36 protein-coding genes are annotated in these 46588 nt (G+C 38.3%); 26 read left to right on the top strand and 10 right to left on the bottom strand.

Annotated features, from left to right (window positions below; genetic code table 11):
• Positions 1-141 precede the first annotated feature (141 nt).
• The 7 genes from GQR56_RS17600 to GQR56_RS17570 all read right to left on the bottom strand — a co-directional run bounded on the left by GQR56_RS17600 (position 142) and on the right by GQR56_RS17570 (position 11139).
• Positions 142-1524 (bottom strand): Na+/H+ antiporter NhaC family protein, encoded by a 1383-nt coding sequence (locus GQR56_RS17600; protein WP_166113908.1) that lies wholly within the window; start codon positions 1522-1524, stop codon positions 142-144.
• A gap of 535 nt (positions 1525-2059) precedes the next feature.
• Positions 2060-4555 (bottom strand): di-heme oxidoredictase family protein, encoded by a 2496-nt coding sequence (locus GQR56_RS17595; RefSeq protein WP_166113905.1) that lies wholly within the window; start codon positions 4553-4555, stop codon positions 2060-2062.
• Positions 4556-5384: 829 nt separating this feature from the next.
• Entirely contained in the window at positions 5385-6371 is a 987-nt protein-coding gene (locus GQR56_RS17590; RefSeq protein ID WP_029880441.1) for a hypothetical protein, read from the bottom strand.
• A gap of 179 nt (positions 6372-6550) precedes the next feature.
• Complete coding sequence (locus tag GQR56_RS17585) at positions 6551-7159, bottom strand: PqiC family protein (protein WP_024611136.1); 609 nt, start codon at positions 7157-7159, stop codon at positions 6551-6553.
• On the bottom strand, positions 7159-8814 hold the full coding sequence (gene pqiB / locus GQR56_RS17580) for an intermembrane transport protein PqiB (RefSeq protein ID WP_166113902.1): 1656 nt from the start codon (positions 8812-8814) through the stop codon (positions 7159-7161). Before pqiB ends, GQR56_RS17585 begins: the two co-directional genes overlap by 1 nt.
• Complete coding sequence (locus tag GQR56_RS17575) at positions 8811-9977, bottom strand: PqiA/YebS family transporter subunit (RefSeq protein WP_024610938.1); 1167 nt, start codon at positions 9975-9977, stop codon at positions 8811-8813. The genes pqiB and GQR56_RS17575 overlap by 4 nt, the downstream gene beginning before the upstream one ends.
• Before the next feature lie 346 nt (positions 9978-10323).
• Positions 10324-11139 carry a thioesterase family protein gene (locus GQR56_RS17570; RefSeq protein ID WP_024610937.1) on the bottom strand — a complete coding sequence of 272 codons (816 nt, stop codon included), beginning with the start codon at positions 11137-11139 and terminating at the stop codon, positions 10324-10326.
• Between the two features lie 241 nt (positions 11140-11380).
• Here GQR56_RS17570 and dnaK point away from each other — a divergent pair, with 241 nt between their 5' ends.
• The 12 genes from dnaK to GQR56_RS17510 all read left to right on the top strand — a co-directional run bounded on the left by dnaK (position 11381) and on the right by GQR56_RS17510 (position 24816).
• Positions 11381-13297, top strand: a complete 1917-nt coding sequence (dnaK, locus tag GQR56_RS17565) for a molecular chaperone DnaK (protein ID WP_166113899.1) — start codon at positions 11381-11383, stop codon at positions 13295-13297.
• 202 nt (positions 13298-13499) lie between these two features.
• A complete protein-coding gene (dnaJ, locus tag GQR56_RS17560; RefSeq protein WP_024610935.1) occupies positions 13500-14639 on the top strand; it encodes a molecular chaperone DnaJ in 1140 nt (379 codons plus the stop codon).
• A 99-nt stretch (positions 14640-14738) separates the two neighbouring features.
• Positions 14739-15200: a Cys-tRNA(Pro) deacylase gene (gene ybaK / locus GQR56_RS17555; protein WP_166113896.1), complete on the top strand. Its 462-nt coding sequence runs from the start codon at positions 14739-14741 to the stop codon at positions 15198-15200.
• Positions 15201-15317: 117 nt separating this feature from the next.
• Positions 15318-15722 (top strand): DUF1761 domain-containing protein, encoded by a 405-nt coding sequence (locus GQR56_RS17550; RefSeq protein ID WP_166113893.1) that lies wholly within the window; start codon positions 15318-15320, stop codon positions 15720-15722.
• Positions 15723-15846: 124 nt separating this feature from the next.
• Positions 15847-16224 carry a response regulator gene (locus tag GQR56_RS17545; protein WP_024610933.1) on the top strand — a complete coding sequence of 126 codons (378 nt, stop codon included), beginning with the start codon at positions 15847-15849 and terminating at the stop codon, positions 16222-16224.
• Positions 16225-16256: 32 nt separating this feature from the next.
• On the top strand, positions 16257-16508 hold the full coding sequence (locus GQR56_RS17540) for a hypothetical protein (protein ID WP_024610932.1): 252 nt from the start codon (positions 16257-16259) through the stop codon (positions 16506-16508).
• 453 nt (positions 16509-16961) lie between these two features.
• Positions 16962-17225: a hypothetical protein gene (locus GQR56_RS17535; RefSeq protein ID WP_024610931.1), complete on the top strand. Its 264-nt coding sequence runs from the start codon at positions 16962-16964 to the stop codon at positions 17223-17225.
• Between the two features lie 171 nt (positions 17226-17396).
• The gene (locus GQR56_RS17530) at positions 17397-19166 is read left to right on the top strand and encodes a cache domain-containing protein (RefSeq protein WP_166113890.1); all 1770 of its coding nucleotides are present in this window, start codon (positions 17397-17399) and stop codon (positions 19164-19166) included.
• On the top strand, positions 19159-20523 hold the full coding sequence (locus GQR56_RS17525; RefSeq protein ID WP_024610929.1) for a sigma-54 dependent transcriptional regulator: 1365 nt from the start codon (positions 19159-19161) through the stop codon (positions 20521-20523). The genes GQR56_RS17530 and GQR56_RS17525 overlap by 8 nt, the downstream gene beginning before the upstream one ends.
• 176 nt (positions 20524-20699) lie before the next feature.
• Positions 20700-21656: a porin gene (locus GQR56_RS17520; protein ID WP_197112238.1), complete on the top strand. Its 957-nt coding sequence runs from the start codon at positions 20700-20702 to the stop codon at positions 21654-21656.
• 9 nt (positions 21657-21665) lie between these two features.
• A complete protein-coding gene (locus tag GQR56_RS17515) occupies positions 21666-23141 on the top strand; it encodes a DASS family sodium-coupled anion symporter (RefSeq protein WP_166113887.1) in 1476 nt (491 codons plus the stop codon).
• Between the two features lie 256 nt (positions 23142-23397).
• Positions 23398-24816 (top strand): coniferyl aldehyde dehydrogenase, encoded by a 1419-nt coding sequence (locus GQR56_RS17510; RefSeq protein ID WP_024610926.1) that lies wholly within the window; start codon positions 23398-23400, stop codon positions 24814-24816.
• A gap of 96 nt (positions 24817-24912) precedes the next feature.
• On the opposite strand, the gene GQR56_RS17505 is transcribed toward GQR56_RS17510, so the two are convergent.
• Positions 24913-25638 carry a tetratricopeptide repeat protein gene (locus tag GQR56_RS17505; RefSeq protein WP_024610925.1) on the bottom strand — a complete coding sequence of 242 codons (726 nt, stop codon included), beginning with the start codon at positions 25636-25638 and terminating at the stop codon, positions 24913-24915.
• Between the two features lie 797 nt (positions 25639-26435).
• Between GQR56_RS17505 and GQR56_RS17500 the strand changes: the two genes are divergently transcribed.
• From GQR56_RS17500 to GQR56_RS17470, 7 genes are all read left to right on the top strand, one after another.
• Complete coding sequence (locus tag GQR56_RS17500) at positions 26436-27299, top strand: DUF6279 family lipoprotein (protein WP_166113884.1); 864 nt, start codon at positions 26436-26438, stop codon at positions 27297-27299.
• A gap of 160 nt (positions 27300-27459) precedes the next feature.
• Positions 27460-28488 (top strand): XdhC/CoxI family protein, encoded by a 1029-nt coding sequence (locus GQR56_RS17495; protein WP_166113881.1) that lies wholly within the window; start codon positions 27460-27462, stop codon positions 28486-28488.
• Entirely contained in the window at positions 28482-29075 is a 594-nt protein-coding gene (locus GQR56_RS17490; protein WP_166113878.1) for a nucleotidyltransferase family protein, read from the top strand. Before GQR56_RS17495 ends, GQR56_RS17490 begins: the two co-directional genes overlap by 7 nt.
• 126 nt (positions 29076-29201) lie before the next feature.
• Positions 29202-29690 (top strand): (2Fe-2S)-binding protein, encoded by a 489-nt coding sequence (locus GQR56_RS17485; protein WP_166113875.1) that lies wholly within the window; start codon positions 29202-29204, stop codon positions 29688-29690.
• Between the two features lie 12 nt (positions 29691-29702).
• The gene (locus GQR56_RS17480; RefSeq protein ID WP_166113871.1) at positions 29703-31994 is read left to right on the top strand and encodes a molybdopterin cofactor-binding domain-containing protein; all 2292 of its coding nucleotides are present in this window, start codon (positions 29703-29705) and stop codon (positions 31992-31994) included.
• Between the two features lie 103 nt (positions 31995-32097).
• On the top strand, positions 32098-33069 hold the full coding sequence (gene moaA / locus GQR56_RS17475) for a GTP 3',8-cyclase MoaA (protein ID WP_166113868.1): 972 nt from the start codon (positions 32098-32100) through the stop codon (positions 33067-33069).
• A gap of 157 nt (positions 33070-33226) precedes the next feature.
• The gene (locus GQR56_RS17470) at positions 33227-34264 is read left to right on the top strand and encodes a GGDEF domain-containing protein (protein WP_166113865.1); all 1038 of its coding nucleotides are present in this window, start codon (positions 33227-33229) and stop codon (positions 34262-34264) included.
• 63 nt (positions 34265-34327) lie between these two features.
• Here GQR56_RS17470 and GQR56_RS17465 read toward each other — a convergent pair whose 3' ends face one another.
• On the bottom strand, positions 34328-35266 hold the full coding sequence (locus GQR56_RS17465; RefSeq protein WP_024610917.1) for a LysR family transcriptional regulator: 939 nt from the start codon (positions 35264-35266) through the stop codon (positions 34328-34330).
• A 119-nt stretch (positions 35267-35385) separates the two neighbouring features.
• Here GQR56_RS17465 and GQR56_RS17460 point away from each other — a divergent pair, with 119 nt between their 5' ends.
• The 7 genes from GQR56_RS17460 (at position 35386) to GQR56_RS17430 (ending at position 46310) form a co-directional block, all read left to right on the top strand.
• On the top strand, positions 35386-36555 hold the full coding sequence (locus GQR56_RS17460; RefSeq protein WP_166113862.1) for an efflux RND transporter periplasmic adaptor subunit: 1170 nt from the start codon (positions 35386-35388) through the stop codon (positions 36553-36555).
• 9 nt (positions 36556-36564) lie between these two features.
• Positions 36565-39717 (top strand): multidrug efflux RND transporter permease subunit, encoded by a 3153-nt coding sequence (locus GQR56_RS17455; protein WP_024610915.1) that lies wholly within the window; start codon positions 36565-36567, stop codon positions 39715-39717.
• Positions 39710-41122, top strand: a complete 1413-nt coding sequence (locus GQR56_RS17450; protein WP_166113859.1) for a TolC family protein — start codon at positions 39710-39712, stop codon at positions 41120-41122. The genes GQR56_RS17455 and GQR56_RS17450 overlap by 8 nt, the downstream gene beginning before the upstream one ends.
• Before the next feature lie 10 nt (positions 41123-41132).
• Positions 41133-42161, top strand: coding sequence for a zinc-binding dehydrogenase (locus GQR56_RS17445; protein ID WP_166113856.1), 1029 nt, complete (start codon positions 41133-41135; stop codon positions 42159-42161).
• A gap of 291 nt (positions 42162-42452) precedes the next feature.
• Positions 42453-44708 (top strand): acyl-CoA dehydrogenase, encoded by a 2256-nt coding sequence (locus GQR56_RS17440; RefSeq protein ID WP_166113854.1) that lies wholly within the window; start codon positions 42453-42455, stop codon positions 44706-44708.
• A gap of 319 nt (positions 44709-45027) precedes the next feature.
• Positions 45028-45576, top strand: a complete 549-nt coding sequence (locus GQR56_RS17435) for a hypothetical protein (protein ID WP_166113852.1) — start codon at positions 45028-45030, stop codon at positions 45574-45576.
• A 434-nt stretch (positions 45577-46010) separates the two neighbouring features.
• Complete coding sequence (locus GQR56_RS17430) at positions 46011-46310, top strand: hypothetical protein (RefSeq protein WP_166113849.1); 300 nt, start codon at positions 46011-46013, stop codon at positions 46308-46310.
• Between the two features lie 32 nt (positions 46311-46342).
• On the opposite strand, the gene GQR56_RS17425 is transcribed toward GQR56_RS17430, so the two are convergent.
• The coding region (locus tag GQR56_RS17425; protein ID WP_166110990.1) for a transposase at positions 46343-46588 on the bottom strand (246 nt) is incomplete at its 5' end.

The raw sequence follows: 46588 nt of genomic DNA, 5'->3' as shown, positions 1-46588 counted from the left end.
AAATAGCTGAATATCAAGCATGAGAATGCTCCTTGTAAAAAGGAGTATAAGATCATACTTTGAAGTCAAGGTAAAGTTCGTGATCTTGCCCTGAAAATAAACCCCAATGTATTGCTACATTGGGGTTTTTATTTAAGCTAATTAAGCCATTACTAAAAAGCCTATAACAGCTAATGCCGCAGCAATTAGCGTGTAAGGCAATTGTGTAACGGCATGGCTCATTAAATTACAACCAGAGCCTTGCGCTGCGAGCACCGTTGAATCTGAGTAAAAACACGCTTGGCTACCAAAAGAAGAAGCCGATAATAGCGCCCCAATGACCAGTGGTATGTTTGCATCAACCGCATTTGCCAGCGGCATAACAATCGGAATTGATACAGCAAAAATACCCCAGCTAGACCCTGTTGCAAACGCTAAAATAGCCATCGAAATAAATACCACGGCTGGTAAATATGCAGCGGTCATATAAGGGCTTAAACTGCCAATAACAAACTGAGGTAAACCAATTAAGTCGCATACATCTTTAAATATAAACGCGGCTATAACAGTACCAATAGCGGGGATCATACTTTTAAATCCATCAAGCATGCGCTCAATCATTTCACTTACGCTCATTAATTTTTGTAGCGCATAAAACGGGAGAGTGACCGCCATTGTTGCTAGTAAGCCTTTGTATACGTCTATTTCAAAGTAAACCGTAAACGCGACCAATAAAATAATAGGCACTAAAAAGTTACGTAATTTACCTTTAGGGTCGGCATCTTCAAAGTTTTCTTCAGCTGCTTTTACTGCGTATTCATCTGCTGTTTGAACGTCACTGTATTGAGCAGGGTCGACTTGAGCTTGCTCAATTTTCGCCATTTGTTCTGCTTTTTTCATCGGACCAATTGCAGGAATAACACCTAGTACAACAAGTAAAACAACAAGCACGGCAAACCACGCGTAAAACATGTACGGAATAGCTTGAATATAAACAGCAATACCTTTGCCTTCTTCAGCAATACCGTTATCTACCAATAAGCCACCAAAGAATACCGCCCAAGTAGATAAAGGGACAAGTACACAGATTGGTGCGGCAGTAGAGTCAACAACATAGGCAAGCATTTCACGGCTAACTTTAAATTTATCGGTAATGCGTTTCATGGTCTCACCCACGGTAAGCGCATTTAAGTAGTCATCAATAAAAATAACCACACCTAAGCAAAAGGTCATAAACAAAGATGAGCGTTTACCTTTGGTGTATTTAAGAGCTAGCTTGCCAAAAGCCGATGCGCCACCTGTACGTACTAATAGCGCGATGAGTGCACCAAAGCCACCACATACAAGTATTAGCCAGCCGATAGTTTCGTCTGTCATCACTTTTAGCGATGTACTCGCAAAGTTAGTAAGTACCTGTGCAGGGTCGGCTATAACTAAACCAACTAAAGCACCAATAAGTAAAGATAAAATAGGGCGGCGTAATACAACAGCCAATATAACCACCACTAACGGTGGTAGTAAACTCAACGCAGAAGGTTCAAGCATTTAAGTATTCACAAAATTAAAAGCATGCATAAAAATTAAAAGTATAATTTTTAAACTGCTTATACAAAAACAAAGAAGATGATAAGTTTGTTGTTAAATCATATTCCAAGTCACTGCTTTTGTACGCGCGGGAGGGTCACTAAATGGTTATGTTAAATAGCCGTTTTAATGAGACGCGTTGGCTTTGGCGCCAGACGGTGCAAGGAGTGCAAACCGCTATTGTTGTGCCTGTAAAAACATCAGCGCAAAAATAATCTGCTTTTTAATTTCAGTCAATAAATAAATGCATTAAATAACATTTATTTTAATGCTGTGATTAAAAGCTATTTAGTACTGAACTTTCACTCAGTTAAAAAACGAATCATGATGCTTAAAATAAAAAGCCTATGCTGTAAGGGTAAATAGCATAGGCTTTAATTATTAACTTAAACTGTAAGTAATAAACCTAGATGTCATTATGATTTAATGGACTCGTAAATCCTCTTTATCAGATATAAGGTCAGTCAAAGTTAATAGCGATAGTTAATAACTCATTTTAAAGTGAGTTTAAAAATGTTAACAATGCTGATTGTTCTGATGAAGTGATGCTTTCATAGGCAATACGGGCGTTTTCAGCTTCGCCGCCATGCCACATAATTGCTTCATTTATAGAACGCGCTCGTCCATCATGTAAATAGTTAGCGTCAGGTTTACACACATCATCACCCTGATAACCGGTAGGGTTAGTAACACCACCGGTTACGCAGGCTGATAAGCCAAGACCCCAAAGAGGTGCTGTTCGCCATTCTGCGCCTGTTGCATTACCAGCGCCTAAGTTATCAGCTAAACCTTCGCCCATATCATGCAATAATAAATCACTAAACGGGCGAATAGTTTGGTTTCGTAATTCGGCTAATGGTGCAAACTCACTGGTTTTCATTGTGCTGCGATGACAACTTTCACACCCAATCTCATTAAATATGGTTTCACCTAGAATAACATTATCGTTATCAAGGTCGCGTTGTGCACGAACACCTAACAAAGAAATATATTTAACTAAATTATTTAAATTTTCATCGGACAGCTCACTACCCAATTCATTTCCACAGGTTGTTTGATTAGGGCCACAATCAGGTGTTGGCTTTACCGATGTCATTACTCCCATGTCAGTATTTAATGCACCAGCAACTTGATGTTTAATAGACGTTGCATTGCCCTTGTAGCCAAAACGACCTAAACGCGTTTCACCAGTAAGTGGGTCTATTGATAATCGCGCTTTACCCGAAATACCATCTCCATCAAGGTCATCTTGATCTTCTCGTTCTAATATAGTTGCTTCGCTGACAGCCTCAAGCAAACCTAAACCGACTAACTGAGGTGCTAATCGAGCAGAAAAAAGTGCGGGTCTACCACTAGAAAATTCATAATTAGGAGAGCGCAAACCATTATTTTCAGTCCATGAGGCAATTGTTACCGTACCTTCACCTAATGCAGAGTTAATACCAATATTACTAGGCTGTAATACACTCCCTCTCAAAAGGTCTGGCTGAGAGTCAGCATCAGCGATTGCAAATACCCACTTATCTAAAGGAACACCGGTATTAGCCACTGAAGCTCGGCCATTGCGTTCATGGCAACCAGAACAAGATGTATTAACATAATGCATACCAGCTTTGCCTACAAGCTCAGTGAAAATGCCATTTTCAACACTTTCGTCGTGTCCACCCGTGGTAAAGTTAGTGTGGTGAATTCGTCGACCTTGTACAAATGCTTGACCGTTTACGTTTGATAAATTGGTAGCCATTTGCATAAAGTGGTTATCAGGTTCGTTAGTGTAGTTATAAGGCAAAGTGGTACCGCCACCTAGGCGACCATTTTGGGCAATTGGGTATGAATCTTCACGTTCAGAACTCTCGTCATCAAAGTTACCAACGGTTTTCCAAGGGGCTAAACCTTCACCAACAATATATAAATAAGTTGTACCGTAGTAATTCGTACGACCTTCAGGGACTGATATATCTAAAAACTGGCTCACTTCAAACTCCATACGTTGGCCAACTTCTAGAGGCATAACATTAGACGGGGACCAATTTAATGGACGATAATCATTAATAACTAATTTATATCGATATTGATTACCTGTATCGCTTATTTTATTAAAATCATGGTCATAACTACCATTATCTAATTCAATCACTCCACCGCCAAGGTTACCATGGTATTCTGCAACGGTATTTAAACCTCGATACCAAGCTCTAAATTCTTTGGCGTCTAATTTCCACTCTGTGATAAAAGTGATTTCAATTGAATCGCCGCCTTTAGCAACATAATCAACAAATTCGAATTGTGCGGTACGGTGTGTCCAATAATGCGATAAATAGTGATCGTAAGCTTGAAATTGATCCTCTTTTGCATGGCGATCCCGTCCTCTGTCTGCAAAGCGAGTAACGAGTGCATCACCACGATCAAAAGAAATAGCATGCTCAAGTACTGTTGAATTGTTATATAACGGGACGATACTACCTAAGTCAGTTTCTTCTTCATTATCATTAGGCTCAATTATACAACCGACTGCATCAACAACTACGTTAGTTGCTGTGTTAGGGCATAGATCTTCGGTGTCATTAACACCATCATTATCTGAATCTGTGCTATCAACAACAGCATTAAAAATATAGGTACTCCAAGGTGAGTCTTTTGCTGCTCCACTCTCATCTAAATAAGTATATGAGTACTTAATAATGTCGCCATTGCTCAAGCCCGTTAGAGTTCTTGTATTACGTGAGCCATTTATAATCATGCGAGCATTATGTTGATTATCGCTGTTTAAAATATAATGTACATCAGCCCAGTCAGATGTATTTACAAAAAATGTTATACTCGTTTGTGAGCTTATTTCAATACCAAACTGTTCATTAGCAACAACATTAGTATTTGCACTTAAGGTATTAAAAAGACCTTTATTTAATTGATTATTAACCGTTGCATGTACTTGTGTGATTGAACACAAAGTAATACTAATGGCACAGCCAAGCAGTGCGCTTTTTTTCATATTATTTTCCTTAAAAAATATCCAATTACTAAGGGATTAACCTCAATTTTTACTACATCTACCGCTTTTATCTTTTATAAACAGATAATTAAACGTGATATATAAATGATTTAAAGCTGTTAAATGGTAAGTAGAGTTGCGCAGGTTTTATGATGTTGATTTTTTTACTCGTTAAAACAAAGTAAGAATTTAAAAATCATTTCCAACTGCCCAATACCTTTACTCCTTACTATTAATCTCCTTGCTTTTCGATAATTTATGCCTCGTTACCGACACCGTTTTATTACCTCAAAATAGACCTCTAAATTAAGCGAATTGGTATTAAACGAGGATGTATTAATTACACTCGTGTGTATAAATACACAACTCAAAACAATGAATGCAAAACGCATTGTACCTAAAACGGGGTTTGCAAGGTATCGGTAAATAGTGTGGGGAATGTGTCAGGATTAGGTTTGTGTTTAAATTTAGAGGAGGTATGTTTTTAATTAAAAATACTTTGATATTTGAATTCAAAAAAATGATATTAAGTTTAAAGTTGGTTGCACAATTACGAATGGGGTTTTAGTGAGGTTTTAAGGTATGTTGGAAATGATATTTGAATCTATAAAACGCTAGTCAGGGTTAGCAAATATTAGCGAATGTTATGAAATTTTATCGATGTAATATATTTGGAATATACAGCAAATTATGAAAGCGCTCTAACATCTTACGCGCTCGTTTTTTGCTCAGTATAGAGGACCTTCGATCTTTTTATGAGACATTATGCCTTCACATTTATAACTACAGTTACAACGGGTAAAACTATAACTGTAGTTAGTGCTTTTATTTAATCACTTTGTTCTTGTACTTTTTTGTCTTTTAACGAATAAAGAAAAAATGGCACTAAAATGATTGGCAAAAAAAACAAAATAGAGAATATGCTACCCGATAATATTCCTTGTATTTTTACCATTAAGCTACCACTCAAATATAATGATAAAGGAAAAATGACCAATCCAAATACGATGTAATAACGCGTAAGCATTGTGCCTATTTTGTCTTTAGTTTTTCTTTTGGAATTTGTTAAGGCTAATCGAATACCTAAAAATGGGTAAAACATTACATTCCAAGCAATAAATATACCTAAGCCGAAAGGAAGATCCTTTGTAAGTATAAGCAGATGAGCAAGGATGAAGTAGGTTGCAAATACAATGAACAAACCACCTAAGTACTGAAAAAAACCATTAACTTCAAGCGTTGGTTTGTTTTTGCTAAAACCTAATATTACGTCGTAACAAATACGATAAAACATAGAAAAGCAGATAACCAACACGAGTGAGTTAATAAGCATAATACCGCTCATAAATATTTTATGTTGTTCAAGAGAAAGTGCTCTAGATATAGTTAAATGTTGTAATTTTGAACCTATATCTCCATAGGCAAGTTCGTAAAATTGACTCAAATTACTAAAGAGATAATCGAAATTAATGCTCGTTCCGAAGTAAAAATCTTGAATTGTAAACGTAAAAGTAAAAAGGAAAGGAAGGGAGACTGTAACCCAAATAGCTAAGAGTGTTCTAAAAAAAACAGACCTTGTTAAAAATAGTAACGGTATGCACCAGAAAGGGCTAGTAATAAAATATAAAGGTTCTATTAAAGGAACATCAAGAAAGAAAAACTTTGCAGCAATAAAAAAGCTATATGCAGCGGCCAATAAAACAAGCCCGCCAACACCAGCACCAATCATCTTCCTTTGACTTACAACATGAGCTCGTTCATCATTTCCCATTTGCATTAATTCTAAGTCGGTATAAGCGACCTCAACTTCTTTCATTTATAATTCCGTTTTAAGTTATTGAAAATAGGTAATTTACATGCTGGTTGTTACATACTTTTAAAATAATAATATATTATGAAGGGGTTCATTTTTATTAATTTTAATGACCCCTCATTCTTCTTTTTTAGCTAACTAACAAGTGCTTCTTTAGTGGAAAGCAATGAATAAGATCAAAACTACAGTCTTGCTTGTTCTATTTCTTTAGCGACATTTAGGTTGATGTTTAGCCATATTTTTTCAAGTGCCGAAACTAAACCGTCATAACCATCATCATCAATAGGGACTAAGTTTGAAAAGTTATGGATGCTGATCAAACGCCTGCCGGTCTCTGGGTGTGTGTAATATAATCGCCAAAGACCCGATATATCTGCATTACCCTTTAAGTCACCATTAAAGTGATGTATTTCGTACTCTAGTTCGTAAAACGTTTGCTGATCGATTTCTGTAATTACCGGCAAACCTTTTATTACCATCCAATTAGGCATGGCATTAAACAATGTTTGCTGAGCCGTAGCGGTTAGCATTACATCTGGCGATTCGCCCCATAAGTTGTAATTAGCAGCGTGAATTTGGTTACTGTCTATTTTCATAGCAATACCTAAGTTATTCAACGCGCCTCTAAGCACAACAGTTTGTATTCTTAGCTGTGCATCTGTTGCGCTAACATTACGAGACGACGCCCCAATTGGTTGCTCAAACTGATAATATTGCGTCGCAGTTTGTATTGATGAACTGCATGCACTCAATAGCAAAATTAATGTGGCTGATAAGAATAGCGATTTCATTATTGCTTCCTTGGTGTTGGATCGGTAGGGAGTGACTTATCAAAAATCAACATATTGGGTTGCTCGTTTAAACCTCGGGTTAATGGTTGTAGCCCTTCACTCAAACGTTTAAATTCTTTTAACGTTTGTTGTATTTGATGGTGAAGCTCTGAACCGGCTTGGTAACTTGCCATTGTTTTATCAAATTGACGCATAGTCACTTCAAACTGCTCCATACTCTTTGTCATTTTTTCAAAGTTACGGTTAAAGTCACCAGGTAAGTTTTGCGTATCTTTTTGACTTAACAGCTTTCGCATATCGTTAGCAAGCGCTTGGTAATCAGTGAAGGTTGCTTGCATTTGCTCTAGATTATCTTCAATTTTTAGATCGTTTACTTTATTAAGTACATCAGAAACCTGATCTGCCAGTACGGTTATACCACTAGAAATACTTGGGAAAACATCATACTGCACAAGTTTGTCTAAGTGTGCTTCTGGTGCATCAGGATAAATGTCAAAGTCGACATACACAGCACCTGTTAATAAATTACCCGGTTTTAGTGAGGCGCGCATACCGTTTTTAATCCAGCCTTTTAAACTGCCTTGCCAATATTCTTTTGCTGATGAACTATCGTGATAAAGGCGTCCATATTCAACTTTTATTAATACTGGAACGGCGGTATTGTTATTTCTAAAGTGTGCAGGCTTACCGTCAATAATAACATTGGCAGGGGCTTCTACAACGGTACCAACTCGCATACCGCGGTATTCTACCGGAGCACCAGAACGCAGGCCTCTAATAGATTGCTCAAACTCAATAAGGTAGTAATCAAAGTCATAAAAGCGCTCTTCAAGTGCTTCTTTATAGCTTTGGCTTAGTGAAAAGCTATAACCATCATCTGCTATATCGCCAGGGGCTTGTTGCTCAGGCAAACCAACAGATATACCACCTTTTAAAAGTTTACTTAACGAACCTGTATTTATATTAATTCCGTCGGCAGAGAGGTCAATTTCGATTCCGGCATTAACCCAAAAAATAGAATTTAATGTAATAAGATTTTGATACGGTTCTTTAATAAAAATACCGTATTTCATTGCTTGGTTTTCCCAATCAAATGTAGCGGTTTCTATCTGTCCAATTTTATAGTTTTTGAAAAATATACCTGTACTCACATCAAGCACTTCTGCTTTATAGCTTAGTAGCTTAAAGCGCCCACCTTTAACGTCTTTACCAATAAGTGCGGGTTCGTCTTGTAATGTAAATTTTTCTTTTAATTGTTTACTTTCACCAGGCGAAAACTCTAAATACACACCCGATAAAAGGGTACTCATACCGCTTATACCGGTTTCATCAATGCGGGGTTTTACTACCCACATTTTGGCATCGTCAGTTAATAACTCGTTATAGTGTTTATCTATTTGGGCTCTAGCAATTACGCTGTCTTGCGTGTCTGATAGGCGAACATGATCTATTTGACCTATTTTAACACTGCGTACTTTTATTTCGGTTTTACCCGCAATAATGCCTTCTGCTTGAGGCATCTCAATAAAAATAGTAGGTCCTTTATTCGACTGATACTGATACAGCATCCAAACACCCACTAACAGCGCAATAGCCGGAATGATCCAGATGGCGGAGATTTTAGGTTCTTTTGTTATTTCGGCTGTTTCGGTCATGCTTTAGTCTCTGAAGTTTTGTTTTTAGGTGAATCCCACAGTAATCGTGGGTCAAAGGCGTGGGCAGCCATCATTTGGCATATTACCATAATCGTAAAAAATACAATGCCTAAACCAGGAGTTACCGACATTAAATTACCCAATTGAACTAAGGCAACTAATATAGCAACCACGAATACATCTATCATAGACCATTTACCTATGAATTCAGTTAGTTGATAAATACGGGTATAACCTTTTGTGTGGCTATTAGCGGGTCTTGCAACCATGATACATAAAAAGCTCAGTACAAATGCTTTAGCGAGTGGGACAACAACACTGGCTAAAAATATAATCGTTGCAATAGGGTACGAGCCACTTTTCCATAGCGTGATTACACCGCCAATTAAAGTCGAAGGCGATTCGTCTCCTAAGCTGGTGGTGTGCATAATTGGTAAAATGTTCGCCGGAATATAGCAAACAACAGAGGTTATTAACCAAGCTGCCGCTTTTTGCACACTATAAGGATTTCTTACATGTGTTTTTGTATGACAACGCTGGCAAACATTCCCACTACATAATTGATGGCACACATGGCATGCCTTTATGTTTTCATCAATTGCACGTTTTGCATGCTGAGCACCTTCAAGTATTTTTATTGGCTTAATTTGAGCCCATAATCGGGGACGGTTTAAGTGGGCAAGCGCTGCTATATATAAAATAACAAAGCCTACATAAGCCCAAAAGCTAATACCAAAGCTAATATCAGCAAGCGACATAATTTTAACCATGCTTACGAGCACACCGATTAAAAATATTTCCGACATGATCCAAGGCTCTAGAGCAAGTGTAAATTTTAGGAGTCTCCTAGCAATGCCTTGTGGTAGTGTTTTTAATACACCAAGATGCAAAGGTATTAAAATAAGGAGTAAGCTCATAGGCAGAGCAATAATGCTTAAATCTATAAATAAGCCGAGTAATTCACTGTCGTAATTAAACAATATACGCGCGGCATCGGGTAGGGTAATCGTTTGTGTTATTCCGCTACTACTAAATGAAAGAAACGGGTAAAAAACACTGCTTAAAAGCATTAGTAAAGCGCTAAAACTAAGCGCAACAATACGGTTATCATGATTAACATCAGCTTCGCACAATTTATGATGACAATGCGGACATATAGCCATTTGTTTTGCAATGATGCGAGGGATATCAACAATTAGGTCGCAGCAAGGGCATACAGTTTGCAAATTGTTAACCTAATATAAAGTGACGTTACTGAATTTTGCTATATTTGCTGCATTAATACAACGCGAAAATCTAATTCGTACTTAGTTGAATACAAAGGCCGCGCGTTAAACTCACATTAATTACGTAGTCATTATAATTTAACACCTTCATTAAGCTGACTTGCTATACAAAGCCCGCTTAATAATTAAGTGAAGTAGGGGCAAGAAAATAGCGCAGTAAAAAGGGTTAAGTTTAGTCATTAAGGCTTAACCACTTAAAAGTTACTTGGGCATTTAAAGGGGTTTAATCAAATAACGCTACAGTTTGGCGTGTTAGTGCAATTAACTCTCCTGATTGCGACCAAATACAACCATCCTCTAATCCATAACCATCTTTTGAATGATGAGTGATTGCTTCAAAACCTAGCCATTCCCCAGGTGTTAAGTTTGGTTCTTGAACAAACTCTAAATACCACGACATGCTACTTGCAGGAGCGGGTTGTTTAAACATTTGTAAAAGTGTTGGCGGCCATGCGTCAGTAAGCGCAATAACATGGGCCTCTGTTATTTGCTCTGGTGTATGTTTAAAGCGCATCCATCCACCTAAATGAGAGGTTTCTGCGCTGCTAAATGGCATAGCGCCTTGTTGTGGACATAAATCAACGTGTTGAAAAAATGCAGGCATTTGATCTTTAACAAATGGTAAAGTATGGCGCTCATTTACTGGTTTTAAGCTTAGTGATTTTGATACAGGTACATTTATTGCTGATTCTCTACTTTTAGCAAAACATGCTTGTACTATTACACAGACTTGATTGTTTTGAATTGCTTTAGCAAGTACTTGAGTGCTGCTTTTCCCCTGGCGTAGTATTTCAACCGATAAAGAAAAAGGCGTGTCGGCAAGTAAAGGACCTACAAAATTAGTACTTAAAGACAGTAAACGACGATCCTCCGTTACCTTACCTCTTATTGCTTGATATAGCAGCGCAGCAGAAAGACCACCAAAAGCCGTTCTGCCTTGGCACCAGTTTTCTGGAAATTGCATTGTAGCCGTTAGTTGTTCTGTACTTTGTGCTTTGCCAATTTTTGCTGCTTGCTCAAGTAAGTGATCAAAATACATGGTAGATATCCTTAATAAGTGCGATTTAGTAAATTTATAACACAGAGAAACTTGTCAGACCAGTAATTAAAAGTCACTGCCAGCGCTTCAAAAACAGTCATTCCTTACAGTTATTAGGGTTATTTTGTAAATAAATCATAAAAAATGAATTTTTTTTCATTTTTACAGTTGAAATAAGTTTGGAGCAACCCTATTTACTAGTCATCGAACGTTTAACGAATATTGAAGTTGGAGAAATTTCATGGGTAAAATTATTGGAATAGATTTAGGTACTACAAACTCTTGTGTTGCAGTACTTGATGGTGGCAAAGCACGTGTTATTGAAAACGCGGAAGGCGATCGCACAACCCCGTCTATTATTGCTTATACGCAAGACGGTGAAACATTAGTAGGTCAATCTGCTAAACGTCAAGCGGTTACTAACCCGACAAACACATTATTTGCAATCAAGCGTTTAATTGGTCGTCGTTTTGAAGACGAAGAAGTACAACGCGATATCGGCATCATGCCGTTTAAAATTGTTAAAGCCGACAACGGTGATGCATGGGTAGAAGCGGGCGGCGAAAAACGCGCTGCACCACAAATTTCTGCTGAAGTACTGAAAAAAATGAAGAAAACAGCTGAAGACTTCTTAGGTGAAGAAGTAACTGAAGCCGTAATCACAGTACCTGCATACTTTAACGATTCACAACGCCAAGCAACAAAAGATGCTGGTCGTATTGCGGGTCTTGAAGTTAAACGTATTATTAATGAGCCAACTGCTGCGGCACTTGCTTACGGCATGGATAAAAACCGTGGCGAAAACGTAGTTGCAGTATATGACTTAGGTGGCGGTACTTTCGATTTATCAATCATTGAAATTGATGAAGTTGAAGGCGAGCACACTTTTGAAGTACTTGCTACAAACGGCGACACTCACTTAGGTGGTGAAGATTTCGATAACCGTGTAATCAACTACTTAGTAGCTGAATTCAAGAAAGATCAAGGCTTAGACCTTAAAAATGATCCACTTGCAATGCAACGTGTTAAAGAAGCTGCTGAAAAAGCAAAAATTGAACTTTCATCTGCACAGTCTACTGAAGTAAATCTTCCGTATGTAACTGCTGATGCATCTGGTCCTAAGCACATGAACGTGAAACTAACACGTGCTAAGCTTGAGTCACTAGTTGAAGATTTAGTAACTAAAACAATTGAACCACTTAAACGTGCACTTGCTGATGCTGATTTATCAGTAAGCGACATCAACGACATTATTCTTGTTGGTGGTCAAACACGTATGCCTTTAGTACAAAAAATCGTTGCAGAGTTCTTCGGTAAAGAACCTCGTAAAGATGTTAACCCTGATGAAGCAGTAGCCGTAGGCGCAGCGATTCAAGGTGGTGTACTTGCTGGTGACGTTAAAGATGTACTATTACTAGACGTTTCTCCATTATCTCTAGGTATTGAGACAATGGGTTCAGTAATGACTGCATTGATTGAGAAAAATACGACGATTCCTACTAAGAAATCGCAAACGTTCTCAACAGCTGAAGATAATCAATCTGCTGTAACAATTCATGTACTTCAAGGTGAGCGTAAACGTTCAAGCGACAATAAATCTCTAGGTCAATTTAACCTAGAAGGTATTCGTCCAGCACAACGTGGTACACCGCAAATTGAAGTAACATTTGATGTTGATGCCGATGGTATCTTACATGTATCTGCTAAAGATAAAGATACAGGTAAAGAGCAAAAGATTACGATTCAAGCATCTTCAGGCTTAAGCGATGACGAAATTGAAGCGATGGTTCGTGATGCAGAAGCACATGCTGAAGACGATAAAAAGTTTGAAGAACTTGTAGCTGCTCGTAACCAAGCTGACGCTTTAGTTCACGGTACACGTAAGCAAGTTGAAGAAGCTGGCGATGCATTACCAAGCGAAGACAAAGAAGCGATTGAAGCTGCTGTTGTAGATTTAGAAGCTGCAATTAAGAGCGACAATAAAGAAGAGATTGAAGCTAAAACTCAAGCTCTTGCTGAAAAGTCTCAAAAACTGATGGAAATTGCTCAAGCGAAAGCACAGCAAGGTTCAGCAGATGCAGGCGAGCAACAGCAATCATCTAAGCAAGACGACGATGTTGTTGATGCAGAGTTCGAAGAAGTGAAAGACGACAAGTAATTGTTGCTACCGCTTCTCGCTAGCCAAAAACACTTAACTCAGTTAGGTGTTTAGGTTAGGATGAACAATTGAGGCGCGCGAGCAATAGCTTGTCGCGCCTTTTGCATGTATTCAAGGTTTAAAAATTCAATGATAAATCGATGCGATTTATCGGTTTATCCAGCAGCCTACGCTGCAAATAGAAAAGAGTAGTGTGATAGATATGTCAAAACGCGATTATTACGAAGTCCTCGGCGTAAGCAAAGATGCGAGTGAGCGAGACATAAAAAAAGCGTATAAACGCTTAGCGATGAAATATCATCCAGATCGTACCGCAGGCGATAAAGATCTCGAAATAAAATTCAAAGAAGTTAAAGAAGCGTACGAAATTTTAACCGACGATCAAAAGCGTCAAATGTATGACCAACATGGTCACGCAGCCTTTGAACAAGGTGGCGGCGGTGGTCACGGTGGTTTTGGTGGCGGTCAGGGCGACTTTGGTGATGTATTTGGTGATGTATTTGGTGATATTTTTGGTGGCGGCGGTGGTCGACGCCAATCTCGTCAACAACGTGGATCTGACTTACGTTACAACATGGACTTAAGCTTAGAAGAAGCGGTTCGTGGTAAAGAAGTTGAAATTAAAGTGCCAACATGGGTTGGTTGTGAACCATGTGACGGCAGTGGTGCTAAAGCTGGTTCTAAACCTAAAACATGTACAACGTGTCATGGTGCTGGCCAAGTACAAATGCGCCAAGGTTTCTTTGCTGTACAACAAACGTGTCCAACGTGTCAGGGTCAAGGTCAAATTATTTCTGACCCTTGTAACAGTTGTCATGGTCAGGGTCGTGTAGAGAAAACTAAAACGCTTTCAGTTAAAATTCCAGCAGGCGTTGATACAGGTGATCGTATTCGCTTAACTGGCGAAGGCGAAGCCGGTATGCATGGCGCGCCATCGGGCGATTTGTATGTGCAAGTGTCGGTTCGTGAACATGAAATATTTGTACGTGAAGCGAATAATTTATATTGTGAAGTGCCAATTAGCTTTACAACGTCGGGTCTTGGTGGCGAAATTCAAGTGCCAACACTAGATGGTCGTGCAAAACTTAAAATACCTTCTGAAACTCAAACGGGCAAAATGTTCCGTATGCGTGGCAAAGGTGTTAAGTCTGTACGCAGTGGTGCTCAAGGCGATCTAATTTGTAAAGTAGTAATCGAAACGCCAGTTAATCTTAACGAGCGTCAACGTGAACTACTTAAAGAACTAGATGAAAGCATGGGCACAGACAGCTCAAAAAACCGTCCTAAAGAGCAAGGCTTTTTTGACGGTGTTAAAAAGTTTTTTGATGATTTAACTAAGTAAATTTAAATTATTATAAATAATGAAACGACGCTTTTAGCGTCGTTTTTTTTGCTTTAAACTTAATTTTTGTTACTGTTAATAAAAACACGATTAGATAGTATGACACCAGCAATAGAGCTACTTAAAAAACAAAAAATTCCTTTTGATGTACTAAGTTATGAGCACGATACAAGTAATAGCCATTACGGGCTTGAAGCGGTAGAAAAGCTAAATCTAAATAGTGAACAAGTATACAAAACCCTTGTTCTTGAAACGCACGAAGGGCAATTAATCGTTGCTATTACACCGGTATCTCAGCATGTTAACTTAAAGCAACTTGCAAAGTGTTGTGGTACTAAAAAAGTGGCTATGGCTGCCGCTCAAAAGGTACAAACTAGCACTGGTTATATTTTAGGAGGTGTAAGCCCATTAGGTCAAAAGAAGCGTTTACCAACCTTTATACATAGCAGCGTATCACAGTTTGAAAATATATACGTTAGTGCAGGAAAGCGAGGCTTAGAAGTAGCCTTAAAACCAGCTGATTTAGCCTTATTAACGAATGCTAAATTTGGCGATTTTTAATGTTTTTTAAATAAAGCAAAGTCGTTTTTGGGATAATTATAAGCGTTATATTTGCTGCATTAACAATTGTTAACTACAGTCTAAGACCTTCTGAGTGCAATAATTACGGCTAGCAAGATGAACTTTAATGATGTTGATTACTTTGCAATATTAATAGCTGCTCTTTCCTCATTTATGCTTCGTGGTGTGTGGTATTCAAAAGTAATGTTTAAACAAGCATGGTTGGAAAGCTGTGGTTTAACAGAGCTTGATTTACAATCGGCAAACCCAAATTGGATATTTGTAGGAAGTTTCATTTTTGCATTAATATCAGCGTTTACTCTATCTCTTTTTTTAGGCGCTGATGTAAGTACTGGTGAAGGCGTTTTTACTGGTTTTGCTATCGGCTTATTCTGGGTAAGTAGCTCATTAGGCTTAAATTGTATTTTTGAACAGCGCCCGGCTAAATTATTTTTAATTAACAGTGGTTATCATATATTGCAGTTCTCTATCATGGGCTTAGTTTTAGAGCTTTGGTCATAGTTTGATAAATATTGAGGTTAAATTGTAATGAATAATAACGGGTTATACTTTTTTCTTGATAGTTTTATATTAGTAAGTTAACGTTTATTCATACTTAAAATTTTAACCAGTGGTAGTAAAACGTATGAAAATACTGGTTGTTGATGATATGCCGTTAATGCGTCACGTACTAATAAATATGCTCAGAAAGTTAGAGTATGACGATATTGTTGAAGCAACTGATGGCATTCAAGCGTTTACCTTGCTTCACCAACAGCACTTTGATTTAGTGATCACAGATTTACACATGCCAAAAATGGATGGTAAAAACTTACTAAATCGTATTCGCGATGATGTTAAATTAGCTTCTTTACCTGTACTAATGGTGACCTGCGAAGATAACGGTGATCGTGTGAAAGAAATAATTGCGGCAAACGTTTCAGGTTTTATAATTAAGCCATTCAATTTAAATGTTTTGTCTACCCAGTTAAACATCGTTATTGGAAAAATGAATAAAACCTAATTTTAAATAGATTGTAGATTGTGGAGTGTGTAGTGGCTAAACCGAATAAAAAAGGACCTTCGAGAACAGTCGATATCTTTTGTAGCCAATGTAAAACTCAATTATATACTTACCGCAAAGGAGGAAAGGGCGCGCTTATTAAGTGTTTTGTTGAGCGTATTGTACAAAACTATACACAACAAATTGGTATTTGCCCTAGTTGTGAGCGTCAATTTGCACGCACAACTGTAATTAGAGGTGTACCTGCTTATAAGATGATTGGCGGTAAAGTTACGTTTAAATAGTCGCTAATCTCAAACTTGAATGTTAAATTTATACCAGTGACTATTTTTCAGTGCTAACGGTGCTAACGGTGCTAAAAGCAATTGCAATAAACTAGCTATTGATGCTCAAATTTCCCCTGTTATTTTAAAAAACTCCCTACTAAATTTTTTAATATTTAAGTTTTTAAATCAGTATCTAGTAAATCACTTAACCTGGTTTTAAGTACGTTAGTGTAACCATTACGCTTAATTTTAATATGACCTACCTGTGTTATGTAAACATTATCAGTGCTTTTATTAGTAAACTATTGAGTAATACACTTTTATGATTATATGCAGGACATTTATCCTTGTTCGATTTAAGCAGTTTGTTAGAATCGCCCGGTTTTGCTGTTTCAATGAATGAAAAAATACCCTCCCCATGGATTGGGCCAGTTTTTTGGGTTATTTAAAAAATGGATAAAGGATAGTTTCGTGATAGCACTCTTGTTTGACATTATAGGTATGGCTGGCACCTTTTTGGTTGTTGGTTCGTTCTTTTTATTACAGCTTGGTAAGACTTCTCCGACCAGCCTAATGTACAATATAATGAATTTAACAGGGGCAATTTTATTATTAATTAGCCTGTGTTATAACTTCAATTTAGCCAGCTTTGTGATAGAAATATTTTGGATTGCGGCTTCGTTAATTGGCTTATATAAATACGCAAAAAACAAATCTACTTTAGCTGCAAGTTAATAAATTATAGATTTAGTTTTTTATAGATCGCTGTAAATACCTTTATTTACGGCGATTTTTGTTTTTATACATTCTTGATGTATTTGTTAACAAAAAGTTTATATCTCTATAAAGAATAAGTCGTTACACTAGCGCCCTAAAAATTATCTAGGCTATTTTTGTAGGCGAGCCATGTTTTCTTTTTCAAAAAAAATAATCACCATATGTATATTACTAATATTAATATTGGTATCAACCTTCTGGATCGGTCGCGCTCATGATGTTGAACAAGCAACCTATCAAGCAAAGCGCCAAGTAACACAATTAAATCATTATATTGATACTGAACTTGCTCGTTTTTCTGCTATTCCGCAATTATTAACATACAATGAGCTTATGATTAATTTTGTCAGTGGCGAGCAACAACACTATAGCGTTATTAATAATTACCTTGCAGATATTCAACAAGCTAGCGGCGCATCTGATATTTTTATACTTAATACTCAAGGAGCTGTAACAGCAAGCAGCAATTGGCAAGCAGATTATACTTTTTTGGGTAGCAACTTTGCTTTTAGACCTTACTTTAAACGTGCGTTTGCGGGTGAAAAAGTAGCATATTTTGCTTTAGGTATGCGCTCTAAAGAGCGTGGTATATATTTTTCTCAGGCGGTATATAAAGATAATAAAGCTATTGGAGTTGTTGTTTTAAAAGTGAATGTAAGTAAATTCGAAAACGACCGAGAGCTATTAAACACCTCAAAAGGCAGTCACTTTTATTTACAGCTAGCAGATGAAGTTATTGCAATGTCTGATATTGAGGGATGGCGTTTAAACAGTTTTACAGAGCTCGGCATTGAAGCACGCCGTGATATTAAGTTACGCAGAGCCTATCTCGATCACCAACCGCAATATATTAAGCAGCTTCAATTTACGAGTGAAAATATTCCACATTTTAAAATAGATAAAGCGCTATATGTTACTTCATCTATGCCACTTCGTTATTTTAATGCCACTATGAACCTACTTGTTGATGTGTCTAAAGTTAATTCAGCACAAGTTCCTCGTTTATTTTGGGCATTCATTATTTATACTTTACTTATTATTATTGGTTACAGTTTACTTACCCGTTTTGCAGGCTATAAAAAACTATTGTACTCAAGGCACAGCCTAGAGCTTGAGGTTGTTGAGCGTACCCAAGCACTCGAAAAAGTGCAAACTGCATTAGTGCAATCAGCAAAGCTTGCGACAATAGGGCAACTGAGCGCGGGTATTAACCACGAAATAAATCAACCATTGAGTGCTATTAATACCTATTTAGCTTCTGCAAAACGTTTACTTGCAAAAGGCAATGTTACAGCACTTAATGAGAGCTTAATTGTTATTGAAGGGTTAGTTGAACGCGTACATCAAATTGTTGGTCAGCTTAAACATTTTAGTAAACCTTCTGATATGCAGCTTAGACCCTATCCCCTTGCAGGGCTTGTTAATAATGCTTTAATGATTTCGAGCGCGCAATTAAAGCAAGACAACGTGCAAGTAGAGTCTCCTAAATTTGATGAAACAGTTGTGGTATGGGTTGATGCACTTAAATTTGAGCAAGTGCTTGTTAACTTAATTACTAACGCCAGCCAAGCTATGAATGGCGCTATTATACGTAACTTGAGTTTTCATTTAGAGTGTTTTGAAGAGCGTGTAAAATTATCGATATTAGATACCGGCGCGGGCATTGAGCAACATGCATTTGGTAATTTGTTCGAACCTTTTTACAGTACTAAATCAAGTAATGGTTTAGGGTTGGGTTTATCTATATCAAAGCAAATAATTGACTCGTTTAATGGCTGTTTAAGTGCGCATAATCGATTAGAAGGCGGCGCTGAATTTATAATTAGCCTGTCGAGTAAAGAATCAAGCAATCAAGCAAATATTGAAAAAACGCCTACTCAGGAAAATCAAAATGATTGATAACACATTGTGTAAACATGTCGTCGTCATTGATGATGAAGCGATGATAAGAGATTCGCTTAAGCAACTGCTAACACTCGAGGGTTATGTTGTAGAGTGCTTTAATGACGCAAGCACCGCTTTGAGCAAGCTCAATAGGCGCTTTATGGGCATTATACTTAGCGACATTAATATGCCCGTTATGGATGGATTAACACTCCTGGAGCAAGTAACCGCATTTGACAGCGAGCTGCCGGTAATATTTTTAACCGGTTATGCAGATGTATCTGTTGCCGTTAAAGCAATGCAGTTAGGTGCATACGATTTATTTGAAAAGCCTCTTAACGAAAATTTACTCGATTGTTTAGCAAGAGCGTGTGATAAACGCCGCCTTGTTATGGAGAATCGCGCGTTAAAGCTTGCAGTGCAAAAAACCTCAGCGCCAGGCGTTCGTATATTGGGTGATACACCTAAAATGCAGCATATGATGCATTTACTAAATACCGTTATAGACACGCCTACCGATGTAATGATTGAAGGCGAAACGGGCACAGGCAAAGAGCTTGTAGCACGTTATTTACACGATCAGAGTAATCGCTCAAGCAGTAACTTTGTTGCTATTAATTGTGGTGCAGTACCCGAACAATTGATAGAAAGCGAACTGTTTGGCGCAGCAAGTGGAGCATACACGGGTGCTACGCAAAGTCGAAAAGGTAAGTTTGAATATGCACAAGGCGGTACGGTATTTTTAGATGAAATAGAAAGCACCCCCATGTCGTTACAGGTTAAGTTATTACGTGTATTAGAAGAGCGAAAAGTAACCCCCGTAGGTGATAATAAAGCTATTGATTTAGATATAAGAATTGTTGCAGCGACTAAAGTAGACTTACTATCGTTAGTTGAAAAGGGTGAGTTTAGAGCTGATTTATATTACAGGTTGAGCTTAGTTAAAGTAAATATTCCGCCTTTACGAGAGCGAAAAGCAGACATACTTTTATTGTTTAAACATTTTAGCTCAATAGCAGCGACTCGTTATCATAAAGCTCCAGCACCTTTAAACAGTGAATTACAGCAGCGTTTATTAGCTTACGATTGGCCAGGAAATGTGAGAGAGCTTAGAAATCAAGCTGAGCGCGCTGTATTATTAGGTGTTGAACTTGCGTTTTCGGTTACAAAAACACAAACCTTAGGTGAGCTTTCACCGGATTTAAGTCTATCTGAAAAAGTATCGTTTTATGAGCAATCACTTATCGAAGACGCACTTGAGAGAAACCATGGAAGTATTAAAAACACTATGGAAACATTGCAAATTGCGCGTAAAACCCTTTACGATAAAATGAGTAAATACAGCCTTAACCGCGATATGTTTATCGATTAAATGTGTGGATAAAGTGACAAGCCTTGCTTTTTAGTGTGTGGGATTTCGCACATTGATGTGTAAATAAAGTACATGTTTAATTCTAAGGTTATGAAATAAATAAGTTTTATATCATTGGCAGTGTGCTTGCTTAGTAAGTTCCGACAATAAGTAGATTCTAATAATTAGGACACACAATGATAAATTTCAAACACACCACTATTTATCTAGCTTCAATAAGCTGCTTAACCACATTTTCGCATACTGCTTTAGCCGTTGATTACACTGTATATGGTAAAGCCGAAGTACAAATTGCTAATACTGACACCGGTATTATGCGTTACGCTGAAAAAGGCACACAAATAGAAGCGCCTTATTCGCGTATTGGTATTAAGGGCGATCATAAACTTAACGAATATTTAAGTGCTGTTTTTAAATATGAAGTACAAGTTAAAGGTTTTGAAGAAGATGATACTGAAGAGCCTTTTACTGCACGTAATACTTACTTAGGTTTAAAAGGTGCTTTTGGTGAAGTTGTTGTAGGTCGTAACGACACTCGCTTTAAATACTCTGAAGGTAAACTCGATAACTTTAACGAAACTCAAGCCGATATGGCACAGGTTATTGCTGGTCAAGACCGCCTCGGTGACACAATAACTTACACCTCAAACTATTGGCATAATACGCAGTTTTCATTTACCTACGCTCCTAAAGACGATAATAAAGATAATGAAGCAGGTTTTGCTGCTACGCTTATTTATGGTGATCGTAATTTAAATAATACGCCATATTACTTATCGTTAAGCCATGTTGATTCACTTAATAATATTACTGCAAGCAGAATTGCCGGTGTTTATAAGTTCGAACAATTACAACTTGGTGCGTTATACCAACATTCAGAATCAGTAGATGGCACAAAGTCGGGCAATGGTTACGTATTAAGTGCAAGCTATGCCCTCGATAAGTGGGTGCCAAAAATTCAATTTGCTAAAGATGACTCAACTCTTCGTCAAGCATCTGAGGCAACGCAATGGAGCACAGGCCTTGATTATGTATTTGATAAGCAAACTACAGCTTATCTTTTATATACCGATCTTAATTTAGAAGAACAAGACGACAGCAGTGTTGCGCTTGGTCTTAAATACAAGTTTTAGAGGCTAGCCATGACAGATAATATATTGACGCAAGAACCAGATAAGAACAGACATTTTCAATGGCTTTTTTTAGTACTGGGCCCTTTAGTAATGCTATTAACATGCTTACTTGATCCGCCAACAGGAATGTCGGTTGCGGCATTTAAAACCGCAGGTTTAGCGTTTTGGATGGCATCGTGGTGGGTAAGTGAAGTTGTACCAATTCCGGCAACTGCATTGCTACCACTGGTAATATCACCACTTGCTGACATAGCAGCAATAAAAAGTGTGGCTGCGCCGTATGCACACCCGTTAATCTTTTTATTTTTAGGCGGATTTTTAATCTCAATTGCTATGGAGCGTTGGGGTTTACATAAACGTATTGCATTAAGCACCATGTTATATGCGGGTAAAAAACCAAGTTTACAAATTTTAGCTATGATGCTTGTTACTGCATTTTTATCTATGTGGATGTCTAATACTGCGACAGCCGTAATGATGTTGCCTATTGCACTTTCAATTACTAACTTGGTTAAGCAATCAGACCCTGAAAATGAAGGTTTTGGTAAAGCCTTACTGTTATCAATTGCCTATGGCGCCAGCATTGGTGGTATTGCTACATTAATAGGCACACCGCCTAATGCATTAATGGCTGCTTACTTATCAGATAGCTACCAGATAGAAATTGGCTTTGCCCAATGGATGATTGTAGGTGTACCACTTTCTTTAAGTATGCTAATCATTAGCTGGGTTTGGCTTACTAAGTTTGCGTATAAAGTAGATGCTAATGCTAAAGATAATCAAAAAATTGATACCAAAGCGGTATTTTCTGAACAGTTAAAAAAGCTTGGAATAATGCAACGCGCAGAAAAAGGCGTATTGTTTGTATTTGTGCTTGCTGCACTTTGCTGGATATTTAGACCTTTATTGGGTGATATAACCGGTCTTAAAATTTCAGATACTACAATTGCAATTGCTGCGGCATTACTGCTGTTTGTAATGCCTGCTAATAAAGGCAGTGATGAGCGTATTCTTGATTGGCAAAATGCCTCACAAGTGCCTTGGGGTGTATTATTATTGTTTGGGGGCGGACTTACGCTTGCATCTCAAATTAAATCGTCAGGTCTTGCTGAGTTTATTGCTCACATGATTGAAGGCGCAAGTGCGATTCCTCTTGTTATGAGTGTGCTTGTTGTGGTTGCTTTAATTACATTTTTAACTGAAATTACAAGCAATACAGCAACCGCTGCAGGTTTTTTACCGTTATTAGGTCCTGTTGCTGAATCGATAACAGGTTCACCCCTTGTATGGGTTATTCCTGCTGCTATTGCGTGTAGTTGCGCATTTATGATGCCTGTAGCAACACCACCTAATGCGATTGTGTTTGGCTCAGGGCAAATACAAATGCGCGACATGATAAGAGCAGGCTTTGTACTAAACATCGTCGCAATTGTTTTAATAACACTTGTAACAATGACGATTGCAGCCCAAGTATTTGGCTTTTAAAACTGTACTAAATTAGTTCCAACCAACCTATATCAGAGTAGTTTTGTTTAAAGTTATAACTTAAAGCAAAGCTACTCTTTATATCCAATCTATTTCAGTTAAATTCACGCCATTAGTGTTCAAAAGAGTTGCTTAGGGTAGATTTACCCTTAAAAACTCAAGTTATATATTACGCTTTCAAGCAAATTAGTGTTATTGCTCGAGAAACAGAACAAGGTTATAGTCTCGTATAACTTTAAAAGCTGAGCAATCTATTTTGACCACTGACACATCACACACTGCTTCTTTAATTACACAATTTGATGAGTTACAAAACTCTTTTTTAGCGACCCCGTACTTATCGATTAAGGAGCGCATTGCTGTTTTAAAAAAGTTGCGAGCGCGTGTTGTAGACCTTGAAGAAGAACTCGTTGCAGCAGCATCAAAAGACTTTGGTTACAGAACTGCGTTTGACACCTTACTGGGTGATATATTGCCGACAGTGCAGGGAATTGCCCATATAATAAAAAAGTTACCAAAATGGTCAAAACCAAGTAATAGATCAGTGGGTTTAAGTTTATGGCCTTCAAAGGTCAGCGTAACTTATCAGCCTAAAGGGGTCGTTGGTGTTATAGCGCCTTGGAATTACCCTATTCAATTAGCGATTGTGCCTGTTATAACAGCTATTGCGGCTGGTAACAGAGTAATGCTAAAACTGAGCGAGTTTACACCTCATACAAATATTGTACTCGAAAAGCTATTTAACGACGAAATGCAGGAGCATTGCAAAGTAATACAAGGTGGTAGCGATGTAGCTGCTGAGTTTTCATCGCTCCCATTTGCACACCTACTATTTACGGGTTCAACAGGCGTTGGTAAATTAGTAATGGCGTCGGCAAGTCGTAACTTAACACCTGTAACACTGGAGTTAGGTGGTAAATCGCCTGTTATTATTACTGAACAAGCTGATATTGCAAAAGCAGCAGAAGCTTTGTTATTTGGGAAAATGGCGAATGCAGGGCAAATTTGCGTTGCGCCCGATTATGTATTTGTCCCAAAAGCGCTTGAGCATCAGCTTATCCAACAATTATGTGACTTATATAAAAAGCATTTTAAAGATGGTGTTGAAGGCAAAAATTTAACATCAATTATTAGTGACTCACATTACCAGCGTTTAACCGGCTATTTAGCACAAGCCGAGCAACTTGGTGCGAGTATTGTTAAACCGCTTGACCATAATCAACAAGATGCAGATAAGCATCGCTTGGGGTTACACATTGTTACGCATGTAACTGATGAGATGCAGTTAATGCAAGATGAGTTGTTTGGACCAATACTGCCAATAATGAGTTATGACAAATTAGATGATGCGGTTGACTACATAAAGCGTCATCATCACCCATTAGCACTTTATATTTTAGGTCAAGATAAACATGCCCAAGAATACATTATTAAACAAACGCTTAGCGGCACAGTAGCGGTAAACGATACACTAGTGCAAGTTACAGCAGATGATGCACCATTTGGTGGTGTTGGGCACTCTGGCATGGGGAATTACCATGGTAGGGAAGGGTTTTTAACCTTTAGTCATGCTAAAAACACACTTGTTTCAGGCTCGTTTAATCCACGTATTGGCATGTTACTTAAACAAAGTAAGGTACTTATTAAGTTATTAAAATGGCTTTATATTCGCTAACTTTATTTAAACTTAAAATAAAAAGGCTGATCTACATTTGAAGTTACCTTCATAGTAGTTCAGCCTTTTTTAATTATTTAATGTAAAAAATAAAGCTTAAAACAATCGACCTTCACCTGCATAGGTACCCGCCAAAATTCTAGCGTAAATAGCGTCAGCTTTTTCTTTAGCTTCTTCAATTTCTTTTGGCAGCATTTTACGTTCATCAAGTTTACGGCTATGGTTTGCTTCCATATTGCCATTATATTCAGCAATGGTATTCCAAATGTATGATTTTTCTAGATCCTTAGGCATACCTAAACCTTCAAAATACATAAGTGCTAAGTTAAATTGCGCAAGAGAGTAATTATTAGCAGCCGCTTTTTCGTACCAGTTTTTAGCAAGTTCATAATCAAGCGATACACCATCACCATTGGCATACATAACACCTAGGTTAAACTGTGCTGCTGGTAAATTTTTCTTTGCTGCTTTTTCGAATAAAGTAATGGCCATTTGCTTATCAAGTTTTACACCTTTGCCATCACTGTATAAAACAGCCAATGCAAACATCGAATCAGCATGGTTCTTCTTTACACCTTGTTGATAAAGTTGAGCCGCTTTACGGTAGTCACGCGTTACTCCAAAACCACCTTCATACAGTTTAGCTAGCTCATAAATACCAGGTGCAAAGCCTTTATCTGCAAGGTATTCAAACTCTTTTAGTGCGTCTTCAAAATAACCTTCGTTAGCGGCTTTAATGCCATCTTCTAACGTTGCATGAGCAAAAGGGCTCGCGAATAAAACGCCAGCAAGAATTAAAGTTTTTAAATTAAACTGTGACATAACAATGTCTCCAATTAGTAAGAGTAGCAATATGTATTAATACAAATTTTTATTAAAAACATGATCATTTTAGCAAATTAGGTAACTCATCATCACCGTTTTAAACTACTCTCGTACAGCTGCACAAATACATAAGGCAGAGTAATTAAGGAGTAATTGGCAACAAAAACTGTATCTTGTAATTACTGATTTGATATTAAGCTATTAACCAGGCGTTAAAATGAATCACTAATTTAATGCAAATTAATATAATTAAACGTTATTTTATTAATATTTGGGCTAAATGATTAATTGGAACGTTTAAGTACAGGTGCAAAAGCAATGCCTACTGATATGTTTTACGCTTGCTTAAATATAAAAGCAAGACGATGAGGTTTCAGCGGGTCTATATAGTATTTTATAGTTTAAAATAAGGCTTTTGCATTAAGTGCATTAAGTGCATTTAGTATAGAAGTGTAAGATACAGATATTACAGAAAATTTAAAGAAATAAAAAAAGCCCGTTAGGGCTTTTTTGAGTCATATCAACCGTCACTAATATGAGCAATGTAGCAAGTAATTGTGCTCTTTTGTGTTATTACTTGGGTCGAGTAAGCAATAAACACGAAGCGGCACGGTCTTCTTTAATTAATATCAGCATCCTTGCTGTAAGTTCTTCCTTAGGGCACTGAGGTCGTTACACTTTGTTTATGCGAACGATTATCGATTAGATTTAAGCTTAAGTCAACATTAAATGATAACTATTATCAAATGAGTTTATTTACAGTTAACTACATAAATATAAAAACGAGGGACGAGATGCTAAATAACACTAAAATGAAAAAGCTTACACGTGCAGGTTTAGCTATAAGCATGTTGTTTTTATGCAGTTGTTCTGCCTCATTTACTTATAATAATTTAAGTTGGCTTTCATCGTTTTGGGTTGATGATTATGTTGATTTAAATAAACAACAAAACAAACAATTAAAAAAAATTATTGAAACAACGCAACACTGGCACAGGTCAACTCAATTACCAGCATATAAACAAGATATACAAAATATAAAATCACTGTTTAACGAAGGTATAAAACCTGAGCAACTTAAAAACCAAATTGTATTTGCAAAAAAGCATTGGCGTAACCTGCTTGAATACGCTTACGAGCCTTTGGCTGAAGTAGGTTTAACTTTGACGCCATTACAGCGCAAAGAGCTTATAAATAATATTCAGGAACAAATTGATGAAGAACGAGATGAATTTAATGAGCAAACACTTATAGCACGTAAAAAAGATCGTTTAGAAGAACAACTAGAATACTACGAACAATGGCTAGGAAAACTTACTCCTGAGCAAAAAACACTTATTAAATTAACTAACTATAAACATCAGGACTCAGGTGAACTGTGGCTCGAATACAAACAAAAGCGTTTAAATGCAGCTAAAGAAGTACTTGAAAGTACCACCCTAATGCAAGCTGAGTTTATTGAGCAATTAAGTACCGTAATAAAAGAACGTGAATTGTACATGAGCCCAGTACAGCTTAAAGTTAATGAGGAAAACCTTAATTTGTACGTCGATTTATTAAATACGTTAAATACCACTTTAAGTGACAAACAACGTGAAAATGTAAATGATCGTTTTGATGAGCTAATCGATACATTGAATGATATTATTGAGGGCTAAAACATTATTAATCAATCACTTTGCTATACAGTCGTTACATAAAGTTACGTAGAAGTAAGGTTGTTGTTCAATTTTTGTAGTTATTTAAATGAATCTCAAAATTGTCACGTAGCGTGGCTGTAATCATCAAAATAAATGATGGTTTGTTAAGGTAAAAGTTATGGTTACTGATTTAAAAAGCATATTAAATAGCTGGGCACCTCTTAAAGATCAGCAAGAGTGGGTTTTGGCGACGTTATATAAAATTGAGGGCTCAAGCTATCGAAAGTTAGGCGCAATGATGCTTATTTCGAGTTTAGGGCAGCGCTTAGGTATGCTCTCTGGCGGTTGTTTAGAGGCTGATATACAGCGACATGCTAAGCAGGTAATGAGCACGTTAACGAGTAAAACTATAAGTTACGATGCAACAGATGAAGATGATTTAACGTTTCAGCTAGGTATTGGTTGTGGCGGTATAGTGCATATTTTACTTCAGCCGATTCATAAGTCTAATGAGTACTTACAGCTTGAGCTTATGAACAAAGCACTTAACGATAATATTGCGGGGCGTTATCTTCAGCAAGTTGACCCTATTGTACCTTTGGGAAATGGGGTGTTTACTCAAAATTCAGAACAACAAGGGTTATCAATTAATCGAAAAGCTCAGCTAATTGAAATTAATAACGCTACGTCATTACAAATATCTATTTATCCACCTCCTCACATACTTATTGTAGGCGGCGGAGCCGATGCAGTGCCTGTTTATACATTCGCTAAACAACTTGGTTGGAGTGTAACAGTATGGGATACGCGCCCAGCAAATGCTAAAAGACAGTACTTTACACATGCTGATGCTATTTTACGTACTACGCCAAGTGAGTTACGGGAGTACTGTTTAGCTAACAAAGTAGATGCTGCTATTTTAATGGCTCACAGTGTTGAACTTGATGCGAGCGCACTTGCTGCCCTCGCTGATACTTCCTTTAAGTACATTGGCTTACTTGGTCCTAAACATAGACGAGCACAAGTATTAACACAGGCTAACACTTCAGTTGAGCAAATAAAGTCACCTGTATTTGGCCCTGTAGGCTTAAATTTAGGTGGTGACTCACCTGAGAGTATTGCACTTTCGCTAATTAGCGAAATACACGCGGTGCTTTCAAGCAAAAATGCGACCTCGTTAAGTAACTGGGGAAACGATAAGTGCTAATAGCAAAAGTGATATTAGCGGCGGGGCAATCATCACGATTCAATGGTTGTAAGTTAACCGCCGACCTTGGTGCTGGGCAAACGATGATTGAACATGGCGTTAATATTTTACAAGCACTTGATAGCTCGCCTGTGTTTGTAGTGACTGGCGCATGGCATAAAGAAGTAAAAAATATACTCGCAGATACTAAAAACATTAAATTAATTGAAAATAAACAGTGGGATAAAGGCCTAGGTGACTCTATTGCGACAGCAACTAAAGCTATTTTAGAAAATCAGCAACCAGATGGCATTTTATTTATACTTGCTGATCAAGTTGAGCTCACTACAAAGCATTTAAGTGAGTTGGTTACAAACTTTAAAAGGCATCCTTCTCGTTGGTGCGCCAATTATGGTGAGCGCTTGGGAGTTCCTGCGATATTTCCTAAGGTTGATCTATCGAGGCTTAGCGACTTAACTACAGATAAAGGTGCGCAGCATTTACTGCGTTGCACCGATGAAGAGGTTAATACTATTAATTTAAAATGCGCGAGTTTAGATATAGATACTCAAGCGCAGTTAAATGATTTTTTGAATAAAACGCGATAAAAATATTTTAATGAAAGAAATATAACTATGGGTCAATAGTTACATTTTTTAATAGTTATAGTAACTCTTTAAACTATACGCATAGTTTAAAGAGTTGCTATAAAAAGCTTAATCAAGGGGCAAGCTATGGTGACGTTTACAATTAATGGCAAGGTGGTTGAATCACACGCGAGTGAAGATACACCGTTGTTATGGGTTATTCGTGATGAAATTGGGTTAAAAGGCACTAAATTTGGTTGTGGTATTGCAATGTGTGGTGCATGTACTGTGCATTTAGATGGGCAAGCAACGCGTTCTTGTGTATTACCGGTAGGTGCTATTGCAGGCAAAAATATTACGACCATTGAAGGGTTAAATAACGAACATCCGCTTCAAAAAGCATGGGTTGAAGAACAAGTACCACAATGTGGTTACTGTCAATCGGGTCAGATAATGCAAGCAGCTACATTACTTGCTACTAACCCAAACCCTTCAGACGAAGAAATAACCAATCATATGAATGGTAACTATTGTCGCTGTATGGCTTACAAACGTATTAAAACGGCTATTCAACGAGCAGCAGATGAGTCAAAAAGTGTTGTTAATATTTTTGATCCTAATGCACAAGACGCTTAACTGGAGCCGACAATGAAAAAATTATTTCAAAAAAATAGTGAAACCGTTAATTTAAACCGTCGTTCATTCATGATTGGTACTGCAAGCGCAGGTTTAGTTATGGCGTTTGCCCCTGCATTCTTTTCTGGCTCGGTAAGTGCAAAAGAATCAATAGCTCAACAAGCATTTTCACCTACAATTTGGTGGACAATGAACACCGATGGTGGCATTGAAGTAAGCATTGCAAAAGCCGAAATGGGTCAACATATAGGTACTGCATTAGCGCGTATTGTTGCAGACGAACTTGAATGTGATTGGGACAAAGTTTCAATTACGTACGTAGATACCCATGAAAAATGGGGTTATATGGTCACCGGCGGTTCGTGGTCTGTTTTTCATAGCTTTAAACCACTTTCACAAGCCGGTGCTGCGGGCAGAATTGCGCTAATAGAAGCTGGTGCAAAAATGTTAGGTGTTACAGCTGGTACATGTCGTGCTGAAAAAGGCTATATAGTCTCTGGCGACAAATCTGTTAGTTATGCTGATTTAGTTAAAAAAGGCGAGTTTAATCGTACTTTTACAAGTGAGGAAGTAGCAAGTTTACCACTAAAACCAGCCAATAAACGCCATTTGACGGGGCTTAAGCAAGACTTTAAAGCGCTTGATATACCTGCCAAAACCAATGGTACCGCAGTGTATGGCATAGACGTAGAAGTTGAAGGCATGCTCTATGCTCGCCCAGTAATACCGCCAACTCGCTTTGGTAGTGAAGTAATAAGTGTTGACGATACCGCAGCAAAAACAATTAAAGGTTATAAGGGTTATGAAATTTTAACTGACCCAAGTAATACGGTAGAAGGCTGGGTTGTTGTATTAGCTGATAATTACCCAAGTGCAATTAAAGCTGTAGATGTACTAAAGGTTAAGTATAAAAAAGGTAGCGCAGCAAACGTAACTGAGTCTGATATTCAAAAAGAAGGTGTGCGTTTATGTCAGCAAACTGATTCAGGCACTTTATTTGTTGATGAAGGCGATATAAAGAAAACTCAAACCGATGCAAAAGAATTACTCGAATCAATGTATACCACAGCGACCGCGAGTCATTATCAGTTAGAGCCTTTAAACGCGCTTGCACAGTTCAAAGATGGAAATTGGATTATCCACACCGGTAACCAATGGCAATCGCTTACATTGCCAGCCATAGCAAAAGCACTAGAAGTTGCACAAGATAAAGTGATTATTCGCCCGTACTATTTAGGCGGTGGTTTTGGTCGTCGATTATTTGGTGATTGGACTGTACCCGCAGCCCTTACTGCAAAAGCGGTAGGTAAACCTGTAAAGCTTGTGTTTACTCGAAAAGATGACAGTTTATTTGATCAATCTCGCTCAGCGTCTACTACAAAAATGACGGCATCGTTTGACAAAAACGGTGCTTTTACTGGTTTAGAGCATGCTTTTGCAGCAGGGTGGCCAACTAAAGCAATGGCACCAGGGTTCTTAGCTCCAGGTGTTGATGGTAAAGGCAAATTTGATGCATTTTCGGCATCAGGTGCTGATCATTGGTATAGCATGAACAGCCACCGTGCAAGAGCCATTAATAATGGACTTGTACAAAGTACATTTATTCCAGGGTGGTTACGCTCAGTAGGACCAGGTTGGATTGCTTGGGGCCTTGAGTCGTTCATTGATGAAGTTGCACACAAACAAGGTAAAGATCCTGTTGAATTTCGCCTTGAAATGTTAGATGCACAAGGTAAGCAAGCAGGTAAAGCACCTGAGAGTGTAGGTGGAGCATCACGTTTACACAGTGTACTTAAAAAAGTATCTAAAAAAGTAGCCAATGTTAAGTTAGGTGAAGACGAAGGTTTTGGGTTTTCGGCCAGCTCAGGGCAAGAACGCACCATGCCAGCATGGATTGCAACCGCTGCACATGTGCATGTTAATCGTGCTGATGGTAAAATAACGCTTAAAAAGCTGTATGTGGTTGTTGATGCAGGTTTAATAGTGCATCCTGATGGTGCGCTGGCGCAAATAGAAGGTTCTCTACTTTGGGGAGCAAGTCTTGCGCTGCATGAATCAAATACATATAAAAACGGGCAGGTTTCAGCGACTAACTTTAATACTTACCTACCACTTAGAATGAAAGATGTGCCTGATATGGACATTGAATTTGTGCAAAGTGATGAGTTTCCAGTTGGTTTAGGTGAGCCGGGCGTTATTGGTATCGCTCCAGCGATTGGTAATGCCGTATTTAATGCTGTGGGTGTTCGTTTACGAAACTTACCAATGAAACCAGATGAGCTTAAAAAAGGCTTATCTGCGTAAAGCACTAAAAGCAATAAAGCAGTATATGTGTAAGAGGTTTGCATTTTAATGCGACCTCTTTAACATGTAGTAAATACACTTAAGTTATACCCAAGGTTTAGTTATGTTAGTCGATCCAGCAGGACGAGAATTTAGTTACTTACGTTTATCAATTACCGACGTGTGTAATTTTAAGTGTGTTTATTGTTTACCAAATGGTTATCAATGCGACCACGACCGAGACTTTCTTTCGCTTAACGAAATAAGTAATACAATAAAAGCATTCGCCCATCATGGTATTAAAAAGGTACGTATTACAGGCGGAGAGCCAACTCTTCGAAAAGACTTTATAGATGTTATTCGCGCAGCTAAAGATACAATAGGTATAAACCAAATAGCAGCGACAACGAATGGTTTTTCTCTACAAAAAAACATTAATAATTGGGTAGATGCAGGTTTAAGTGCCATTAATGTGAGCATTGATAGCTTTGACCCCCGTATGTTTAACTCAATAACTGGGCACGATAAATTTGCCTCTGTTATGAGTGGCATAGATGCAGCTGTAGATAGTGGTATTTCATCAATAAAAATAAATAGTGTACTGATGAGACAATATAACGCCACAGAGTTAGATACTTTTTTAAGCTGGCTTAAACACCGTCCCGTAACTATTCGGTTTATAGAGCTAATGCAAACTAACGATAATAAAGATTTTTTTGATGCAAACCACCTCTCAGGTGAATCAATAAAAACTAAATTATTACAAAGAGGTTGGCAACGTATAATTCAAGGCGCTACAGCAGGACCTGCACAAGAGTTCTCGCATCCAGATTACCAAGGTAATATTGGTTTAATAATGCCTTACAGCAACGACTTTTGTAGCACGTGTAATAGGCTTAGGGTTTCTGCGTTAGGAAATTTACATTTATGTTTGTTCTCAGAAGAAGGTATATCCCTCAGAGAGCACATGAACAATAATTCAAGTGCAGAGCTAATTGCATTACTATCGCGTTATATTAAAACTAAAAAGCAATCGCACTTATTACAGCAAGGTAATACTGGGATCACCACTAATTTATCTATGTTGGGCGGTTAAAGTCTTTAATTTTTTTGTTGAATGATGAGCCGAACGTCGTCTAATTAATGTGAAAATGTAAATAATAGCTTGTATTTTCGCGTTTTTATTTTTAGAGGGCTTGTCATATTTTATTTTCACGTTAAACTAAATTTTTATTTGTTATTAAGTTATAAGAATGGATATCGCAGCACTTAACAGTACTAAATCATTAAGAAGAGATGTTCTTAAGTGGATGTGCCTTTGTTTTGGTTTTTTATCGTTAGCGTTCGGGGTATTTAATTTAACAGTAAATAACCTTCCTTTACTGGGCTATATAGAAGCCAGCTTTTCAATTTATTGCATCTATACTTTTATTGCGCTTACACGCCATCCATTACAGTTTTGGCAATCAATAGTAATGTGCGCACTGATCTCATTTATTGTTGTATTAGCGACTTATTTAGCGTCACCGCGTAACGGTGTTTACGTTTGGTCGTTCGCATTACCTGTTTTATATTACCTTTTAGTAGGTAAACGTTATGGATTTATTTTATCTGCGACTTTACTTGCTGCCCAAATAATTATATTGGCAGGTAAATCAAGCCTTTCACCTTTTGAAACGTTTAATTTGGTACTTAACTTACTGTGTACTTACGTGAGTATTTGGGCTATTTCTCATATTTTTGAAGGTAGCAGATCACAATTTTCAAAACGACTTAAAAACTTAGCATTACTTGATCCACTAACAGGTGCCGGTAATCGTTTGTCTATGAGTCACTATTTTGAAGTTGAGTTACGAGATAAGTCACAGCTGTACGTGTTTTTACTCGATTTAGATTATTTTAAATTAATAAATGACGAACATGGACACGGTGTTGGCGATAAAGTACTTGTAGAAGTTGCAACCCTTTTAAGAGTTGCTCTAGGCCGAGGGTATGTTTTTAGAGTTGGCGGCGAAGAGTTTGCTTTATTTAGTTCGTTTACAAGTGAGGAGGAAGCTCTTAACGCGGCTGAAAAAATAAGAACTCAAGTTGAAAACACAAATTTTGATATTGATGGTCTATCTATAAATATTACTACAAGTATTGGTGTGGCAAAGTTTAAAAGTACAAACACCCTTGAAGGCTTTGTTGAACAAGCCGATAAGCAACTATACAAAGCTAAGCGATTTGGTCGCAATAAAGTGTATTGTAAATTTAAAGCAGAACCAGACTTTGAGATTGCTACGGCTTAATATCAAAACTTAGCATTAAAACTTATAGTCAATAAACTATAGAGTTTGTTAATAATAAAATGGTTAGTACATTTGTTCAAAATTAGGGATGCCGTTTTCCCAAATCGGTTTGTCTTTTCCTAAGTACTCACGTACTGCATCAAAAAATAAGCGCGTTCTGACTGGTAAGTCGCGATGAGGGTATACGGCGTACATAGCGCTGTATTCCATAAGTTTAATATCTGTCAATAAAGGAACTAACTTTCCTTCTTTTACTTCATCACCAATAATAAACGCAGGCGCAACAAAGTAAGTAGTCCCCGAGAGCGTTTTCATTAATAAAGACTCAGCATCGTTTGCACGAAATACACTCTTTATTTTTTGTTCACACGGCTCACCTTTACTGTTGTAGTAATCAATACTTTCTACTCTAAAAGAATTACTTGCATAACTTGCTGCAGGTAGGCTTGCTAGCTCTTCCATTGTTTGTGGCATGCCGTAGGTTTCAATAAACTCTGGAGCTGCAACTATTAATATGCGGTTTCGGGCAATTTTTCTGGCTATAAGAGATGAATCTTTTGGCTCGCCTACTCTAAACGCTAAATCAAATCCTTCAGATACAATATCCACTAATCTATCATCTAACCTAAGTTCGACTTCAACCTGCGGAAAGCGCTTTTGAAAGTCATTAAGTACTGGTTGTAAGTAACGACGACCAATGAGTGTTGATGAGGTGATTTTTAAAACGCCACGAGGCTCTAAATGGTAGTTTTCGGCCATACGGACGGTTTCGCCAAGAAGCTCTCTGAGGTCTGCGGCTTTTTTTATCATCTCTGCGCCCGCAGCAGTTAGCGAAAACGAGCGGGTGGTCCGATTAAGTAACCTCACACCAAGTTCGTCTTCTAATCGACTAATTTGTTTAGAAATAACAGAACGGTCAATATTACGAATTTCAGCTGCTTTAGCAAAAGAGCCTTGCTCTACCACTTCAAGCAACATTAAAAGCCGACTTGTTGTATCCATTATTACATCTCAATTAATTAATTGATGCCATTTTGGCACTAATGAATTTAAAAATCTATGGTTTTTGTCCGCAAGTTTAATCCGTACCATGCGAAGCTAATTAAAAAAGGAGCGTCTTCATGAAAAAACATTTAATTGCTGCTGCACTCGCTGGCGCATTACTAACACTTGCAGGTTGTGCTGATGAGAGCACACCCCCTTCGGCTCAAGCACAACATCTTCAGCCAATCGATGTTGCACCTGTATTAGTTAAACCAGTACAAAGCTGGCACACCTATACAACTCGCTTAGAGTCTCCTCAAGAAGTGGCTTTAATGCCACGCGTATCAGGTGTTATTGATCATATTGCATTTAATGAAGGCGATAATGTAAAAAAAGGCGACTTATTATTTAAGTTAGACGATCGCCCATTTGCTGCTGTTGTAGCAAGCCTTGAAGCACAAATTAATAGTGCACAAGCTGCATTAGAACAAGCAAAAAGCGAAGCTAAACGTGCGGTCCGCTTAATGGAGCGTAAAGCTATTTCTACTGAACAAACAGAGTCGCGCACGTCTATTTTACACCAACGCGAAGCGCAACTTGCTGCATTACAAGCACAGCTTACATCGGCAGAACTTGATTTAGAATTTACGTCAATTGTATCGCCAATTGATGGCATAATTTCCCGTGCAAACATCACGAGAGGCAATAACATTATTGCGGGTCAAAGTGTGTTAACAAGCATAGTCTCTAACGAAAAAATGTACGCTTACTTTGATGTTGACGAACGCACTTGGAACAGTGCTTTTAGCAATGTAACAGCGGCAAGTCGTCAACCTGTTGTAATGCAAAAAGTTGGGCAAAACGATTTTGCGTACAAAGGGTATATCAACTTTATTGATAACCAAATTAATGCTTCTACGGGTACGCTTCGTGTTCGCGCCGTATTTAATGAAGATAACAACCAACTTAGAGCAGGCTCATTTGCACGTATTAAGTTAGCGGCTAATTCAATTTCTGAGCAAGTAATAGTGCCAGATAGAGCAATTGGTACCGATTTAAAAAATCGCTTTGTACTAACTGTTGGCGAAAACAACGTGCTGCAGTACAAATTAGTGACAGTGGGTGAGCGTTACGGCTCGCTTCGTGCAGTGACATCTGGTTTGTCTGAAGGCGATGTGATTGCAGTAAATGGCCCAGCTCGCGTAGGTCCTGGTATGCCAATTGAACCAAATACAGTAACAATAGATAGCAGTGATGTTGCATTCACCCTCTCTAATGACGAATCAAACGTAGTAGCTAAGCAATAAGGTTTTTTGATGAAATTTTCACACTTTTTTATTCAACGGCCGATATTTGCGGCTATGTTGTCTTTGGTTATTTTAATTGCGGGTGGCATTTCTTTATTTCAGCTTCCGGTAAGTGAATACCCAGAAGTTGTACCACCAACAGTTGTTGTAACCGCAAGTTACCCAGGTGCAAACCCAACGGTTATTGCACAAACGGTAGCAACACCACTCGAGCAAGAAATTAACGGTACTGAAAACATGTTGTATATGTTTTCACAAGCAACCAGCGATGGTCGTATGACCCTAACGGTAACGTTTGCACTGGGTACTGATTTAGACCGTGCTCAAGTACAAGTACAAAACCGTGTAAACAGTGCTTTGCCACGTTTGCCTGAAGAAGTACAACGCTTAGGTGTGGTAGCCGAAAAATCATCACCAGATCTAACCATGGTAGTGCATTTATATTCGCCAGAAAAAACACACGATACCGCGTATTTATCTAACTATGCCGATTTGTATGTTAAAGACGAAATTGCACGGCTACCAGGTGTGGGCGACATTCGCTTATTTGGTGCGGGCAAATATTCAATGCGTGTTTGGTTAAACCCAGATGCTTTAGCAGCACGTGAGCTAACAGCAACCGATGTTGTAACGGCGCTGCGTTCGCAAAACCAACAAGTTGCCGCAGGTAGCTTAGGTGCTCAGCCGGTGTCAAACGACAGTCAATTCCAAATACTATTAAACGTTAAAGGTCGTTTAAATAGTATTGAAGAGTTTGAGCAAGTAATTATTAAAGTAGGTGAGGAAGGGCAGCTAACACGTTTATCTGACATTGCACGCGTTGAGCTAGGTCAAGACACTTATTCACTTCGCGCAGAGTTAGACACTCAGCCAGCGCTTGCTATGCCTATATTTCAACGCCCTGGGTCTAATGCCATTGAGCTTTCTGATCAAGTGCGCGAAACCATGGCGCGTTTATCAAAAGATTTTCCTGAAGGGGTTAAATACGACATTGTTTACGATCCTACTGTATTTGTACGCGGCTCGATTGACGCAGTAATTGCAACGTTACTTGAAGCAATTGTACTGGTTGTTATTGTAGTTATTGTATTTTTACAAACATGGCGTGCGTCTATTATTCCGCTTATTGCTGTGCCTATTTCACTTATTGGTACGTTTGCTGTTATGCAGTGGTTGGGCGTGTCGATTAATACCTTATCGTTATTTGGGTTAGTACTTGCCATAGGTATTGTTGTAGATGATGCGATTGTAGTAGTAGAAAACGTTGAGCGTAATATAGAACAAGGTTTATCACCACTTGAAGCAACACGCGTTGCTATGAACGAAGTAACCGGCCCTATTATTGCTATTGCATTAGTGCTGAGCGCAGTATTTATTCCAACAGCCTTTATTACGGGTTTGTCTGGTCAATTTTATAAGCAATTTGCATTAACAATTACAATTTCGACCATTATTTCTGCTTTTAACTCATTAACTCTTTCGCCTGCATTAGCTGCGTTATTATTAAAATCGCACGATGCAAAACCGGATGCGTTTACACGTTTACTAAATAAATTATTTGGTCGTTGGTTATTTCAACCATTCAACCGTGTATTTGACCGTGGCGCTAAAGGGTACGAAAAATTAGTTAAAAAGCTAATTCGTCTAAGCCTAATTGCTATGGTGGCTTATGTTGCACTGGTTGGCGGTACAATTAAATTGTTTGATACCGTACCAGGTGGCTTTATTCCACAACAAGATAAGCAATATTTAGTCGCAATTGCTCAGTTACCAGACGCAGCAAGCCTTGACCGTACTGAAGATGTATTAAGACAAATGCAGCAAATTGCCTTAGATGTGCCGGGTGTTGCCCATACGGTTGCTTTTCCTGGTTTGTCGGTAAATGGTTTTACTAACAGCCCTAACAGCGGCATTGTTTTTACACCTTTAGATGCGTTTGAAGACCGCGCCGATCCAAGTAAATCAGCTATGGCAATTGCTGCGCAGTTAAACCAACGTTTTGCCGCGATTGATGAAGCATTTGTAGCGGTATTCCCGCCCCCGCCAATTCAAGGTTTAGGTACAACGGGTGGCTTTAAGCTACAAATTGAAGACCGATCAAACAAAGGATTCGAAGCGTTATTTAATAGTCTGCAAACGGTTATTGGTAAAGCACAAAAAGATCCTGCGTTAATAGGGCTTTACTCAAGTTTTCGTATTCAAGTACCACAAATGGATATAGACGTAGACCGCGAGCAAGCACTAATTCAGGGTATTCCACTTGATGAAGTATTTAATTCGCTGCAAGTTTACTTAGGCTCGGTGTATGTAAATGACTTTAACTTGTTTGGTCGTACGTATCAGGTAAACGCGCAAGCAGATGCTGATTATCGTTTAGATCCAGATCAAATACTTAATCTAAAAGTAAGAAACCGTGCAGGTAATATGGTGCCATTAGGTTCTGTATTAACGGTTACACCAACAATTGGTCCAGACCGTGTAATGCATTACAACGGTTACCCAAGTGCAGAACTTAATGGCAGTCCAGCGCCTGGTTACAGCTCTGATCAAGCACAATTGGCTATTGAAGCAATACTTGCTGATAACTTACCAAGCGGAATTGAATACGAGTGGACTGAGGTTACTTACCAACAAGTACTTGCTGGTAACACCATGGTGTATGTATTCCCACTGGTAGTGTTACTGGTATTTATGGTGCTTGCTGCTCAGTACGAAAGCCTGCGTTTACCATTGGCTATTATTTTAATAGTGCCAATGACCATATTCTCAGCGTTACTTGGTGTGTGGTTTGTAGGCTCAGACAATAATATATTTACGCAAATAGCGTTAATAGTACTGGTCGCCTTGGCATCTAAAAATGCGATTTTAATGGTTGAGTTTGCTAAAGATCAAAACGAGACAGGGTTATCTCATATGGATGCAATATTAGCTGCGTGTCGTATGCGCTTACGCCCAATATTAATGACCTCAATTGCATTTACAGCAGGTGTTATACCGCTTGTATTAGCAACTGGCGCAGGAGCAGAAATGCGCCATGCAATGGGTAATGCAGTGTTTTCAGGCATGATTGGTGTGACTGTGTTTGGCTTATTGTTTACACCAGTATTTTATATGCTTGTTGTGAATAAAAAAGAAAAAGCGCAGGAGTTACCACATGAATAAGTTAGCAAATAAAATGCTAAAAACACGCTTAACAATAAGTGCTGTATTGGTGGCTGCATTTTTATCTGGCTGTGCTAGTAAAATAGATACAGTAAGTGAGCAAAATGCAATTAATGAGTTTGTTGCAAAAGCAGCTGTTGCAGAGCAACTTACTGGCGTTGATGAAACTAGCTGGTGGAAAGGGCTTGATTCAAGCCAATTAAATCAGCTGGTAACCAAAGCGCTTGCAAATAATTACGACTTAAAAACAAGCCAACTCACGCTTAAAAGTGCATTAGCACGGCTAGGCGAGCAAAAAGCGCAATACTTGCCACAAGGTGGCGTAGAAATTGGTGCTCAGCGCAGTGGTTTGGGTGACGTAAATAGTCGTCAATCGAGTGCTAATTTAGCGCTCGACTGGCAACTTGATTTGTTTGGGCGCATTACAGCATTGGTTGATGCGGCAAATGCATCGGCTATGAGCCAAGCAGAGCAAGTACGTTTACTGCAAATTGAAGTGGTTTCGTCTGTTGTTAAAGGGTTTGTAAGCTATCAGGGTAATGTTGAAAAACAGCACATTGTAGCGCTGCAAATAGAAGCGCTTGAACAAAGTATAGAGGTGCTACAAGCACGTGTTGATGAAGGTGTGGCTAACGAACTTGATTTAAACCGTACTATGGCGCAACTAAGGCAACAGCAAGCACTTGTACCCGCTTTTGAATATGCAAAATACCGCGATTTATCTACGCTTGCCGTACTTACTGGACGTTTAACGCAAAACGTTGAATTAAGTAATGAACAAGCTATTTTAGAGCATGAGTTTGAGGTATCTCTTAATGAGCCAAATAACGCAATTGCACTAAGACCCGATATTAGCCGTGCGCTTTATGACTTTAGCCAAGCTAACAGTTTAAGCGTTGCAGCAAGCAAAGCACTTTTACCCGATATTAGTTTGAGCGGCTTTGCAGGTGTTCTAAGCATTGGCAGTAATGGCTTTAGCGATACTCAGCAGCAATGGCAAATAGCGCCACAAATTCAGTGGTCGTTGTTAAGCTATCCTGCACTTTTAGCGCAGCGCGACGCACAACAATTTTTAAGTGAAGCCGCGTACAGCGATTATCAACAAGTTGTGCTAAAAGCCGTTAGCGAAAGTGAACTTTCGTTGCAACTTTTGGTCAATCAAACACAGCAAAAACGTTTTGCTGATGAGCGCTATGACTTTGCTAACAAAGCATTTTTACAAGCGAATGCAATGTACGAAGAAGGGCAAATTCCGTATCTAGAGTTGTTAGATGCGCGTCAGGATGTTTTAATAGCGCAAGAAAATGCTGTCGATTCAACAATTTCATCGCTACTCGCTAAAGTTAATGCATATCAGTCATTTAACGGGCGATGGAGTTATGCATTAAGTAACACTAATAAGTAGAGCTTTATTGATGTCTGATACTGATGTTTTACATGAATACACCGTACCGCACACAATGCGTGCCATTGTATTACCAGAGCCTAACGAGCAAATTAAATTAGCTGACGTTGAGTTACCTGTACCTGAGTGTGCAGATAACGAACTACTTATCAAAGTGGAGTACGTTGGCTTAAACCCTGTTGATGGGCAGTTTGCTAAATCGGGTTTTTGCAAATGGCAATACCCTCATATTTTAGGCCTTGATGCCGTAGGTGTGGTGGTAAAAGCCAGCAAAGGTATTTTTCCCAATGTGGGTGAGCGGGTTATGTGGCATGCAAGCGTTGGTGGCCAAGGTGTACTGAGTGAATATACAAAAGTACCTAACTACGCAGTATCGGTTTTACCTAAAGGGCTAAGCCCAGCGGTGGCCGCTATTTTACCTTGTGCAGGTATGGCTGCGCTTATAAGTTTAGATAAACTTAGTATTAGCGAAGGCGATACCGTACTTATTGAAGGTGGTTCGGGCGCTGTAGGGCAGTTTGCTATTCAGTATGCTAAGCAACGTGGAGCAGATGTATTTGCAACTGCATCAAAGCGAAACCATAAACTGGTTAAGCAGCTAGGCGCAGACATGGTTTTTGATTACAACGATAAAAAGTTGTGTGAAAAAATTCGCAGAGAACTTGGTCCACAAGGCTTTGACGCAGTTATAGACACCATTGGTGGTGACTCAACGGCTAGAAATATTGAGCTAATGCGTTTTTGCGGTAAAATTGCGTGTCTAAACCCTCTACCATGTTTCGATCAAGACTTAATGTACCGCAGAGCGCCTAACATTAGCGTGGTATCGCTTGGTGGTGCATGGCTTGCTAATAGTTTATGTGCACAGCAGCGTTTAAGTTTTATGGGTAATTTGTTACTAGAAAGCGCATGTAATGGCGATATTAAAACACCTGAACTCACCGCTGTTGAGTTTAATGCACAAGCGGTATCTGATGCGCTTAATAAACAATTAGCAGGTGGTTTTACGGGTAAACAGGTTGTTCACGTAGCACCATAAGCATACGTCACTTTAAAAAACGCAGCATTTTATGCTGCGTTTTTTTATGCCTATTTTATGTATTTTGCATCCCACCAAATCGTATTTCTATTTATTAGCTGTTTTATTCATCATTTTGATAAAAATAGTTATTTTCAGCGTACAGCTGTAAGCCTTTGCGTTTCAACAGTTTACGTTCAGGTAAAGAAAATAAATTTAAAAAACTGTTAATTAATTGAATAGAGTAATTGATCTAAACGATTTTTTATGACGTAATGTAGTTATTATTTAGCTGGTCGGATGAGTTCAATCATGAGTTTACGTACAAAATTAAAAAAAGTATTACCAAGTATATCTATCACTGAACAAGAAGCGTTAGACGCAGGCGATGTATGGCTTGAAGGTTCTATCTACCAAGGTAAACCTGATTTCAGCGCACTTCGCGACGTACCTGCCGCTAAGCTAAGTGCAGACGAGCAAGCATTTTTAGACGGTCCAGTAAAAGAACTACTGGGCATGATTGACGATTCAGTTATTCAAAACGGCATTCATTTACCAAATGATATTTTAGAGTTTTTGAAAAAAGAGCGTTTTTTCTCGCTTATCATTCCTAAGTCGTTTGGTGGTTTAGAGTTTAGCCCTTATGCAAACTCTACTATTGTTGGCACAATTGCGACTAAGAGCTCTGCAGTTGCAGTAACCGTAATGGTTCCTAACTCGTTAGGTCCGGGTGAGTTATTACTTCACTTTGGTACGCAAGAGCAGCAAGCACACTACTTACCACGCCTAGCAAATGGTACAGACATTCCATGTTTTGCATTAACAAGCCCAGAAGCGGGTTCTGATGCAGGTGGCATTCCAGACATTGGTACAGTTACTAAAGGCATGTATAAAGGCGAAGAAGTACTTGGCCTTGAGATCACATGGGACAAACGCTACATAACGCTTGCACCTATTGCTACTGTACTTGGTTTAGCTTTTAAAGTAATGGACCCTGATGGTTTACTAGGTGGCAAAGAAAGCTTAGGTATTACTTGTGCACTTATTCCAAAAGAACACCCAGGTGTAGAGCTTGGTAATCGCCATGACCCTATGGGTATTCGTTTTTACAACGGTACTACACGTGGTAACAAAGTATTTGTTCCAATGGACTTTGTTATTGGCGGGCAAAAAAATATCGGCCGTGGTTGGCAAATGCTGGTTAGCTGTTTAGGTGCCGGCCGTGGTATTTCATTACCTGCGCTAGGTGTTAGTACAGCACAAGTTGCATTTAAATCAGCATCTGAATACGCAGCAGTGCGTGAACAGTTTGGTTTAGCCATTGGTCAGTTTGAAGGTATTCAAGAAAAACTAGCTGACATTGCAGGTAAAACATACCTACAAGAAGCAATGCGCGTACTTACAACTGAAGGCTTAGGCATGGGCTTAAAACCATCAGTAGTAACCGCAATCGCTAAATACCACATGACAGAGCTTGGTCGCGACGTACTTGATTCAGCAATGGATATTCAAGCGGGTAAAGCGATTCAAAATGGTCCACAAAATACATTAGCAAGTGGTTATGTTGCTCAGCCGATTGCCATTACGGTAGAAGGCGCGAACATTCTTACTCGTAACTTAATGATTTTTGGTCAAGGTGTTATGCGTTGTCATCCATATTTACAATCTATGGTTGAGTCAATTCACAGCGAAGACAAAGGCGCTGACAAAGAATTTAACGGTATTTTACGTAAAACAATCGGCTACAGCACAGCAAACAGCTTACGTGCTTTCCGCCTAGGTGTTTTACCATTTACAGCAAGTGCTAATTCTGAATTACCAGAAGTACGCGACTACGAAAAAGCAGTACATAAATTATCTGCAAAACTTGCAGTGTACGCAGACTTTTCGTTACTGGTACTTGGCGGTAAATTAAAGCAAGCAGAAATGCTATCGGCACGTTTAGGCGATGTAATGAGCTTTTTATATGCAGCTATGGCATCAATTAAATACTACGAGCAAAAAGTATCAAGTAGTGACCGTGAGCAAGCAGCGCCGTATTTCCATTACGCGACTCGTTTTGCACTACAAAGTGCTGAAGAAGCATTGCATAAGTTTTTAGATAACTTCCCTGCAAGTGGTACACGTAAGTTTATTCGTTTCATTACAATGAACTACTCAACTAAAATGCCAAAAATTAGCGACGATTTAATCCGCGAACTAGCTAAGCAAGCTCAGCTAGATACCGCGTTTAAAGCGCAAATCACGCATTTAGTTAAACCAGTAGAGGGCGATGGCCATCATATTAATGAGCAAGCTTACAAAGCTAAAATGGCATCACTTGGCGAGCTGGCTAAAGTTAAAAAAGCACTACGTGCTAAAGTAATTAAACCAGGTATACGCTTTAACATCACGCTTGATAACGCACTCGCGGCAAACGTAATCACGCAAGCTGAACACGTTCAGTTAATTGATTACAACATCAAACGTGAAAAAGCGATTCGTGTAGATGAGTTCGATTTTGATATGAACCTACTAGACGATAACGCACAGCCAATTAATCCGCTTAAAAGCGTAGTTAATCAGTAGACTGTGAAATTAATTCAATAATGCAAAGCGCCCGCAGTATCGGCGCTTTTATTGTTGAGTAAATATTTAGTGTGGAGCCCCGCTTGTGTAAAAATAAGCGGGGCTTTTTTATTTGTTTTAAATAAAAGCTAGCTTGAAAGTAACACTGATACCTATTTTATTTTTTCTTATTAAATTTGAATAACGCTTAAAACCATAATTAGGTAAAAATAAATGAAGCGATTTAGCTATTTGATTACATTCCTAATTGGCTAGTGACGGGGGAATTGTTACATTAATCATCAATTTCTTCAGTAAAGTTAAACCGGAGTGTAACCAAATGAAAAAATGGATAGTACTTTTAACACTATTAATGTCATTTGTGCTACATGCTGCTGATAATAAAAGTGCAGTAGTAAGCGATAAACAAACAACAGAACTTGAAGAGTGTACGGCAGAAAAACCAATAAAGGGAATTCTCAACCCTAAATACAAAGGTTATACAAATTTCACAACAAGTATTAATAAATACGATATTTCTGAGTCAGCCGTTTTTTATAAACTCATGGAAATTAACGTTACTCATGGCGGTTGTGCTCACTATGCTTACACATTTAAATATACATTATATGATAGCCACCTAGTAGCCGACAAAAAACATTATCTAAATAAAGCAATAAATTTACTGGCTCAAACCGAAATGGTTCAAGATTACAAATCTATCCCTAAGGAAATATCTAAGCACTTGAAAGAAAATATAAATAATTCAAACGTATTACAAGAAGGGCGAATAGTTGTTTCTCTTGGATATAGACATATCTATTTTAATTTTTTAAGAGCAGCTGATAACAAGGTAATAATAGAGATTATTGATGACACAGCCCTTTAGTCACATAGCTAATTTTGCCACCTAAATTAACTATGCTAATGCCCTATAATCTGATTTGGCAGACAGGAATTTTTCAATAGATAAGGAGCTATTTTTTACTATGTAGATGAAAATAATGACGACAGTCATCATTTTCGCTATAAATATCACCCATCATTGTACGCGTATTTCATAGCACAGTTTAGCTTCTTCGATTAGAGTGGCTGTCTAGCATACTAAGCTGTGTATATAAACAGTTGTTTGTGTTTTGTCCAATAACATTATTAAAAGTCGTTTTGGTGTATTTTAACAACAATAACTTTACAAAATACGTAATTACTTGTTTACATGGAAGTTGTTTAGTGGAATTGTTGAGCAATGTAATATACGCCGTTTTGGGGTGTTATAACCCCCAAAGTGGTGTCAATAAGCTGTTAGCAGTATTTGGGAGTTTTATGGAACCTGGCAATAGTTTGAAAATTGAAAGCCTAAATGAAGAATGGCGAGATAAAGACTCTGTAATGTTGCATGCCTGTTTTCAGCTACTAAAAGATACAGTCGAAAAAGAAAAGCTGTTTGAGATTATCGATTGGGATGCTGATGAAAAAACTCGTTCAACTAAGCAAGAAATCACAGAGCTTTATAATTGGTGGCTTACATATAACGAAGATCTAGTGCCAGAGCCTGAAGAAATTAGTGAGCAAAATAGAATGTTACATCGGCTCATAGATGTTCGATGGGCATTGTGGACATAAATACTGCTAACAAGAGACTATGGCGTCAATAGTTAATTTATAACTTTTGGCGCTTCCCATAAAACACCATCTCTTAGCATTGAATTTAAGATAACAATCATCTTTCTAATGCATGCAATAATGGCAACTTTTTTAGGTTTCCCTGCGGCTAATAACCGCTGATATGTTGCTTTAAAAACAGGGTTTGATTGCATTGCTGACATCATTGCCATGTACAAAACGGTTCTTACTTGCGGTCGCCCGCCTTGTATTTTTCGATGACCTTTAAATCGCCCACT

It is taken from the genome of Pseudoalteromonas sp. Z9A5, from assembly GCF_011378875.1.
Classification (GTDB): Bacteria; Pseudomonadota; Gammaproteobacteria; order Enterobacterales; family Alteromonadaceae; genus Pseudoalteromonas.
The sequence above is the reverse complement of the archived record's forward strand: the minus strand, read 5'-3'. Positions and strand labels throughout refer to the sequence as shown.

Excerpts from the sequence above, each read along its gene's own strand:
- GQR56_RS17600 (WP_166113908.1), bottom strand. The coding sequence starts at position 1,524 with ATGCTTGAACCTTCTGCGTTGAGTTTACTACCACCGTTAGTGGTGGTT.
- GQR56_RS17595 (WP_166113905.1), bottom strand. The coding sequence starts at position 4,555 with ATGAAAAAAAGCGCACTGCTTGGCTGTGCCATTAGTATTACTTTGTGT.
- GQR56_RS17590 (WP_029880441.1), bottom strand. The coding sequence starts at position 6,371 with ATGAAAGAAGTTGAGGTCGCTTATACCGACTTAGAATTAATGCAAATG.
- GQR56_RS17585 (WP_024611136.1), bottom strand. The coding sequence starts at position 7,159 with ATGAAATCGCTATTCTTATCAGCCACATTAATTTTGCTATTGAGTGCA.
- pqiB (WP_166113902.1), bottom strand. The coding sequence starts at position 8,814 with ATGACCGAAACAGCCGAAATAACAAAAGAACCTAAAATCTCCGCCATC.
- GQR56_RS17575 (WP_024610938.1), bottom strand. The coding sequence starts at position 9,977 with ATGGCTATATGTCCGCATTGTCATCATAAATTGTGCGAAGCTGATGTT.
- GQR56_RS17570 (WP_024610937.1), bottom strand. The coding sequence starts at position 11,139 with ATGTATTTTGATCACTTACTTGAGCAAGCAGCAAAAATTGGCAAAGCA.
- dnaK (WP_166113899.1), top strand. The coding sequence starts at position 11,381 with ATGGGTAAAATTATTGGAATAGATTTAGGTACTACAAACTCTTGTGTT.
- dnaJ (WP_024610935.1), top strand. The coding sequence starts at position 13,500 with ATGTCAAAACGCGATTATTACGAAGTCCTCGGCGTAAGCAAAGATGCG.
- ybaK (WP_166113896.1), top strand. The coding sequence starts at position 14,739 with ATGACACCAGCAATAGAGCTACTTAAAAAACAAAAAATTCCTTTTGAT.
- GQR56_RS17550 (WP_166113893.1), top strand. The coding sequence starts at position 15,318 with ATGAACTTTAATGATGTTGATTACTTTGCAATATTAATAGCTGCTCTT.
- GQR56_RS17545 (WP_024610933.1), top strand. The coding sequence starts at position 15,847 with ATGAAAATACTGGTTGTTGATGATATGCCGTTAATGCGTCACGTACTA.
- GQR56_RS17530 (WP_166113890.1), top strand. The coding sequence starts at position 17,397 with ATGTTTTCTTTTTCAAAAAAAATAATCACCATATGTATATTACTAATA.
- GQR56_RS17525 (WP_024610929.1), top strand. The coding sequence starts at position 19,159 with ATGATTGATAACACATTGTGTAAACATGTCGTCGTCATTGATGATGAA.
- GQR56_RS17520 (WP_197112238.1), top strand. The coding sequence starts at position 20,700 with ATGATAAATTTCAAACACACCACTATTTATCTAGCTTCAATAAGCTGC.
- GQR56_RS17515 (WP_166113887.1), top strand. The coding sequence starts at position 21,666 with ATGACAGATAATATATTGACGCAAGAACCAGATAAGAACAGACATTTT.
- GQR56_RS17505 (WP_024610925.1), bottom strand. The coding sequence starts at position 25,638 with ATGTCACAGTTTAATTTAAAAACTTTAATTCTTGCTGGCGTTTTATTC.
- GQR56_RS17500 (WP_166113884.1), top strand. The coding sequence starts at position 26,436 with ATGCTAAATAACACTAAAATGAAAAAGCTTACACGTGCAGGTTTAGCT.
- GQR56_RS17495 (WP_166113881.1), top strand. The coding sequence starts at position 27,460 with ATGGTTACTGATTTAAAAAGCATATTAAATAGCTGGGCACCTCTTAAA.
- GQR56_RS17485 (WP_166113875.1), top strand. The coding sequence starts at position 29,202 with ATGGTGACGTTTACAATTAATGGCAAGGTGGTTGAATCACACGCGAGT.
- GQR56_RS17480 (WP_166113871.1), top strand. The coding sequence starts at position 29,703 with ATGAAAAAATTATTTCAAAAAAATAGTGAAACCGTTAATTTAAACCGT.
- moaA (WP_166113868.1), top strand. The coding sequence starts at position 32,098 with ATGTTAGTCGATCCAGCAGGACGAGAATTTAGTTACTTACGTTTATCA.
- GQR56_RS17470 (WP_166113865.1), top strand. The coding sequence starts at position 33,227 with ATGGATATCGCAGCACTTAACAGTACTAAATCATTAAGAAGAGATGTT.
- GQR56_RS17465 (WP_024610917.1), bottom strand. The coding sequence starts at position 35,266 with ATGGATACAACAAGTCGGCTTTTAATGTTGCTTGAAGTGGTAGAGCAA.
- GQR56_RS17460 (WP_166113862.1), top strand. The coding sequence starts at position 35,386 with ATGAAAAAACATTTAATTGCTGCTGCACTCGCTGGCGCATTACTAACA.
- GQR56_RS17455 (WP_024610915.1), top strand. The coding sequence starts at position 36,565 with ATGAAATTTTCACACTTTTTTATTCAACGGCCGATATTTGCGGCTATG.
- GQR56_RS17450 (WP_166113859.1), top strand. The coding sequence starts at position 39,710 with ATGAATAAGTTAGCAAATAAAATGCTAAAAACACGCTTAACAATAAGT.
- GQR56_RS17445 (WP_166113856.1), top strand. The coding sequence starts at position 41,133 with ATGTCTGATACTGATGTTTTACATGAATACACCGTACCGCACACAATG.
- GQR56_RS17440 (WP_166113854.1), top strand. The coding sequence starts at position 42,453 with ATGAGTTTACGTACAAAATTAAAAAAAGTATTACCAAGTATATCTATC.
- GQR56_RS17435 (WP_166113852.1), top strand. The coding sequence starts at position 45,028 with ATGAAAAAATGGATAGTACTTTTAACACTATTAATGTCATTTGTGCTA.
- GQR56_RS17430 (WP_166113849.1), top strand. The coding sequence starts at position 46,011 with ATGGAACCTGGCAATAGTTTGAAAATTGAAAGCCTAAATGAAGAATGG.